Annotated in this window: 56 protein-coding genes and 1 pseudogene (2 of these 57 only partly in view); 42 read left to right on the top strand and 15 right to left on the bottom strand. The window is 65.3% G+C overall.

What is annotated here, in order from left to right:
* Both ASD14_RS09815 and ASD14_RS09810 read left to right on the top strand, forming a co-directional pair.
* Positions 1–462: the 3' portion of a PhzF family phenazine biosynthesis protein gene (locus tag ASD14_RS09815; RefSeq protein ID WP_056132723.1), read on the top strand. It extends 417 nt beyond the left edge of the window; 462 of the gene's 879 nt are visible here — the last part of the coding sequence; the start codon falls outside the window, past its left edge; the stop codon is at positions 460–462.
* A 90-nt stretch (positions 463–552) separates the two neighbouring features.
* Complete coding sequence (locus tag ASD14_RS09810) at positions 553–1,350, top strand: SDR family oxidoreductase (protein WP_056132720.1); 798 nt, start codon at positions 553–555, stop codon at positions 1,348–1,350.
* A gap of 115 nt (positions 1,351–1,465) precedes the next feature.
* Here the strand turns inward: ASD14_RS09810 and ASD14_RS09805 are convergent, their stop codons facing one another.
* The 3 genes from ASD14_RS09805 to ASD14_RS09795 all read right to left on the bottom strand — a co-directional run bounded on the left by ASD14_RS09805 (position 1,466) and on the right by ASD14_RS09795 (position 3,424).
* On the bottom strand, positions 1,466–2,194 hold the full coding sequence (locus ASD14_RS09805) for a glycine zipper 2TM domain-containing protein (RefSeq protein ID WP_056132718.1): 729 nt from the start codon (positions 2,192–2,194) through the stop codon (positions 1,466–1,468).
* 92 nt (positions 2,195–2,286) lie between these two features.
* Positions 2,287–2,973 carry an alpha/beta fold hydrolase gene (locus tag ASD14_RS09800; RefSeq protein WP_056132716.1) on the bottom strand — a complete coding sequence of 229 codons (687 nt, stop codon included), beginning with the start codon at positions 2,971–2,973 and terminating at the stop codon, positions 2,287–2,289.
* A 13-nt stretch (positions 2,974–2,986) separates the two neighbouring features.
* On the bottom strand, positions 2,987–3,424 hold the full coding sequence (locus tag ASD14_RS09795) for an OsmC family protein (RefSeq protein ID WP_056132714.1): 438 nt from the start codon (positions 3,422–3,424) through the stop codon (positions 2,987–2,989).
* Between the two features lie 843 nt (positions 3,425–4,267).
* On the opposite strand from ASD14_RS09795, the gene fusA reads away from it, so the two are divergent.
* The 7 genes from fusA (at position 4,268) to ASD14_RS09760 (ending at position 10,676) form a co-directional block, all read left to right on the top strand.
* Complete coding sequence (fusA, locus tag ASD14_RS09790) at positions 4,268–6,316, top strand: elongation factor G (RefSeq protein ID WP_056132710.1); 2,049 nt, start codon at positions 4,268–4,270, stop codon at positions 6,314–6,316.
* Between the two features lie 600 nt (positions 6,317–6,916).
* On the top strand, positions 6,917–7,558 hold the full coding sequence (locus ASD14_RS09785; RefSeq protein ID WP_056132706.1) for a LysE family translocator: 642 nt from the start codon (positions 6,917–6,919) through the stop codon (positions 7,556–7,558).
* A gap of 130 nt (positions 7,559–7,688) precedes the next feature.
* Positions 7,689–8,105: a hypothetical protein gene (locus ASD14_RS09780; RefSeq protein ID WP_056132704.1), complete on the top strand. Its 417-nt coding sequence runs from the start codon at positions 7,689–7,691 to the stop codon at positions 8,103–8,105.
* A gap of 79 nt (positions 8,106–8,184) precedes the next feature.
* Positions 8,185–8,769 (top strand): DUF1439 domain-containing protein, encoded by a 585-nt coding sequence (locus ASD14_RS09775; RefSeq protein WP_056132702.1) that lies wholly within the window; start codon positions 8,185–8,187, stop codon positions 8,767–8,769.
* A 32-nt stretch (positions 8,770–8,801) separates the two neighbouring features.
* Complete coding sequence (locus ASD14_RS09770) at positions 8,802–9,446, top strand: hypothetical protein (RefSeq protein WP_056132699.1); 645 nt, start codon at positions 8,802–8,804, stop codon at positions 9,444–9,446.
* The gene (locus ASD14_RS09765; RefSeq protein ID WP_056132696.1) at positions 9,443–10,186 is read left to right on the top strand and encodes a hypothetical protein; all 744 of its coding nucleotides are present in this window, start codon (positions 9,443–9,445) and stop codon (positions 10,184–10,186) included. The genes ASD14_RS09770 and ASD14_RS09765 overlap by 4 nt, the downstream gene beginning before the upstream one ends.
* 22 nt (positions 10,187–10,208) lie before the next feature.
* A complete protein-coding gene (locus tag ASD14_RS09760) occupies positions 10,209–10,676 on the top strand; it encodes a putative toxin-antitoxin system toxin component, PIN family (RefSeq protein WP_056132693.1) in 468 nt (155 codons plus the stop codon).
* Positions 10,677–10,736: 60 nt separating this feature from the next.
* On the opposite strand, the gene ASD14_RS09755 is transcribed toward ASD14_RS09760, so the two are convergent.
* Positions 10,737–13,013: a DUF5916 domain-containing protein gene (locus ASD14_RS09755; protein WP_056132689.1), complete on the bottom strand. Its 2,277-nt coding sequence runs from the start codon at positions 13,011–13,013 to the stop codon at positions 10,737–10,739.
* Positions 13,014–13,455: 442 nt separating this feature from the next.
* Positions 13,456–13,971, bottom strand: coding sequence for an SET domain-containing protein-lysine N-methyltransferase (locus ASD14_RS09750; protein ID WP_056132685.1), 516 nt, complete (start codon positions 13,969–13,971; stop codon positions 13,456–13,458).
* Between the two features lie 522 nt (positions 13,972–14,493).
* Between ASD14_RS09750 and ASD14_RS09745 the strand changes: the two genes are divergently transcribed.
* From ASD14_RS09745 to ASD14_RS09690, 12 genes are all read left to right on the top strand, one after another.
* Positions 14,494–14,973: an SUF system Fe-S cluster assembly regulator gene (locus tag ASD14_RS09745; protein ID WP_056132682.1), complete on the top strand. Its 480-nt coding sequence runs from the start codon at positions 14,494–14,496 to the stop codon at positions 14,971–14,973.
* A gap of 69 nt (positions 14,974–15,042) precedes the next feature.
* A complete protein-coding gene (gene sufB / locus ASD14_RS09740) occupies positions 15,043–16,539 on the top strand; it encodes a Fe-S cluster assembly protein SufB (RefSeq protein WP_056132678.1) in 1,497 nt (498 codons plus the stop codon).
* Complete coding sequence (locus ASD14_RS09735; RefSeq protein ID WP_056132674.1) at positions 16,536–16,934, top strand: lysozyme inhibitor LprI family protein; 399 nt, start codon at positions 16,536–16,538, stop codon at positions 16,932–16,934. Before sufB ends, ASD14_RS09735 begins: the two co-directional genes overlap by 4 nt.
* Before the next feature lie 39 nt (positions 16,935–16,973).
* Positions 16,974–17,738: a Fe-S cluster assembly ATPase SufC gene (gene sufC, locus ASD14_RS09730; protein ID WP_056132671.1), complete on the top strand. Its 765-nt coding sequence runs from the start codon at positions 16,974–16,976 to the stop codon at positions 17,736–17,738.
* Positions 17,739–19,049, top strand: a complete 1,311-nt coding sequence (gene sufD / locus ASD14_RS09725) for a Fe-S cluster assembly protein SufD (RefSeq protein WP_056132670.1) — start codon at positions 17,739–17,741, stop codon at positions 19,047–19,049.
* Entirely contained in the window at positions 19,046–20,281 is a 1,236-nt protein-coding gene (locus tag ASD14_RS09720; RefSeq protein ID WP_056132667.1) for a cysteine desulfurase, read from the top strand. Before sufD ends, ASD14_RS09720 begins: the two co-directional genes overlap by 4 nt.
* A gap of 115 nt (positions 20,282–20,396) precedes the next feature.
* Positions 20,397–20,654: a hypothetical protein gene (locus ASD14_RS09715; RefSeq protein WP_056132664.1), complete on the top strand. Its 258-nt coding sequence runs from the start codon at positions 20,397–20,399 to the stop codon at positions 20,652–20,654.
* Positions 20,651–21,199 (top strand): GNAT family N-acetyltransferase, encoded by a 549-nt coding sequence (locus tag ASD14_RS09710; RefSeq protein ID WP_056132661.1) that lies wholly within the window; start codon positions 20,651–20,653, stop codon positions 21,197–21,199. Before ASD14_RS09715 ends, ASD14_RS09710 begins: the two co-directional genes overlap by 4 nt.
* 27 nt (positions 21,200–21,226) lie before the next feature.
* Positions 21,227–21,550 (top strand): non-heme iron oxygenase ferredoxin subunit, encoded by a 324-nt coding sequence (locus tag ASD14_RS09705; protein WP_056132658.1) that lies wholly within the window; start codon positions 21,227–21,229, stop codon positions 21,548–21,550.
* A gap of 134 nt (positions 21,551–21,684) precedes the next feature.
* Complete coding sequence (locus ASD14_RS09700; protein ID WP_056132656.1) at positions 21,685–24,036, top strand: TonB-dependent receptor; 2,352 nt, start codon at positions 21,685–21,687, stop codon at positions 24,034–24,036.
* A 61-nt stretch (positions 24,037–24,097) separates the two neighbouring features.
* Positions 24,098–24,784, top strand: a complete 687-nt coding sequence (locus ASD14_RS09695) for a Fe2+-dependent dioxygenase (RefSeq protein ID WP_056132653.1) — start codon at positions 24,098–24,100, stop codon at positions 24,782–24,784.
* A 31-nt stretch (positions 24,785–24,815) separates the two neighbouring features.
* Positions 24,816–25,484 (top strand): PepSY-associated TM helix domain-containing protein, encoded by a 669-nt coding sequence (locus ASD14_RS09690; protein WP_056132650.1) that lies wholly within the window; start codon positions 24,816–24,818, stop codon positions 25,482–25,484.
* A 38-nt stretch (positions 25,485–25,522) separates the two neighbouring features.
* Here the strand turns inward: ASD14_RS09690 and ASD14_RS09685 are convergent, their stop codons facing one another.
* Together ASD14_RS09685 and ASD14_RS09680 are read right to left on the bottom strand one after the other, a co-directional pair.
* On the bottom strand, positions 25,523–26,140 hold the full coding sequence (locus ASD14_RS09685) for a HutD family protein (protein ID WP_056132647.1): 618 nt from the start codon (positions 26,138–26,140) through the stop codon (positions 25,523–25,525).
* Between the two features lie 178 nt (positions 26,141–26,318).
* Entirely contained in the window at positions 26,319–26,648 is a 330-nt protein-coding gene (locus ASD14_RS09680) for a ComEA family DNA-binding protein (protein WP_056132644.1), read from the bottom strand.
* Between the two features lie 228 nt (positions 26,649–26,876).
* On the opposite strand from ASD14_RS09680, the gene ASD14_RS09675 reads away from it, so the two are divergent.
* Together ASD14_RS09675 and ASD14_RS09670 are read left to right on the top strand one after the other, a co-directional pair.
* Positions 26,877–28,367 carry a M20 family metallopeptidase gene (locus ASD14_RS09675; protein ID WP_056132642.1) on the top strand — a complete coding sequence of 497 codons (1,491 nt, stop codon included), beginning with the start codon at positions 26,877–26,879 and terminating at the stop codon, positions 28,365–28,367.
* A 244-nt stretch (positions 28,368–28,611) separates the two neighbouring features.
* Entirely contained in the window at positions 28,612–28,875 is a 264-nt protein-coding gene (locus ASD14_RS09670) for a GlsB/YeaQ/YmgE family stress response membrane protein (protein WP_056132639.1), read from the top strand.
* A gap of 68 nt (positions 28,876–28,943) precedes the next feature.
* Here ASD14_RS09670 and cysN read toward each other — a convergent pair whose 3' ends face one another.
* Positions 28,944–30,845, bottom strand: coding sequence for a sulfate adenylyltransferase subunit CysN (gene cysN, locus ASD14_RS09665; RefSeq protein ID WP_056132636.1), 1,902 nt, complete (start codon positions 30,843–30,845; stop codon positions 28,944–28,946).
* Entirely contained in the window at positions 30,845–31,753 is a 909-nt protein-coding gene (gene cysD / locus ASD14_RS09660) for a sulfate adenylyltransferase subunit CysD (RefSeq protein ID WP_056133479.1), read from the bottom strand. Before cysD ends, cysN begins: the two co-directional genes overlap by 1 nt.
* 273 nt (positions 31,754–32,026) lie before the next feature.
* Here cysD and ASD14_RS09655 point away from each other — a divergent pair, with 273 nt between their 5' ends.
* The 4 genes and pseudogenes from ASD14_RS09655 (at position 32,027) to ASD14_RS09640 (ending at position 37,656) form a co-directional block, all read left to right on the top strand.
* Entirely contained in the window at positions 32,027–33,844 is a 1,818-nt protein-coding gene (locus ASD14_RS09655) for an assimilatory sulfite reductase (NADPH) flavoprotein subunit (RefSeq protein WP_056132633.1), read from the top strand.
* Between the two features lie 175 nt (positions 33,845–34,019).
* A pseudogene (cysI, locus tag ASD14_RS09650) lies at positions 34,020–35,735 on the top strand (assimilatory sulfite reductase (NADPH) hemoprotein subunit); the annotation flags it as partial.
* Positions 35,732–36,472, top strand: coding sequence for a phosphoadenylyl-sulfate reductase (locus ASD14_RS09645; RefSeq protein ID WP_056132628.1), 741 nt, complete (start codon positions 35,732–35,734; stop codon positions 36,470–36,472). The pseudogene cysI and the gene ASD14_RS09645, both read left to right, overlap by 4 nt.
* A 143-nt stretch (positions 36,473–36,615) precedes the next feature.
* Positions 36,616–37,656: a proline iminopeptidase-family hydrolase gene (locus ASD14_RS09640; RefSeq protein ID WP_056132625.1), complete on the top strand. Its 1,041-nt coding sequence runs from the start codon at positions 36,616–36,618 to the stop codon at positions 37,654–37,656.
* Positions 37,657–38,060: 404 nt separating this feature from the next.
* Here the strand turns inward: ASD14_RS09640 and ASD14_RS09635 are convergent, their stop codons facing one another.
* On the bottom strand, positions 38,061–39,053 hold the full coding sequence (locus tag ASD14_RS09635) for a LysR family transcriptional regulator (protein WP_056132622.1): 993 nt from the start codon (positions 39,051–39,053) through the stop codon (positions 38,061–38,063).
* A gap of 270 nt (positions 39,054–39,323) precedes the next feature.
* Between ASD14_RS09635 and cysG the strand changes: the two genes are divergently transcribed.
* The 5 genes from cysG to ASD14_RS09610 all read left to right on the top strand — a co-directional run bounded on the left by cysG (position 39,324) and on the right by ASD14_RS09610 (position 44,193).
* Positions 39,324–40,808 carry a siroheme synthase CysG gene (gene cysG, locus ASD14_RS09630; protein ID WP_082538887.1) on the top strand — a complete coding sequence of 495 codons (1,485 nt, stop codon included), beginning with the start codon at positions 39,324–39,326 and terminating at the stop codon, positions 40,806–40,808.
* Positions 40,809–40,837: 29 nt separating this feature from the next.
* Positions 40,838–41,815 carry a cysteine synthase A gene (cysK, locus tag ASD14_RS09625; RefSeq protein ID WP_056132618.1) on the top strand — a complete coding sequence of 326 codons (978 nt, stop codon included), beginning with the start codon at positions 40,838–40,840 and terminating at the stop codon, positions 41,813–41,815.
* A 130-nt stretch (positions 41,816–41,945) separates the two neighbouring features.
* Complete coding sequence (locus tag ASD14_RS09620; RefSeq protein WP_056132614.1) at positions 41,946–42,950, top strand: phosphotransferase; 1,005 nt, start codon at positions 41,946–41,948, stop codon at positions 42,948–42,950.
* Complete coding sequence (gene murU, locus ASD14_RS09615; protein ID WP_056132612.1) at positions 42,947–43,654, top strand: N-acetylmuramate alpha-1-phosphate uridylyltransferase MurU; 708 nt, start codon at positions 42,947–42,949, stop codon at positions 43,652–43,654. The genes ASD14_RS09620 and murU overlap by 4 nt, the downstream gene beginning before the upstream one ends.
* 14 nt (positions 43,655–43,668) lie before the next feature.
* Positions 43,669–44,193 (top strand): hypothetical protein, encoded by a 525-nt coding sequence (locus ASD14_RS09610; RefSeq protein WP_056132609.1) that lies wholly within the window; start codon positions 43,669–43,671, stop codon positions 44,191–44,193.
* Between the two features lie 43 nt (positions 44,194–44,236).
* Here the strand turns inward: ASD14_RS09610 and hda are convergent, their stop codons facing one another.
* From hda to ASD14_RS09595, 3 genes are read right to left on the bottom strand one after another with little or no spacing between them, the layout of a single operon-like run.
* Positions 44,237–44,959, bottom strand: coding sequence for a DnaA regulatory inactivator Hda (gene hda / locus ASD14_RS09605; RefSeq protein ID WP_235565372.1), 723 nt, complete (start codon positions 44,957–44,959; stop codon positions 44,237–44,239).
* Complete coding sequence (locus ASD14_RS09600; RefSeq protein WP_056132606.1) at positions 44,956–46,116, bottom strand: AI-2E family transporter; 1,161 nt, start codon at positions 46,114–46,116, stop codon at positions 44,956–44,958. Before ASD14_RS09600 ends, hda begins: the two co-directional genes overlap by 4 nt.
* Positions 46,116–47,177: a DUF2066 domain-containing protein gene (locus tag ASD14_RS09595; RefSeq protein WP_056132602.1), complete on the bottom strand. Its 1,062-nt coding sequence runs from the start codon at positions 47,175–47,177 to the stop codon at positions 46,116–46,118. The genes ASD14_RS09600 and ASD14_RS09595 overlap by 1 nt, the downstream gene beginning before the upstream one ends.
* Before the next feature lie 157 nt (positions 47,178–47,334).
* On the opposite strand from ASD14_RS09595, the gene purM reads away from it, so the two are divergent.
* The 4 genes from purM to ASD14_RS09575 are packed head-to-tail and all read left to right on the top strand — an operon-like array spanning position 47,335 to position 50,483.
* Positions 47,335–48,351 carry a phosphoribosylformylglycinamidine cyclo-ligase gene (gene purM / locus ASD14_RS09590; protein WP_056132599.1) on the top strand — a complete coding sequence of 339 codons (1,017 nt, stop codon included), beginning with the start codon at positions 47,335–47,337 and terminating at the stop codon, positions 48,349–48,351.
* Positions 48,352–48,370: 19 nt separating this feature from the next.
* Positions 48,371–49,036 (top strand): phosphoribosylglycinamide formyltransferase, encoded by a 666-nt coding sequence (gene purN, locus ASD14_RS09585; RefSeq protein WP_056132596.1) that lies wholly within the window; start codon positions 48,371–48,373, stop codon positions 49,034–49,036.
* Complete coding sequence (locus ASD14_RS09580) at positions 49,033–49,782, top strand: DUF3108 domain-containing protein (protein ID WP_082538886.1); 750 nt, start codon at positions 49,033–49,035, stop codon at positions 49,780–49,782. The genes purN and ASD14_RS09580 overlap by 4 nt, the downstream gene beginning before the upstream one ends.
* Before the next feature lie 8 nt (positions 49,783–49,790).
* A complete protein-coding gene (locus ASD14_RS09575; RefSeq protein ID WP_235565389.1) occupies positions 49,791–50,483 on the top strand; it encodes a DUF3108 domain-containing protein in 693 nt (230 codons plus the stop codon).
* A gap of 107 nt (positions 50,484–50,590) precedes the next feature.
* Here the strand turns inward: ASD14_RS09575 and murA are convergent, their stop codons facing one another.
* Both murA and ASD14_RS09565 read right to left on the bottom strand, forming a co-directional pair.
* On the bottom strand, positions 50,591–51,865 hold the full coding sequence (gene murA, locus ASD14_RS09570) for a UDP-N-acetylglucosamine 1-carboxyvinyltransferase (RefSeq protein WP_056132593.1): 1,275 nt from the start codon (positions 51,863–51,865) through the stop codon (positions 50,591–50,593).
* Between the two features lies 1 nt (position 51,866).
* The gene (locus ASD14_RS09565; RefSeq protein ID WP_056133469.1) at positions 51,867–52,097 is read right to left on the bottom strand and encodes a BolA family protein; all 231 of its coding nucleotides are present in this window, start codon (positions 52,095–52,097) and stop codon (positions 51,867–51,869) included.
* 101 nt (positions 52,098–52,198) lie between these two features.
* Between ASD14_RS09565 and ASD14_RS09560 the strand changes: the two genes are divergently transcribed.
* The 6 genes from ASD14_RS09560 to ASD14_RS09535 form a co-directional block, all read left to right on the top strand.
* Positions 52,199–53,215 (top strand): KpsF/GutQ family sugar-phosphate isomerase, encoded by a 1,017-nt coding sequence (locus tag ASD14_RS09560; protein ID WP_056132590.1) that lies wholly within the window; start codon positions 52,199–52,201, stop codon positions 53,213–53,215.
* Between the two features lie 51 nt (positions 53,216–53,266).
* Entirely contained in the window at positions 53,267–53,845 is a 579-nt protein-coding gene (locus tag ASD14_RS09555; RefSeq protein ID WP_056132587.1) for an HAD hydrolase family protein, read from the top strand.
* A complete protein-coding gene (lptC, locus tag ASD14_RS09550) occupies positions 53,842–54,411 on the top strand; it encodes an LPS export ABC transporter periplasmic protein LptC (RefSeq protein ID WP_056132585.1) in 570 nt (189 codons plus the stop codon). The genes ASD14_RS09555 and lptC overlap by 4 nt, the downstream gene beginning before the upstream one ends.
* Before the next feature lie 43 nt (positions 54,412–54,454).
* Complete coding sequence (gene lptA / locus ASD14_RS09545; RefSeq protein WP_235565370.1) at positions 54,455–54,949, top strand: lipopolysaccharide transport periplasmic protein LptA; 495 nt, start codon at positions 54,455–54,457, stop codon at positions 54,947–54,949.
* On the top strand, positions 54,949–55,668 hold the full coding sequence (lptB, locus tag ASD14_RS09540; protein ID WP_056132579.1) for an LPS export ABC transporter ATP-binding protein: 720 nt from the start codon (positions 54,949–54,951) through the stop codon (positions 55,666–55,668). The genes lptA and lptB overlap by 1 nt, the downstream gene beginning before the upstream one ends.
* A 126-nt stretch (positions 55,669–55,794) precedes the next feature.
* Positions 55,795–55,819: the beginning of an RNA polymerase factor sigma-54 gene (locus tag ASD14_RS09535; protein WP_056133467.1), read on the top strand. It continues 1,412 nt past the right edge of the window; 25 of the gene's 1,437 nt are visible here — the first part of the coding sequence; it begins with the start codon at positions 55,795–55,797; its stop codon lies beyond the right edge, outside the window.

The following is a 55,819-nucleotide window of genomic DNA, read 5'->3' as shown; positions in this document are numbered from 1 at the left end:
CTCGCCCCAGCCCTGCGCGGCTTGCCGCTCGGCGAGCTGCCGCCCGCGCTGATGGACGGAGGCCGCCGCTGGTGGCTGGCCGAACTCACCGATGAAGCCGCCCTGCGCGCGGCCACGCCGGATTGGGACGCCATCGCCGAACTGGCGCAGGCCACCGACACCATGGGCCTGTTCGTCTATGCGCGCAGCAACGACCCGGTCTATTACTACGCGGTGCGCGCGTTCGTCGGCGCGCCGGCGCGTTTCGAGGACGCCGCATCCGGTGCCGCCAACGCGACGCTCGCAGCGTGGCTGGCTTCACGGAATGCGCTGCCGAATGCCGACGGACGTTACCGCGTCAGCCAGGGCCGCGAAGTCGGGCACGATGCCATCATCGACCTGCATGTGGATGGCGACGGCGAAGTGTGGTCCGGCGGCCGCGTCTGCGACGTGGTGACCGGCCACATCGAATGGAACGACTGACGTAGGCTGGGTTGGCTCGTTCAACCCAGCTTCTTCCGGCTTCGTCAGCGGGGATGAAGCCGGCCCAGCCTGCGACACCTCGGGGATCCAATGACTCAACTCGCGAACAAGGTCGTCTGGATCACCGGCGCCTCCAGTGGCATCGGCGAAGCGCTGGCGAAGCTGGCCGCGCAACGTGGCGCGAAGCTGGTGCTGTCGTCGCGTCGCGAAACCGAACTGGAGCGCGTGCGCCAGGCCTGCCCGCGGCCTCAGGACGTGGCGGTGCTTCCGGTCGACCTTGCGGAATTCGGCGACGCGGACGTGCTGGCCGCGAAGGCCACGAGCTTCTTCGGACCCGTCGACATGCTGGTCAACAATGCCGGCATCTCGCAACGCACGGCCATGCTCGACACCGGCATGGCGGCGTACCGGCAACTGATGGAAATCGACCTGTTCGCGCCGATCGCGTTGACCAAGGCACTGGCGCCCGGCTGGGTCGAGCGCGGCAACGGCCACGTCGTCGTGGTGAGTTCGGTGTTCGGCACGATCGCCATGGCACGGCGCACCGGCTACGCCGCGGCCAAGCATGCGCTGCATGGCTTCTTCGACAGCGCGCGCATCGAACTGGGCCATCGCGGAGTGAAGGTCACCCTCGCCTGCCCGGGTTTCGTCCGGACGAATGTGTCGGTGAACGCGCTCGGGCCGGGCGGACAGCCGTACGGCAGATCGGACCATGACATCGACGGCGGCATGGACCCGATGGTGTGCGCGGAAAAGATCTGGCGAGCCGTCGAAGCTGATCGCTACGAAACCACGATTGCTGGAATCGAGCGCGTCGCGGTGCTGATCAAGCGCTTCCTGCCGCTGCGCTGGTACACCGCGTTCGCGCGGCGTCTAAAGGTCAATTGACCCGGTAGTGCCGAGCTTGCCCGGCACGCTCGGCCTCTCCTGGAAAAGCGTGCCGAGCAAGCTCGGCACCTACAAAACGAAAGGGGCCCGAAGGCCCCTTCGCACGTGACGTGCGTTACTCCGCCCGCACATCCACGCGAACCCGGATGCGGTCGCCGGGGTGGTAATTGGTGCGGGTGGTGTACTGCTGGCCGGCGTATTCGTACGTCACGTCGTAGGCGTTTACCGAACGATCATTGCCGTGCGCGCCGTTGCCGGTGTAGTAGCCGTTGCTTCCGCTGGGAACCGGATCGCAGACCGTCACGGTGCCCACGCGGTCGCGCTGGCGGCGGTTCTGGTCGTAGATCTGCCGTCCGGCCATGCCACCGACCATCGAGCCGATCGCCGAAGTCGCATAACGCGCACTGCCGCCACCAACCTGGCTGCCGATTGCCGCACCAACGATGCCGCCGACCACGGTCGCAACCGTGGCGCCGGCCTGCGAGCCGGTATTGCGGCGGTTGCCGTACTGGTCGTAGTACCCGTCATCGCGACCGTTCTGGTAGTAGCCGTCATTGCGGTAACCATCGCCGCCGTAACCACCGTTGTAATAGCCGTCGTCGCCGCGCACGTAGGTATCGCGGTTGTAGCAGCGCTGCGAATTCGACGTCGGATAGCCCGAGCCGTAGCGCGAATCGAACACCGGGTCGACGCGGATCACGCGCGCATAGTCGTAGCGGGTGTTGGCGTCCTGCCCATAGGCCGGCGACCGGTATGCCGGCGCGGTGCGATAGGTCTGCGCCGAGGCGATGCCGGTGGTAGCGGCCAGGCACAGGGCCAGGGTGGAGGCGAACAGACGCTTCATGTGGATGCTCCGGACGCCGGGGATGGCGTGCGCGGATCGTCGGTCCGCGGCGGGCAATGCAGGCTGAATCCAGCCCGTTCCACCGCAAGGATTTACCTCGCCGACAGCCAGCCCGCGACCTGCCCCGCGAGCGCCGGCGCACTACGACCAAGCAAGGGCCCGGCATGGCTGGGCGAAGCGGCCTGGAGCAGCTCCGCATCCCAATCCCGCGCGAGTGTGCGGATCAACGCGGGCGGCACGTCTTCGTCCTGCGTCGATACCACGCAGAGCACCGGGCATTGGGGCTTCGCGACATCGATGCCTGCCTGCGCCGCGCGCAACACCGCGCCGGACTCGTCGCGCCAGTGGCGGAACGCGAACAGTGCAGTCGCATCGTCCGCATCCGGCAATGCGCGCCGCGTCGAAGCCAGTCGCGCATCGCCGCGCCAGCGCACAAGATCCGGCCATTCCTTCGACGGCAGCGATGCCGACCACGGCCGCGGCGGCAACGGATTCACCAGCACCAGCGCATCGGCTTCATCCGCGCATGCCATCGCAAACAGGCCGCCCAGGCTCGCGCCGATCACGGCACGCGGACGCGGCAAGGCGCGCAACGCGGCACGCACCTGCGCGAGGTAGTCACCGAATGTCGTGACCTCCAACCCGCCATCGGCAGGCTGGAGATCAGGCGTGGCGACTTCAATACCTGAAGCCGCCAGCACGCCGCGCCACAGGTTCCATTCCCAACCGCCACCACCTGCTCCGTGCAGCAGGAGCGCGTGCCTCACCGGTGCCGGCATGGGACGACGCCGCTCAGTCCTGCAGTGTCGCGGACAGCGTCACCGGCACCGACAGCGAGCGCGAAATCACGCACCCGGCCTTGGCGGATTCGGCGATCTGCTGGAACTCCTCATTGGTGATGCTGGGGATCTTGGCCTTCACGATCAGGTTCACGCCGGTGATGGTCGGTCCCGGATCCATGCCCGGGTCCATGGTGGCTTCGGCGCGGGTTTCGATCCTGTCGGGCGTGAAGCCGGACTTGCCCAGGATCGCGGACAGCGCCATCGAGAAGCAGCCTGCGTGCGCCGCGGCGAGCAGCTCTTCCGGATTGGTGCCCTTCTCGTCGCCGAAGCGGGTCTTGAACGAGTAGTTCTGTTCGGCAAAGAGGCCGCTCTGCGGCGTGCTCATGCTGCCCTTGCCTGCCTGCAGGTCGCCCTGCCACACCGCGTCCGCGTAACGCTTGAAAGCCATGTCCGTGCTCCGTCTGAGGGGCGCACAGGGTATCGCTGGTGGCGTTAGGTTTGTGGAGCCGGTGCTTGTGCCGTGGATCTTTGCTTGCGGCGTGGCTCTTTGAGCTTTTGACCTTGCGGGCCCCGTGGCACAGCGGCAGGCGGGACGGATCAGACCCCGCAGGCGCGCGCGACAGGACGTCGCGCGCTTTTCGACACGACAGGGATGTCGTGTCGAAAAGTCCCGGCCCGCCTGCGGACCCGTAGCGAAGCGGAGGGCGCGGAGCTTCGGGGTGTCCTTTCTTTTGGTTACTTTTCTTTGGACAAGCAAAGAAAAGTGACTCGCCCCGCAGGGCGAAAGCTCCTGCCCTTGTCGTTGCTCCGCGGAAGAGCCAAGGTACGAAGCAAGGGCTTCCCCTGCGGTGCAGGTCACTTTCTCTTGCTTGCCGAAGAGAAAGTAACCAAAAAGAAGGGAAGGCACGCCGGGTGCTTCGCGCCCGACGCTGCGCGTCGGGTCCGTGGACGGGCCGGGGTTTTTCAACAGGACATCCCTGTCGTGTCGAAAAACGCGCGGCATCCATGCCGCGCGCCCTGCGGGCCTGATCCGTCCCGTCCACCGCTGCGCCACGGGGACCCGAAGAACCACAGCCACAGCCACCGCTCTCGCAGCGACCAAAGCGTCCCTCACATCCCAACCCTTGACCCGCCTCCCAAACGGCGGGATGTTTGCGTCCCGGCTTCCGCCGGTACCCGCCATGACCGCCCTCGCCGAGCGCACCTGCTCGGATGGCAGCGCTTCCGACGCGGACAGCCATGACGGCCTTTCTGGGCATTGCCCGCACCCAACCACGGGAGAAACGGCCTCATGTCGTACAGCACACAGGACATCCGCAACGTGGCCTTGGCAGGCCACCCCGCCGCCGGCAAGACGACGCTTTTCGAAGCCCTGCTGCACGCCGGCGGCGCGATCCAGACAGCAGGCACGGTCGAACGCGGAGGTACCGTCTCCGACTTCGACGCGATAGAAAAACAACGCGGTCATTCGATTGACGTCGGCATCGCCTCCACGGACCACGGCGGCATCCACGTCAACCTCATCGACACTCCCGGCTATCCCGATTTCCGCGGGCCCGCGCTCTCTGCGTTGGCTGCGGTCGAAACCGCAGCGATCATCGTGGACGCGGACAGCGGCGTCGAATACGGCACGCGGCGCATGATGGATTACGCCAGGGCGCGCAATCTCTGCCGCGTACTGGTGATCAACAAGATCGATCACGCCGACGCGGACACCGCGCGCGTGTTGCAGGACCTGCGCGATACCTTCGGTCCCGAATGCCTGCCACTGAATCTACCCGCCGATGGCGGCAAGGCCGTCGTCGACTGCTTCTGGAGCACTACCGGCGACAGCGATCTGGGGTCCGTCGCCGACTGGCACCAGAAGATCATCGACCAGGTCGTCGAGATCAACGAAACGGTGATGGAGCACTACCTCGATCTCGGCGAAGGCGGACTGTCCGGCGAAGAACTGCACGATGCTTTCGAACAATGCCTGCGCGAAGGGCATCTCGTGCCCGTGTTGTTCGTTTCGGCGCGCACCGGCGTCGGCGTGAAGGAACTGCTCGACGTCGCCGAGAAACTCTTCCCGAATCCGGCCGAAGCCAACCCGCCGCCGTTCCATAAAGTCGGATCAAATGGCGCAGAACCCATCGAAGCGCTGCCCGATCCGAAGCGGCACGTCATCGCCGACGTCTTCAAGATCGTCAACGATCCTTTCGTGGGCAAGCTCGGCGTATTCCGCGTCTACCAGGGCACGGTGAAGAAGGACACGCAGCTGTTCGTCGACGACGGCAAGAAACCGTTCAAGGTCGGGCACCTCTTCAAGCTCAAGGGCAAGGACCACATCGAGATCGAGGTGGCCATGCCCGGCGACATCGCCGCCGTGGCCAAGGTCGACGACCTGCACTTCGACGCGGTGCTGCACGACAGCCATGACGAAGACCAGATCCATCTCGCGCCGCTGGAATTCCCGAAGCCGATGTTTGGCCTAGCAGTGGAGGCCGCGCACAAGGGCCAGGAACAGAAGCTCTCGACCGCGCTGCACAAGCTCGCGGAGGAAGACCCCTGCTTCACGGTCGAGCACGAGGCCGAAACCAACGAGACCGTGATCCGTGGCCTCTCCGACCTCCACCTGCGCGTGAACCTTGACCGGCTCAAGGAAAAGCACGGCGTGGAGGTGAAGTCGCGTCCGCCTCGCATCGCCTATCGCGAAACCGTGAGCGGCAAGGCCGAAGGCCACCATCGCCACAAGAAACAGACTGGCGGCGCAGGCCAGTTCGGCGAGGTGTTCCTGCGCATCGAACCGCTGCCACGCGGTGGCGGTTTCGAGTTCGTGGACGAGGTGAAGGGCGGCACGATCCCCGGCCAGTTCATGCCGGCGGTGGAGAAAGGCGTACGCCAGGTACTCCATGGCGGTGCGGTCGCGGGCTATCCGATGCAGGACGTGCGCGTGATCGTCTATGACGGCAAGCACCATCCGGTCGACAGCAAGGAGGTCGCGTTCGTCGCCGCGGGCAAGAAGGCCTTCCTCGACGCGATCAGCAAGGCGCGGCCGCAGGTGCTGGAACCCATCGTCGATCTCGAAGTGAACGCACCCGAGCAACACATGGGCGACATCAGCGGCGGCCTGGCGAGCAAACGTGCGCGCATCAACGGCACCGATTCGACCCGCGGCAACGAGATCATCGTTCGCGCGCAGGTGCCGCTGTCGGAGCTGGAGGGATATGCCGCCGAACTGAAGTCGGTGACGGCAGGTCGCGGGCGCTATTCGCTCGATTTCAGCCATTACGAACCGGTGCCGCCCCAGGTGCAGCAGAAGCTGATCGACGCCTACAAGCCCAGGACCGAGGAAGACTGAAGCGGCAGCAGGGTGCACCAGCGGCGGTGCGCCTTCGCCTCCACATACCTGACTGCGCAAAAGCGCGGATCGGCGCGGCACGTGGCACACCAATCTTAAATCCGTCGTAACGCCATCTTCACGCTGTGATACGCATCGCAGACCGCCTTCCCGAGGAGGCGTTTCATTCGCCCTGCAATACAGGGGGAATGATCATGACTGCAGGTAAGCCGACCCGGTCCCACGACCGACTCGAACGAGTAGCCCGGAGCATGCTGGCCATCGCATTGCTCGTTGCCGTCGCCTACAGCACGGGGTTGCTGCCGGCCGGCGCGTAAGGCGGGCAAGCATAAACATCGTCCAGTTCGTCACCCCGCGAAGACAGGAAGCGCTCTTCCACAACGCGAAGCGCTGGTCATCCATGGACCTGGCCTTTACATCCGCACTACACGCTTTCGGCAGCAGCTGACGTCCTTGGATGAACGGACATTCGTCCGTGGAAAAGATGCCCGCCTTCGCGGGAATAACGGTTGGTTAGAGACTGCACTGCGAGCCATCGACAGTCCGCAGCATTGCGACTGACGCCATGCCCTGAGCCGCCATCGCCGCGATAATGGCGGCATGCAACTCTTCGACACGCCTACCCTGCTCGCCTATCTCGCTGCCGCCGTGGTGCTGGTGATCATTCCCGGCCCCGGCACCGCATGGATCATCGCGCAGACAGTCGCGGGTGGAACTGCACGCGGCCTGCGCGCCGGACTCGGGCTCGAAACCGCGACGCTGATCCACGCGCTCGCAGCGGGTTTCGGGCTGTCCGCCGTTCTCGCTACTTCCGCACTCGCCTTCGAAATCCTGAAGTACGCCGGTGCGTTTTACCTGGTGTGGCTCGGCATCAAGGCCTGGCGCAGTGGCGGCAATGCAACCGCCGATGATCCGCATCCCGCGCCGGTGCGCGACAGCGGCGGCGTGTACTGGCGCTCGGTCGTGACTGGCGTGCTCAATCCGAAGGTGGCGCTGTTTTTCCTTGCCTTCCTGCCGCAGTTCGTGCATCCCGAGCGCGGGCTGGTCTGGCTGCAGTTCCTGGTGCTCGGCGTACTGCTGTCGATCATCGGTTTCAGCAATAGCGCAATGTTGAGCACGATGATCGGTCGCTTCGGTCACCGCCTGCGTGGCAACAGCCGATTCGCACATTGGCGCCAACGCCTGCTCGGCACCTTCTTCATCGGCCTTGGGCTGCGCCTCGCATTGCAACAGCGCAGCTGACAGAGCTGTCGCAACAGGCGTCGCCGCGCTACGATCGCCCAGTCGCCAGTCCCCCGGCATGCGACGACATCGGTTCTACACGGATCGCGACCCGTTCTTCGAACGTACCGCAAGCCCAAAGGGGGAACTCATGGACAAGCGCTTCTGGATTTCCGGCGTGGTCATGACCATCGCCACGATGCTGCTCGGCTTCCTGGTACATGGCCTGATGCTGGCCGACGACTACAACACGCTCGTCGGCAAGGTGATGCGTTCGCAGGACGAAGCCAACGCCATGATGCAGTGGATGCTGCTTGCCGATATCTGCATCGGCTTCGCGATGACATGGATCTATCGCCAGGGCATCGCGGCGCGACCGACGATGTCGCAGGGCATCCGTTTCGGCATCGCCGTGGCCTTCCTTACGGTGATTCCGCAGTTCCTGATCTACTGGGTGGTGACCGCGATGCCGGCCGTGATCGTGGGCAAGCAGCTGGCCTTCGACAGCATGCGCATGGTGTTGCTGGGCGTGCTGGTCGCGTACCTCAATCCGCATGCGGGCCGCTGAGGCACGATCCGCGCGCCGGTTCACTTGCGATGCAAAGCGGCGCGGGTATCGTCCTGCCATCCATTCACGGGAGCATGCGATGAACCTGTACGCAAAAAGCCGGCGCCATTTCCTGATCATCGCCGCCATGGTTGCCGGTCTCGCGCTGGCGGGCTGCTCCACCCTCAACGCCGTGACCGCGTTACTGGGCAACCAGGTCAATTTCACGGCGCCGCAATTGCAGCAATCGCTCAACCGCAACTTCCCGAAACACTACGACAAGCTCGGCGGCCTCGTGTCGATGACGCTGTTGAACCCGCGCCTGTCGATTCCGCAGGGGAGCAATCGTTTGCGCCTCGACTTCGACGTCGGCCTGGGCGCACTCGGCAGCGACAGCAGCCGGCCCAGCGGACACTTCGCTTTGACCAGCGCATTGCGCTTCGATACGGGCACGCGCGGCTTGCATCTGCAGGATCCGACGATCGAACAGGTCGACGTGCCCGCGCTAGGCGGCATGATGAACAGCTCCGCGCGGGGCCTCATCAACACCTGGCTCGCCGACTACGCGCGCGACGAACCGGTGTACCGCTTCGACAACAGCCTGCTCGATCGCCTCGGCTCGCGCCGCATTGGCCGCACCGATATCGAGAATGGGCAGGTCGTCGTGCACCTGGGTGACAACTGACCTCCACCGGACACGCTTCGAACGAATACGACATGCGCAACCACTCCATCGTTGCCCTGCTGCTCTGCACGCTGCTCGTCACGGCGTGCGGGGACAGGAAGCACCAGAACGCCGCAACAGGCGATAAAGCCACCGAACAACTCCCCGCACCGGCAGGCACATCGGGGGGCGTGACCGGCATGCCGGATCGGCCGGGGCCGGGTCCCGTCGGCCCGCCTGTGGCCGAAGCGCCCGAAGTGCCGGTCGACGAAAGCGGCAACCCGTTGCTGCCCGACGCTCCGGCGCAGGATGCCACCGCTTCCGAGCCCACGCCGGAAGACGCTGTGACCGTCATCCGCAACTACTACGAGGCGATCAACAGCGGCGATTTCGATCGCGCGTACACGCTGTGGTCCGACAGCGGCCGCTCGAGCGGGAAATCGCCCCAGCAGTTCGCCGCCGGCTTCGCCGATACCACCGGCGTTTCCATCGAAATGCAGGCTCCGGGCAATGTGGATGCGGCCGCGGGCTCGCGCTACATCGAAGTACCCGTCGCGCTCACCGCCACGCATCGCGATGGCAGCCAGCATCGCTTTGCCGGCAAGTACGTCCTGCGTCGGGCTGTGGTCGATGGCGCCACGCCGGAACAACGGCAATGGCGGATCGCCTCAGCCGATCTCGGCGAAGTGGTCCCATGACAGCCGGCTCCACGGCGAAGCCAGGCATCGTGGCGTTCGCCTGCGCGTGCCTGCTCGCCGCGTGTTCGCAGCCGCCCGGTTCGCCTGAAGCAGCGACGCCTGCCAAGCCAGCATCCGTGGCGCGCGCGGCGCCGGACGCACCATCGCCAACGACCGGCACGCCTGCCGGACGAAGCACGGAGTACGTGCTCCCCGGCGACTTCGCGCCGGATGCCACCGTCGAAACGCTGCGCAAGCGTTTCGGCGACACGCAGGTGAAAGTCGGCGACGTCCCCGGCGCCGAGGGCGAGACTTTTAACGGCGTGATCCTCTTCCCCGGTGACAGCACGCGGCGCGCGTACCTGTATTTCCAGGATGAGCAGGCGTTGCGCGGGCTGAGCCTGGTGCGCGTCTTCGAGCCGGACACGCACTGGCGTCTCGACGACGGCATTGCGATGGGCATGACGCTCGCGGAACTGGTGCAGCGCAACGGTCACCCGATCGACTACACCGGGCTCGGCTGGGATTACGGCGGCACGGTGACCGACCTGCACGACGGCGCTCTCACACCACCCGGCAACGACGCGGTCATGCGCAGCTGGAAACTCGGTCCGAAGGACATCGAACACGAGGCCGCCGCGGATGCCTATCCCGTGGGCGAAGGCACCTTCTCCAGCGCCGATCCGCGTTACCCGGAACAGGGGCGGAATGTCGCCGTTCGCGAGCTGTCGATCTCGTTCCCGGGCGAAGACGATCTCTGACCTCGCATCAGCGGACCAGCGCATGCGCTCGGACGTCCACCGCATCGTGCTCGACACGAACGTGTGCCTGGACCTGTTCGTGTTCGACGATCCACGCTGCGCGCGATTGCGCGACGCACTGCACGCGGGCGAGGTGGTCGCGGCGACCGATGATGCGTGCCGCGGCGAATGGCTGCGGGTGCTGCGGTATCCGGAACTGGGGCTGGATGAGGCTATGCGGGAAGCCGCCACTGCACGCTTCGATGACACGATCCGGCATGGTTCTTCGCAGTTCGTGGATGGAGCCGGCCTCCCGGCGCTACCGCGTTGCCGCGATCCCGATGACCAGAAATTCCTCGAACTCGCCGCGAGCGTGCAGGCACGCTGGCTGCTCACGCGCGACGACCACCTGCTTGCGCTGGCGAAACGCACGAGGCGTAACGGATTGTTCGCGATCCTTACGCCGTCGGAATGGTGCTCGCAGCCGCAGGACGGGTTGAGCACGCGCTGAAACGCGATGTGGTCCCGCGTCGATGGCGTTCGCCTTTGGCTCAATCCATCCTGCGAAACGCTACAACTCGAACCGATACGACAGCTTCACCAGCAACTGTTCGCTGTCGCGCAGCGAGAACGCATCCTGGAACTGCTCGCGCGCGTGGTAACGGCCAAGGATGTCTTCCTCGTAGAACGAACCGCCGCGCACGTAGGCGACGTACAGATAGGAAAGCGGCGCCAGCTCGTAGCGATAGCGGATCTGGAAGCCAAGGTTGCGCAGGCCCACGTCCGGAATCTCTTCCGCCGACTCCACTGGCTCGCCACTGGCCGCCACGCGCCATGCCTTGCGGGCCTTCGCATCCAGGCCGATCGCTTCCAGCCGCACGCGCAGTTCCTGCTTGTCGCTGATCAGGAACACGCTGCCGGCGTTGAGCAGGATCATGTCCTCGTTGTAGCTGCCGAGCAGGTTGTCGCCGCGCCAGAGTATCCAGTCGCTGTTGCGCTCGAAGAACCACGCGGTGAAGAAACGCAGGCGATCGTTAACGTGATAGGTCGGCTCCAGGTCGATCTGCAACGAACTGCGCGCTGGCGTCTCCAGCCCTTCCGATGCCCAGCGCACGTTGCCGTAGAACTCCCACGGACTGTCGCCCTGGCGCGGACGGTTGCGTTCGTAGAAGAGGAAATACTTCGTGGGCACGTCGACGATGCCGTTGCCGCGCAGGATCAGGTCGTCCTTGCCCGCCGTCCAGGTCGCCACTTCGAAGAAATCGTTGCCGCCATCGCGCAGCTGCCCGGCACGGTTCATCGCCGCGGCATCGGCGATGTGCACTCCGTTGTCGTTGACGCGCCTGGACACTGCCCAATGCCAGTCGGCGGCGTTGTACTTCGACGCCTCCGCCTGGTTGGTGAAGCGGCGTCCGAGGTCGTAGCGCGCGTAGTTGTAGTTGTTGCGTTCCAGGTAACCGAAGTCGTTGAGCTGCAGGTTGCCGCCGAGGTGCAGCATGTAGAGCTGCTGGCGCCAGCCCTCGCCCATGTCCCAGTCGATGCGCACCTGGCCGCCGGTATCGCTGCCGCCATCGCCGTCCTGCGAAACGTCCGAACCCACCAGCGTGGTGCGGATCGACCACGACGGATTCGGCGTCCAGCGATGGTCGACTTCGTACACGTTCGCGTCGCGTTCGATGCAGCCGTCCGCGTCCTGGGTGAAGCACGGCCGCTGCACGCGCGTCACCATCGCACCCATGCCCTGCTTGTCGCCGTCGCGCGAGGTTCGCACCGCATAGAAGTCGCGGCCGGCTTCGTCGGCTTCGGTCGCGGCGAACACGCCGTAATTGAGCGGGCCCATGCTGCCGTTGAGCTTCATCGCGGCGGTCACGTCGCCCGCGCCGCTGCCGTCGTCGGCATTCGCGCCGACGCGGCGGGTGTAGATCAGTTTGTTGCGGTTGTTGAGCGAACCGAACGGCACGTCGAAGTAGCCCTGATTCTCGGTGAAGAACGGACGCTTGTCGTTGAAGAAGGTTTCCGTCGCGCTGAAGTTGACCACCAGCTGGTCGCTCTCGACCTGGCCGAAGTCGGGGTTGAGCGTCGCGCTGAGTTGGAAGCGTCCGTTCGGCTTCCAGAAGATGTCGGCACCCGCGTCGAAGTCGGCCTTGTTGGCGACGTTGTCGTACACGACCGACGTGTACGGCGTGATCGCCAGCAGCGACTGGCTGAACGCGGGCACCTCCACCTTGTTGAGCGCGGTGAGGAAACGCGATTCCTGGAAACTGATCGCCGGCCACGAGGCACGTTCGCCAGTGGCGCCGATCACCCGGTCGAGCTGGATGCCGAGCGTGCGCGTGCCGTCCTTGACATCGCGCATCGGTGCGACGTGCCACGGGATCAGCATTTCGGCAGACCAGCCTGCCTCGTCTTCGCTCGTGGCGTGGCGCCAGTCGCCGTCCCAGTCGGTATTGAACTGGTTCTCGTTGGTAATCGTCGTATCGATGATGCTGTTGGAGAGCAGCACGGTGAAGTTGTAGCCGGAGCGGCCGTCGCCATCGAAGTCGACGTAGAGATTCACACGATCCGCCTGGGCGCCCTGATCGCGCTGTGCCTGCTGGCGCGTGCGCGGGATGCCCGGTGCCTGCTGGTTGCGGAATGCGATCGCCAGGCCATCTTCGGTGGCAAGGATCCAGGCTTCGGTCGGCTGCGGCGCCGGCGCGCGCGATAGCGGTTGGGTGAGCCGGAAATCGGTAATGTGTTGCGCGCCCTGCCATTCGGCGGAATCGATGCGGCCATCGACTTCTACGGCGGCCGCAGCAGAAGGCACCGCGAGCGCGGCCAGGAGGGCGATGGTCAGCGTTGCACGCATGGAAGATCCGGAAGCGGGTGGCGCGGCCGCATCGGTTCGCGGCCGCAGGCAGCAGTCGTTCATCGACCGCGTTGGCGCGCAGCGTATTGCCGACTGTGGCGATTACCGCATGGCGGAAGTCATGCCAACCAATTGCCTATGGCGTGCATCGCGCGCGCCGGCCGCTTTTTGCTTGGGAGAAGATGGCGTGAAGTGGCGTTGTGCCTTGCCTTCCCTCGGGAGACGGCAGGGCGAAGCGCCCGGATGAGAGTGCGGCCAACTGGGCGATGCTGGCGCGGTAGAAGCAATTCCGCAGCTGCCGTTCGATGGTGCGCTGCCCTGCACGACTTCGCCGCCGCTCACGCCCAGCCCCTACCTCAACAGTTCCGCAAAAATGTGCCTTCAATCCGCAAAAAAAACGCCGGGGCACGCCCGGCGTTCGGCAAGAAGGGACTCGCATCCCTTACTTCTTCTTGCCCTTCTTTTTCTTCTTGTCCTTTTTCTTGGACTTGTCTTTCTTTGGCTGAAGCATGGTCCCGGTGCAGTTGGGCGAACCGCAACGGCATTCCCAGATCTTCTTCAGCTCCTTGGTGTGCTTTTCCTCCAGGCGGATGCCGTAGTTGTACGACAGTTCCTCGCCCGGCTTGATGCCGCGAATCGCCTCGATGAAGACCTTGTCCTTGCGACGGTCATCGTCGTCGTCCTCTTCCAGCACCGCCTCGCAGTTGGGCTCGCAGCTGTGGTTGATCCACCGCGCCGAGTTGCCCTCGAAGTTGGCGTCGATCACGTACTCGTCGTTGAGCGTGAACAGGAAAGTGTGACCCGAGTCCACGTCGCCGCTGTCGCCGGCGTCGACTTCGTCATGCGTACGGCGGCGGCCCTTGTATTCGATCAGGCGCTCGCCCTTCTTGATCGGTGCGACGGCGAACATGCCGTTGCCATGGATATTGGAGCGACGGGTGGCGATCTTGCGTGGCATGCAGGGTCCGGCTTGGAGGATGGCGAAAGGAGCGATTGTGCTTGATAAGCGAGGATGACGTCATCGCGTGGAGAGGGTGTGGACGACGAAGGGGGCGTCGTCCAAGCCATGACGTCGATGAGAACAGCGGCTGACTGCCGGTTGGATCGCATGCGCCTGATGGATCGCAATGCTCGTCGCCGACAGGGCTCGCGAGCCTTCTAAACCTCGGCGCGAGTCGTTCGACCCTCCGTTGAACTTACGGGAGGCTCGCCAGACCCCGTTCGACCCTCAGCCGGACCTACGCGAGCCGCGCCACGACCCAATCGTTCCGCCTGAACTCACACAAGGCTCGCCGCGCCCCATTCGAGGCTCGGCCGGACTCAATCGACCCTCCGCCCGACCCGCGCCCCTCGCGCGGCCCGTCCGTCCCTGCGTCGCACCCTCGCGACCCTCACAGGGACCTCTCCGACCCTGCTGCTCGACCCGGGCCACCCTAATCCGTACAATTCCAGTACGAATTGAACCGCCAGCCATGCAGCCATGCTCCGCGTCGCCAAGCTCACCGACTACGCCACCGTCGTCATGACTGTCCTCGCCGCCCACCAGGGCAGCGAGCAGGTCGATGTGCTGAGCGCTTCGGAACTCGCCGAGCGGGCGGGACTGGAAACACCCACCGTCGCCAAGGTCCTCAAGCCGCTGTCGCAGGCCGGATTGGTTGCGGCGACCCGTGGCGCCAGCGGCGGCTACCGGCTGGCGCGGCCGGCAGAAGCCATCGGGTTGATCGAAATAGTGGAGGCGTTGGAGGGACCGCTCGGCATGACCGAGTGCACCGTCCACACCGGCAACTGCGGCATCGAACAGTCCTGCGGCGTGCGCGCCAACTGGAACCGCATCAACGACGTGGTGATCGAGGCCCTGCGCAACGTCACCCTCGCCCAGATGCTCGCGCCGCCACCGGCAAAACCCGTTCCCGAACCAAGCCCGGCGAAGCGCATCGACCTGCACCTCGCCACCACGTAGGCGGGCTCGATCCCCCTCCAGATGCATGGAATCCACCATGCAGCTAACGAACACACAGTAGGCAGCCCCATGGCCACCGAACTCACCGAAAACCAGGCCACTTCGAACATCGCCGCGCAAAACGGCGATGTGGCCAACCGCGAGATCCACGAACAGCTCGGCCGCAAGTACAGCGCCGGCTTCGTCACCGCGATCGAATCCGAATCGCTGCCGCCCGGCCTCGACGAAGACGTGATCCGCGCGATCTCCGCGCGCAAGAACGAGCCGGAATGGATGACGCAGTGGCGTCTCGCTGCGTATCGCCACTGGCTGACGATGACCGCGCCGCACTGGGCGAAGCTGCAGATCGCGGAGATCGACTTCCAGGCAATCAGTTACTACTCCGCGCCGAAGGGCCCGAAGTACAACTCGCTCGACGAGGTCCCACAGGAACTGCTCGATACGTACGAGAAGCTCGGCGTTCCGCTGCATGAGCGCGCCAAGCTCGCCGGCGTCGCGGTGGACGCGGTGTTCGATTCCGTGTCGGTCGGCACCACCTTCCGCAAGGAACTCGCCGAGAAGGGCGTGATCTTCTGCTCGATGTCCGAAGCGATCCGCGAATATCCCGAGCTGGTGAAGCAGTACCTCGGCAGTGTCGTACCGACCGGCGACAACTACTTCGCCGCGCTCAACTCGGCGGTGTTTTCCGACGGCTCGTTCGTGTTCATTCCGAAGGGCGTGCGCTGCCCGATGGAACTGAGTACCTACTTCCGCATCAACGCGAGCGAAACCGGCCAGTTCGAGCGCACCCTGATCGTGTGCGAAGAGAAGGCCTACGTTTCCTACCTCGAAGGCTGCACGGCGCCGATGCGCGACGAGAACCAGCTGCATGCGGCGGTGGTCGAGCTGGTCGCGCTGGAAGATGCGGAAATCAAGTATTCGACGGTGCAGAACTGGTATCCCGGCGACGAGGAAGGCCGCGGCGGCATCTACAACTTTGTCACCAAGCGCGGCGAGTGCCGTGGCGCGCGCTCGAAGATTTCGTGGACGCAGGTTGAAACCGGTTCGGCGATCACCTGGAAGTACCCGTCGTGCGTGCTGCTGGGCGACGACTCGGTCGGCGAATTCCATTCGGTCGCGCTGACGCACCACCGCCAGCAGGCCGACACCGGCACCAAGATGATCCACATCGGCAAGCGCACGAAGTCGAAGATCGTCAGCAAGGGCATCAGCGCCGGCCGCGGCCAGAACACCTATCGCGGCCTGGTGCGCGTCGAGAAGAACGCCGAAGGCGCGCGCAACCACACCCAGTGCGACTCGCTGCTGATCGGCAAGAAGTGCGGCGCGCACACCTTCCCGTACATCGAGGTCAAGCATCCGAGCGCGACGGTGGAGCACGAAGCAACGACATCGAAGATCAGCGACGACCAGCTGTTCTACTGCCGTTCGCGCGGCATCAGCGAGGAGGACGCGGTGTCGATGATCGTCGACGGCTTCTGCAAGAGCGTGTTCCGCGAGCTGCCGATGGAGTTCGCGGTGGAGGCGAAGAAGTTGCTGGAAGTGAGCCTGGAAGGCGCTGTCGGATGAAGCTCACCTATCTTCTGCCCCTGCTCCTGCTGACCTGCAACTCCGTCGTCGCGGCACCGGACTGTGGTTCCAAAAACACCCAGAGCGAAATGAATGCCTGCGCGGCGCAGGAATTCCGTGCCGCGGATGCGGAGCTCAACGAGATCTACCACGCGATACTGAAACAACATGCAAGCGATGCACTTTTCCTGAAGAAGCTGAAGGCCTCGCAACGACTCTGGATCCAGTTGCGTGATGCCGATCTGGAAGCCCGGTTCCCGCTGGCACCAGGCCAGAGCGCGCAGGTCGAGTACGGCTCGATATACCCGTTGGAATACGCAATCGCCAAGACAGAACTCACCCGAGAGCGCACCCGTTATCTGCGAGCCCATTGGCTGCCAGACAACAGCCGCTGAGCCTCGCTACGATCGAATCAACCGACAAGAACCCCTTCCATGCTGAAAATCGAAAACCTCCACGTCCGCGTCGCCGGCAAGGAAATCCTCAAGGGTCTCTCGCTCGAAGTCCGCGCGGGCGAAGTGCACGCGATCATGGGTCCCAACGGCGCGGGCAAGTCCACGCTCGGCAACGTGCTCGCCGGCCGCGAAGGCTACGAGGTAACCGAAGGCTCGGTGACGTTCCAGGGCCAGGACCTGCTCGCACTGGAACCGGAAGAACGCGCCGCCACCGGCGTCTTCCTCGCCTTCCAGTACCCGGTCGAGATCCCGGGCGTGAACAACACTTACTTCCTGCGCGCCGCGCTCAACGCACAGCGCAAGGCGCGTGGCGAAAGCGAACTGGACTCGATGCAGTTCCTCAAGCGCGTGCGCGAGAAGCTCGCCGTGCTGCACCTGAAAGACGACCTGCTGCAGCGCGCGGTCAACGAAGGCTTCAGCGGCGGCGAGAAGAAGCGCAACGAGATCTTCCAGCTCGCCCTGCTCGAACCCAAGCTCGCGATCCTTGACGAGACCGACAGCGGCCTCGACATCGACGCGCTGAAGAACGTCGCCGAGGGTGTCAATTCGCTGCGTTCGCCCGATCGCGCGTTCCTGGTTGTGACGCACTACCAGCGGCTGCTCGATTACATCCGACCGGACGTCGTGCACGTGCTGGCCGATGGCCGCATCGTCGAGACCGGCGGCCCTGAGCTGGCGATGCGGCTTGAAGAACACGGCTATGCCTGGATCAAGGATCGCGTGGCACCGGGGGCGTCGGTCTGAATGAGCGCGCTGCTTGACTCCTTTGCTTCGGCCTTCGAAGCCCTGCCCAGCCGCGATGCGGCGGGCTTGAGCGATTCGCGTCGCGCGGCGCTTGCCGCCGCATTGCTGGACGGCCTGCCCGGCCCGCGTAGCGAGCGCTGGAAGTACACGCCACTGCGCGCGTTCGAGCGCCGCGCTTTTGCTCCTGCTTCTGAACAACCCGCCGCGTTCGACGGCGCCTGCATCGCCGGCATCCCCGGGCCACGCCTGGTCTTCGTCAACGGCCGCTTCGACGCTTCGCACAGCACCTTGCATGGGCTACCGACCGGCGTGTCGCTGCAGCCGCTCTCGCAGGCACTGTCGCAGGCAAGCGAACAAGGCGACGAGCGCGAGGTGAACTTCCTCGCGCGCCGTTTCGACCGCGCCGATGAAGTCTTCGCCCGCCTCAACGCCGCCCTCGCCGAAGAAGGCGTGGTGTTGCGCGCGGAAGCCGGCGCGAGTTCGACGCAACCGATCCACCTCGTGTTCGTCGGCGCGCCGGCCGAACGCGACCTCGCCTCGCATCCGCGCCATTTCATCGAGCTGCGCGGCGACGCCGAACTGGCCGTGGTCGAGCACAATCTCGCCAGCGGCGCCAACAGCCACTTCGCCAACAGCCTCACCCACGTGCACCTGGCCGCGCGCGCGCGCCTCACCCATGTGCGAGTGCAGGACGAAGCCGCGGGCGCCTCGCTCGTCACCCGCACCGATGCCGTGCTTGCGCGCAGCGCGACCTACCTGCGGCTCGACCTCGAACTCGGCGGCGCACTGTCACGCCACGAACTCAATGTCTCGCTGCAGGGCGAAGGCGCGCAGGTGATCGCCAACGGCGTGCTGCTCGCCGATGGCAAGCGCCATCTCGACACCCGCCTGGGCATCGACCATGTCGCGCGCGACACGCGTTGCGAGCTGCTGTGGCGCGGGCTTGGCGCGGGCCGGTCGAAGGCTGCGTTCCACGGCGGCATCACGATTCGTGAAGGCGCCGACGGCAGCTTCGCTTCCCTATCGAACAAGAACCTGCTGCTCTCCGCCGGTGCTGAAATCGACACACAGCCCGTACTCGAGATCCACGCGGACGAAGTGCAGGCCGCGCACGGCGCCGCCGTCGGACAACTTGACCCGACCGCGATGTTCTACCTGCGCAGCCGCGGCATTCCGGAGGAACAGGCGCGCGCCCTTCTCACAGCCGCGTTCTGCCGCGAAACCGTCAACGTGATCGAAGACGCCCCATTGCGCGAGCTGTTGCTGGCGAAGCTCGATGCCGCGCTGTCCCGCCTGGAGCCTGCCGCATGAATGCCGCGCGCGAGAACACGATCGACTGGACCCGCGTGCGCGCAGACTTCCCGCTGCTCACGCGCGAAGTCCACGGCAAGCCTCTGATCTACCTCGACTCCGCCAACACCGGGCAGAAGCCGGCGAGCGTGATCGATGCCGTCGACGACTTCTATCGTCGCCACAACGCGAACGTCAGCCGCGCCGTGCACACGCTCGGCACCGAGGCGACCGATGCGTACGAAGGCGCGCGCCGCAAGCTGGCGACGTTCTTCAACGTCCGCGCCGACGAACTCGTGCTGGGCAGCGGCACCACCTTCGCGCTGAATCTGGTCGCGTATTCGTGGGCGCTGCCACGCCTGCAACCGGGCGATTCGATCGTGCTCACGCGCATGGAGCACCACGCCAACATCGTGCCATGGCAGCTGGTCGCCGAGCGCACCGGCGCGAAGATCAAGGTTGCCGAGATCAACGACAACGGCGAACTCGACACCGAGGCCTTGTTCGCGCTGCTCACGCCGGAAGTGAAGCTGCTCTCGCTCACGCACGTTTCCAACGTGCTGGGCACGGTGAACCCCGTGCGCGAGATCTGCCGCGAAGCACGCCGCCGCGGGATCGTGACCGTGATCGACGGATCGCAGGCCGCACCGCATCGCTCCGTCGACATCACCTCGATCGGCTGTGATTTCTATGCGTTCACCGGCCACAAGATGTGCGGCCCCACCGGCACCGGCGCATTGTGGGCACGTCGCGAGCACCTCGCCGCGATGCCGCCTTTCATCGGCGGTGGCGAGATGATCAAGGAAGTGCGCTTCGAGGGGACCGTGTACAACGAGGCGCCGCACAAGTTCGAAGCAGGAACGCCGAATATCGCCGGCTTCGTCGGCCTGGGTGCATCGGTGGATTACCTGTCCGCGTTGGGCATGATGAATGCCGGGGCGCGGGAACAGGAACTGCTTCGCCATGCGACCGAGGAGCTGGACAAGGTTGAAGGGCTGCGCATTTTCGGCCGTGCCGCGGAGAAGGCCGCGGTAGTCAGTTTCCTGGTCGAAGGCGCGCACGCGCACGATCTCGCCACCCTGCTCGACCTGGAGGGCGTCGCGATCCGTTCCGGCCACCACTGCGCGCACCCCCTGATGCACCACTTCGGCGTTCCGGCAACGTGCCGCGCCTCGTTCGCGTTCTACAACACGCATGAGGAAGTCGATGCGTTCGTGGTGGCGCTGCGCAAGGTCCGGAAGCTGCTCGCGTAGGGCAACCCCGGGCCGGAGCCGCGTTCGCCATATCCTGGCGCTGCCGACCTGCACCTGCCCTTCGTGGTTCCGGGGCGCTGCGTTACGCTTGCCGAGACACACCACGGGCACCGACATGGCTGACAATCCCGATCTCGTCGCACTCCTGCGTGACATCCGCGACAATCAGCGTGAAGCCATCGTGCTGCAACGCGAGCACATGCAGCTGTACCAGCGCCAGCTGGAGCGCATCGAACGCATCAACGATCGCGCCGAAGCGATCCAGGGCCGCGCCGGCAAGGCGATTCGCTTCATCCTGCTGATCGCGATCCCGCTGGTCTGCCTGCTGCTCGTACTGATGCTGTTCCCCTACTTTTCCCGTCTCTTCGCATGACCACCGAATCCACGATGACATTCCGCGTTGCCACCCACGCCGACACGCCTGCGCTCGTTGCGCTGGTCGAATCCGCCTATCGCGGCGACGCGAGCAAACAGGGCTGGACCACCGAGGCCGACATGCTGGACGGCCGCCGCACCGGCGTCGACGACATCGAGGCCTGCATCGCGCGGCCGCAGAGCCGCATCGTGATCGCAGAGCGCACTGCGGCCGATGGCACGCCGGAGCTGCTGGCCTGCGCCCACGTCGCGATGGAAGACGGCGCGGGTTACTTCGGCATGTTTTCCGTGCGCCCTAACCTGCAGGGCGCCGGCATCGGCAAGGCCGTTCTCAACGAAGCCGAACGCATCGTGCGCGAAGAATGGAAGGCCCCGACCATGCGCATGACCGTGATCGACATACGCGACGAACTCATCGCGTTCTACGAACGCCGTGGTTACCGCCGCACTGGCAGCAAGAAGCCGTTTCCGTATGGCGACGAGCGCTTCGGCGTGCCCAAGCGCGACGACCTGCGCTTCGAAGTGTTGGAAAAGGCCCTCTGAACTCCTGCATCAAGGACCGGATCGACCATGGGTGATTGGGTATTCGTCTGCGCCACATCGCAACTGCTGCCGGGCGAATCCACGGTGGCCTGGGACGGCGACACGCCGATCCTCATCGTGAACTACGACGGCGACTTCTATGCGATGGAAGACAAGTGCTCGCACGAGGACTTCGAACTCTCCGCGGGACACTTCGATGCCGACGAAGCCACGATCGAGTGCGCGCTGCATGGCGCGAAGTTCGATGTGCGCGACGGCCGTCCGCTGTGCGCACCCGCCTACGAGCCGGTGGTGAAGTTCCCGGTCAAGGTCGACGAAACCGGCGTGTGGACGCGCGACGACCGCGGGTGATCCCGACGGTATTTCTTGAAAGCAGTCGATGAAGTCTGTGCGGCACCCCCGGCCCGCCTTCTTGCAAATGCGAATCGGTCTCATTAACATGAGCTGCGAAGCGGCAAGACGCCGCGCAAAGTGCCCAGGAAGTCATGTCCATCCGTCAGTCCCCCGCCGTGAGGCCGCTCGCGGCCGCCCTTTCGTTCGCCCTCAGCTTCAATGCGCTCGCTGAAGTTCCGGCCGATGACGCAGGCGCCCGCTCCGCACGCGATCTGGACGAAGTCGAAGTACAGGGTCAGCGGGTCACCATGCCCAACTCGGTCAAGTACACCGAGGCCCTGGTCGACACGCCACAGACGATCACGGTGGTGACCCAGAAGGTCATGTCGGAACAGAACCTGCTGTCGCTGCGCGATGTGCTCACCACGCTGCCCGGCATCACCTTCGGTGCAGGCGAAGGCGGCGGCGGTTATGGCGACAGCATCACCCTGCGCGGCTTCAACGCCAGTACCGACATCACGACCGACGGCGTGCGCGACAGCGCGCAATACAGCCGCACTGATACCTTCAACGTCGACGCGGTCGAACTCATCAACGGAGCGAACTCGGTCTATTCCGGCGCCGGTTCGGTCGGCGGCAACATCAACCTCGTGAGCAAGCGTGCGCGCAGCGGCGACTTCACGCTGCTACAGGGCAGTGCTGGCACCGACAGCTACGGCCGCATTGCGATCGACACCAACCAGGACCTCGATAACGGGACCGCCGTGCGCTTCAATGCGATGGCGCATCGCAACGACGTCCCGGGCCGCGACGTGGAGGAATTCGAGCGCTGGGGCATTGCGCCATCGATCGCGTTCGGCATCGGCACCGATACCCGCTTCACGCTCAGCTATCTCCACCAGAGCGACGACAACACCCCGCAATACGGCGTGCCGTACTACAGCGCGTTCGGTGGCCTGCTTCCGGGTGCCGATCGGGAAAACTATTACGGCTACAGCAACATCGACAAGCAGGAAATCGATGTCGACATGCTGACCGGCGTATTCGAAAAGGACATCGGCGATGCCTCGACGCTGCGCAGCCTCGCTCGCTTCCAGAAGGTCGACCAGCTCAGCGTCGTCGATGCCCCGCAGGGAACCTGGTGCCTCGCGAGCGGCGTCAACCCGGCGAACGGCCAGCCGTGCACGGTACCGGACACCTTCACTCCGAGCGGCGGTCCGCGTGGTCATCAGCGCGATACCAGCAACGCCATCGCGATCAGCCAGACCGACTTCACCACCGTGTTCCACACGGGTGCTGTCGAGCATGCCCTCGTGGCCGGCGTGTCGTTCTCGCATGAAAGCTTCGACCTGACGTCTTCCGCCCTGTTCCGGAATCCGGACGGCACAGTCTTCGTCCTGCCGACCACGTCCATCAGCAATCCGGACCATGTTTACACCGGCCAGATCAATCCGACGCTGACCGGTCGCACCGAAGGCACACTCGACAACCAGGCCGCCTACGTCTTCGACACGCTGAAGTTCGGCGACCGCTGGATGCTGAACCTCGGTGCTCGCTTCGAGCACAACGAAGGCGACAGCGTCGTGTGGAACATCAAGACCTACACCGCTCCCACGGCGACGAATCCGAATCCGGATAACACCAACATCGGCGCCGTGCTGGCGATTCCGCCGGCGGCGAAGAACAGCGATGACCTGTTCTCGTACCGTGCGGGCCTGGTGTTCAAGCCGGCATCGAATGGATCCGTCTATCTGTCGTATTCGAACAGCAAGACGCCGTCGAAGGCATCGGTCAACGGCAGCTGCACGCTTTCGAGCACCACCGGTACGGCAAACTGCAATGTCGATCCCGAGACGGCGATCAACATCGAGCTCGGAACGAAGTGGGACGTCCTGGACAACCGCCTGTCGCTGACGGCGGCGGCATTCCGCAACGATCGCCAGAACTACCGAGTTTCGGATCCGGGCAATCCCGACAATCCGCTCGGCGAGCAGCAGCTGGATGGCGAAGCGCGCGTCGACGGCATCAGCGTGGGCGCTGCAGGGCACATCACCGACACCTGGTCGGTATTTGCGAACGTGACCTGGCTCGATAGCGAAGTGCTGCAGGGTGTCTCCGACTTCTGCATCGACAATCCGAGCACGGCTTGCGGCAACACTGCGGCCAATCCGGACCCATTCGCGGGCCGGGCGATCAGCGGCACGCCGGAACGTTCTGGCAGCCTGTGGACCACCTACGACCTGGATCGCTGGACCTTCGGTTACGGCGTGACGTACCAGGGCGGCTATGAGTGGTACAGCACGTCGGGTGCGAATGCAGGAGCGATCAAGGGTTACACCACGCACCGCGCGATGGTCGGCTACAAGGTCAACGACAGCCTCAGCCTGCAGCTCAACGCCAGCAACCTGTTCGACAAGGACTACTACGTCCGCGTCCGCAACAACGGCTGGGCCACGCCGGGCGATGCACGTTCGGTGGTACTGACCGCGGCTTACAGGTTCTAATCGGAAACTCACTGGAGCCGCCCCGTTCTTACGCGGCAGGCATAAAAGGGGAAGCAACTCGATGCTGCTGCACGTCCCGCAAGTCCTCACCGCCGAGCAGGTCGCGCACTGCCGTGCGCGTCTTGCCCAGGCGGATTGGGCCGACGGCCGCATCACAGCTGGATACCAGTCGGCCCAGGCGAAGGATAATTCGCAGTTGCCGGAAGACGGCCCGATCGCGCACGAACTCAGTGCCCTCGTCCTGCAGGCGCTGTCGCGCAACTCGACGTTCTTTTCCGCGGCGTTGCCGCAACGGATCTATCCGCCGCTGTTCAATCGCTACGGCGGCGGGCAGTCGTTCGGCTTCCATGTCGACAACGCGGTTCGCTACGACCGCTCGCGCGGCGGCGCCGAGCCGATTCGCACGGATGTCTCCGCAACGCTGTTCCTCAGCGCGCCCGAAGAGTACGACGGCGGCGAACTGGTGATCGAAGACACCTACGGCACCCAGCAGGTGAAGCTTGCGGCCGGCGACATGGTGCTCTATCCGGGAACCAGCCTGCACAGGGTCACGCCCGTTACGCGTGGCGAGCGCCTGGCGAGCTTCTTCTGGATCCAGAGCATGTTGCGCGAGGACGCGCAGCGACGGCTGATGTTCGAACTGGATGTGTCGATTCGCCGACTCACCCAGGATGTACCCGAGCATCCCGCGCTGGTGCAGCTCACCGGCGTCTACCACAACCTCCTGCGTCGCTGGGCCGAGCCCTGAGTCCGCACTACTTTCCGAACCCAATCGAAGCATGAACGCCACGACCCTCAGCGCCTCCGCAACTGCCCGCCGTCGCAGCAACACCACTTATCGCTGGATCCGTCAGTTGCACTTGTGGATCGGTGCATGGGGTGCGCTTGCGACGATCATTTACGGGTTCACGGGCCTGGTGATGAACCACCGCTTCGGCGAAGGCGCATGGCCGCAGGGCGACACACAGGAAGCTGGACGCGCGACGCTGCAGATTCCCATGGAGGCTCGCGTCACCCCCGAGGAGCTCTCGCTGTGGCTGCGCAAGACGCAGGGCCTGGATGCGCAAGTGATCCGCAAGGGTCCGCCCGGTGGCGGACGCGAGGCGCCGCGCGAAGGCAAGGAAGGCAAGGCGGCGCCGAAATGGAGCCTGAGCGGTGGCACGGCCAGCGATTCGTGGGCGCTCGAATACACGCCGGGGCAGGACAAGGCGGAACTCAAGCGTAATTCGCACACGACGATGGCGGCCTTCAACCGCCTGCACAAGGGCGTGGGCGGCGGCTGGAGCTGGTTGTTGCTGGCCGACAGCTTCGCCATCGGCATGTTGCTGCTGGGCATCTCGGGCATCTGGATGTGGGTGCGCGGGCGCACTGCGAAGCAGATGGTCGTCAGCGTGATGGGCGTGTCGATCGTCGTGCTGGTGATCGTGCTCGGACCGGCGTTGTTCTGACGACCGGGTCTAGTAGTTATGTTCGATCCAGAACCGAACTAATCGTCGACGTTCTGCGCGCCGGCGGGAGTCACGCGTACCAGCAGCAGCTCGCCACCACCTTCGATGACATGGCGTAGGCGTGTCGCACCGGCCTGCAGGATTGCGGTGTCCGCAGTTTCCAGTCCAGGAAGCCCCGAGTCGTCCGCAAAACGCGCGTGCCCCGCAAGCAGGTGCACCGCCCAGGTCGAACCTGGCTCGACGAAGATCACCATCGGACCCACCAGCGGCCGATGCCACAGGTCGGCCTGTACCTCATCGCGCCGCCACATCAGGTTGAAGTCGTGCGTCGGGCCATCCACGAGTTCGCCGGTCACCGCGCGCTCACCGGCAAACCGCAACTTGCCGTGCGGCGGTTCCAGTTCGTGCACTTCGCCCTCATCGAAACGCAGGCGAAGCCCGTTGCCCGACAGCAGCACGAGCTCGCGATCGATACCGGGGAAGGAAGAGAACGCGGAATCGCGTTCGATCTCGGCGATCGACAGGCGCCAGCTCCACTCGCCCTCCTCCGGTGACCGGTAGATCTCCCGCGTCCAGCCGAGCTGGTTGCGCCAGCGTTCGCGGCGGTATTCGTTGGCGGGAATCACCCAGGAGCAGCTGGTCTGTACGTCGGCCATGCCCAAGTTTAACGGGGGTACCTGCAAGCGGCGGACACGCCGCCTTGATGTCGACGCGGACGTGAAGCACGCAAGAAAAGATCCGCCCGGCCACGAATCCTTCGTGGGCCGGGCGGCACATCCATGTCCAGACTGCGTCTGTTGTCCTCGGGCATCCAGCCCTGATCCATGCAATGGCTCAGCGTTTGGCAGCCGGACGAACGGTGGCGGCCGGCTTGCGTGGCGCGGCCGGTGCGCCGCCGGCGACGACGATGCGATCGCGGTTCTTCTCGACCGTCTTGAGGCCAACGCCCTTGACCAGGGTCAGCTGTTCGGCGCTCTTGAACGCGCCATTGGCCTTGCGGTACGCGACGATCGCTTCCGCCTTGCTCGGGCCGATGTTGAGCAGCACGCGATCGATGGTGGCGGCATCGGCGGTGTTGATGTTGACCTTGTCGGCGGCGAAGGCGCTGCCGGCGAACAGCAGCGAGAGAACGAGGGTCTGCAGCAGGGTGACGAACTTGTTCATGGCATTGCTCTCCTTGCGTGATGGGATGTTCCGGTTCGATCCGGCGTCAGCGGCCGGTGAGGACAGTCTCCACGGCCCACCCAGAGCAACCCATCGGCGCAATCCTTGTCCCTGGCCGGGAAAAGCCCGCTTCCGAGGTAGGAAAAAACCCACCTGCGCTAGACTGATCGGCCTAACCCCTTCCAAATCCGCGCTTTTCCCCCGAAAAGCCTGCAGCCGGGAATTCCAATGGATAGCCGCAAGATCGAGCAGTTCGTCTCCGCCAAATGGGACGAGGAAATCGTTCCGCAACTCGTCGAATACATCCGCATCCCGAACAAGTCGCCGATGTTCGACGCGGACTGGGTCAAGAACGGCTACATGGACGCCGCGGTTGCGCTGATGGAGAAGTGGGCGCGCGCGCAGGACATTCCCGGCATGCAGCTCGAAGTGGTGCGCCTCGAGGGCCGCACGCCGCTCATCTTCATCGACATCCCCGCCGCGAACGGCGGCAGCGACGAGGATTGCGTGATCCTCTACGGCCACCTCGACAAGCAACCCGAGATGACGGGCTGGGACGACGACCTCGGCCCCTGGAAGCCGGTGATCAAGGGCGATCGCCTGTACGGCCGCGGCGGCGCGGACGATGGCTACGCGATCTTCGGCTCGCTCACCGCGGTCAAGGCGCTGCAGCTGCAGAACTTGCCGCATTCGCGTTGCGTGGTGCTGATCGAGGCCTGCGAGGAATCCGGCAGCTACGACCTGCCCGCCTACGTCGACCACCTCGCCGACCGGATCGGCAAGCCGTCGCTCGTCGTGTGCCTGGATTCGGGCTGCGGCAACTATGAGCAGCTGTGGTGCACCACTTCCCTGCGTGGCCTCGCCGGCGGCAACTTCACCGTGAAGGTGCTGGAAGAAGGCGTGCACTCCGGTGATGCGTCGGGCATCGTGCCGTCGAGCTTCCGCCTGTTGCGACAGTTGCTGTCGCGCATCGAGGACGAGAACACCGGCCGCATCATTCTCGAGGGCCTCCACGTCGAAGTGCCCGCCGAACGCCTGGAGCAGGCGAAGGAAGCCGCGCGTGTGCTGAACACCGCGATCTTCGACAAGTTCCCACTGCTCGCCGGCATGAAGCCCATGTCGGACGATCTCACCGAGCTCGTGCTCAATCGCACCTGGCGGCCTGCGTTGTCGGTGACCGGCGTCGATGGCATGCCGCCCCTATCGTCGGCCGGCAACGTGCTGCGGCCGCACACGTCGGTGAAGCTGTCGCTGCGCTTGCCGCCGACACTGGAAGGCAAGAAGGCCGGCGACCTGCTGAAGCAGACCCTCGAAGCCAATCCGCCGAACGGCGCGAAGGTCACCCTGGAACTGGAGAAGGCCAGCACCGGCTGGAATGCGCCCGCGATGTCTTCGTGGCTGTCCAACGCGATCGATACGGCGAGCCAGGAATTCTTCGGCGCGCCGGCAATGTACATGGGCGAAGGCGGAACGATTCCGTTCATGGGCATGCTCGGCGAGAAGTTCCCGGGCGCGCAGTTCATGATCACCGGTGTGCTCGGTCCGCATTCGAATGCGCACGGGCCGAACGAGTTCCTGCACATCCCGATGGGCAAGCGCGTCACCTCGGCCGTGTCTCGCGTGATCGCCGAACATCACCTGGCCAGCCTGCGCGGCGAAACGCGCGGCGTCGCGGCGGTGGCGGGTGGCGAGCAGCGTGGGGATCATGGTTGCTGCTGATTGGCGGCTCATCGTCTGAATGCAAAAGCCCGGCTTCGGCCGGGCTTTTGTTTTGACGTCATTCCTGCGGCTTGCGGATGAGCAACCGCGGGACTGACGAGCAACAGCATGTCCGCGGACAAGCCTCCAGCAATGCTCTCAATAGCCGCGAACACCCCACGCTGCACCGCAGCGTGCCCGCACCGAAGCGGCTGTTAGGATGGCCGCGCCCCACACCGACCAACGATTCAACAGGAGCATCTCCATGTTCGAAGGCGTCATTGGTTACATCATCGGCGGCGCAGTCGTCGGCATCCTCGCCCGCTTCTTCAAGCCCGGCGCGGACCCGATCGGCTGGATCCTCACCATCCTGCTCGGCATCGCGGGTGCCCTCGTCGGCAGCCGGCTGGCGGCCATGCTCAATCTCACCAGCACCGTCATGGTCTGGGTCTGCGCGATCGTCGCCGCCATCATCCTGCTGTTCCTCTATGAAGCCATTCGCAGGAAGACCTCGAAAGCCACTGCCTGACATCGATCCTGCAGAAACCAAAACCCCGGCCGGCGCCGGGGTTTTGGTTTTTCGGACCGGGAGCAGCGTTACGGCAGCAGGCGAGCAATCACCTTCTCCGCCGCCACTTCCGGCGCTTCGTGCACCGTATCGAGCACAAGTTCCGCTTGCTCCGGTGCTTCGTATGGCGAATCGATACCCGTGAAATTCGGAATCCGGCCTGCGCGCGCTTTCGCATAGAGGCCCTTGACGTCACGGCCTTCCGCGACGGCCAGCGGCGTGTCGACGAAGACTTCGACGAACTCGCCCGGCTCGAACAGGGCTCGGGCCATGCGCCGTTCCGCGCGGAACGGCGAGATGAAACTCACCAGCACGATCAAACCCGCGTCGACCATCAGCCGCGCAACTTCGGCCACGCGGCGGATATTCTCGACGCGGTCCTCGTCGGTGAAACCCAGGTCCTTGTTGAGGCCATGGCGCACATTGTCGCCATCGAGGATGTAGCAATGGTGTCCCATCGCGTGCAGGCGCTTTTCCACCAGGTTCGCGATGGTCGACTTGCCCGAGCCCGACAGGCCGGTGAACCACACGCAGCGCGGCTCCTGCGCCTTGCTCCGCGCGCGCGCGGCCTTGTCGACGTCGACGTGCTGCCAGTGGATGTTGCCGGCGCGGCGCAAGGCGAAGTCGATCGTGCCGGCGGCGACGGTGGCGTTGCTCTGGCGGTCAATCAGGATGAAGCCGCCGAGTTCGCGATTGTCGGCGTAGGCCTCGAACGGAATCGCCTGGTCGAGATGCAGGTTGCAGTAGCCGACTTCGTTGAGTTCGAGATGCTTGGCGGCGAGCTGGTCCTGCGTGTTGACGTCGACCTTGTGCTTGATCTCGGTGACGCTTGTGCTGACCGTGCGCGTGCCGACCTTCAGCCAGTACGGGCGTCCTGGCAGCAGCGGTTGTTCGCCCATCCAGAGCACGTGCGCGGCGAACTGGTCGGAAACCTGTGGCGGCTTGTGCGCGTCGGCGAGGACGTCGCCGCGGCTGACGTCGAGTTCGTCGGTAAGCGTCAGCGTGATCGACTGGCCGGCGACGGCGCGATCGAGATCCCCATTCGCGCCAATGACCCGCGCAACCTTCGAACGGCGGCCCGACGGCAACACCACGACGTCATCACCGGGTGATACCGCATCCACCGCAATCGTGCCGGCAAAGCCGCGGAAGTCCTGGTTCGGCCGATTGACCCACTGCACCGGCAAGCGGAATCCGATATCGCTGCCACGCGTGCCCACGTCCACGGTTTCGAGGAAGCCGAGCAGGCTGGTGCCGTCGTACCACGGCGTGTTCGGCGAACGCTGCAGCAGGTTGTCGCCCTTCAGCGCCGACAGCGGAATCGCGGTGACGTGCGCGATGCCCAGTTGCACGGCGAGTTCGCGATAGCCGGCCACGATGTCGTCAAAGATGGCCTCGTCGTAACCGACCAGGTCCATCTTGTTGACCGCGAGCACCACGTGGCGGATGCCCAGTAGCGAAACGATGTAGCTGTGCCGGCGCGTCTGTGTCAGCAGGCCCTTGCGTGCGTCGACCAGCACCACCGCGACGTCGGCGGTCGACGCACCGGTCGCCATGTTGCGGGTGTACTGCTCGTGGCCCGGGCAGTCGGCGACGATGAACTTGCGTTTGTCCGTGCTGAAGAAACGGTAGGCCACATCGATGGTGATGCCCTGCTCGCGCTCGGCGGACAGGCCGTCGAGCAACAGCGCGTAGTCGATGTTCTCGCCCTGCGTGCCGTGGCGGCGGCTGTCCTTGTCGAGTGCGGCGAGCTGGTCCTCGAACAGGCCCTTGCTCTCGTACAGCAGTCTCCCGATCAGCGTGCTCTTGCCGTCGTCGACGCTGCCGCAGGTGATGAAGCGCAACAGGCCCTTGGTTTCGTGCCGGTGCAGGTAAGCGGCTACGGCGGCCTCGGCGTTGCCGTTATCAATCAACTGATTCGCGGCATTCATCAGAAGTAGCCCTCCTGCTTCTTCTTTTCCATCGACGCGGACGGATCGTGGTCGATCACGCGTCCCTGGCGTTCCGAAGTGGTGGCGACGAGCATCTCGGCGATGATCTTCTCCAGCGTATCGGCATCGGATTCGATCGCGCCGGTGAGCGGATAGCAACCGAGCGTGCGGAACCTGACCTGCTTGATCGTGGGCACTTCGCCTTCGTGCAAGGGCAGGCGTTCGTCGTCGACCATGATCAGCGCACCGTCGCGTCCGACCACCGGGCGCTCCGCAGCGAAATACAGCGATGGCACCGGTATCTTCTCGCGGAAGATGTAGAGCCACACGTCCAGCTCGGTCCAGTTGGAGATCGGGAAGACGCGGACCGACTCGCCCTTGTGGATGCGGGTGTTGTAGAGATTCCACAGCTCCGGGCGCTGGGTTTTCGGATCCCAGCGGTGCTGCGCGCTGCGGAACGAGAAGATGCGCTCCTTGGCGCGCGACTTCTCCTCGTCGCGCCGTGCGCCGCCGATCGCGGCATCGAAGCCGAACTTGTCCAGCGCCTGCTTCAGCGCCTGCGTCTTCATCACATCCGTGTGCACGGTGGCGCCATGCGTGATCGGGCCGATGCCCTGCGCGACGCCTTCGGGATTGGTGTGTACATGCAGGGTCACGCCGGTCTCGGCGGCGCGGCGATCGCGAAAGGCGATCATCTCGCGGAACTTCCATCCGGTGTCCACGTGCAGCAGCGGAATGGGCGGCTTGCCAGGCGCAAACGCCTTGCCCAGCAGATGCAACAGCACCGAGCTGTCCTTGCCGACCGAATACATCATCACCGGATTGCGGAAGCCGGCGGCGACTTCGCGCAGGATGTGAATGCTCTCCGCCTCGAGGCGGTCGAGGTGGCTCAACGTTGCCTGGTTCAGGCCCGGGGAAGTCGTGTTCAGGATGGTAGTGGTCGAGGCTGGTAGGGACATCGGCAGGGCGGCGCTGGATCGCGCCAATCTTGGCTCAGGCAATCGTGACGCAAATCGGGCCGGCGTGCCGGGCCGGAGCCCGACCCCGGAAGGGCGGCCAGTATCGGCGCGGCGCCCGCTGGCCGAAATGCGCTTCTCGGCATAAGCGCATAGCCGCAAGTCCTTTCTCCCGGGTTCGACACATAACTAGCCTCGCAGCATCGACTTCCGCCGAGCTGCTCAATGTCCGCCGTTCCTGCCCTGACCGTGCCGCCCTCCCTGCTCTCGCAGGAACAGGTCGTGCTGCTCGAGCAGCTGACCGGCGGCCTCGACGGCGCCGGCCTGTGGTGGCTGTCGGGCTACGCCGCAGGTCTGGCGCGCTCGCATGCGTTGCCTTCGGCGCGCCCGTCCGCGCTCGCCGTGGCCGAAACGCAGGCCGCTTCGCAGCTGACCATCGTCTACGGCAGCCAGACCGGCAACGCCAGGCGCCTCGCCGAGAAGCTCGCACAACAGGTCGAAGCCGCGGGCCTCGGCGTGCGCCTGCTCCGCGCCGACGCCTACCAGACGCGCGAACTCAAGAACGAGCGCCACCTCGCCATCGTCATCAGCACGCAGGGCGACGGCGATCCGCCGGACGATGCGCGCGGTTTCTTCGACTTCATCACCGGCAAGCGCGCGCCGCAGCTGCCGGAACTGCAGTATTCCGTGCTGGCGCTGGGCGATTCCAGTTACCCGCAGTTCTGCGCCATCGGGCGCCGCCTCGACGAGCGCCTGGCCGAACTCGGCGCGAAGCGCTGGTTTGCGCGCGGCGATGCCGATCTCGACATCGACAGCGTCGCGAACCCTTGGGTCGCGAGTGCACTGACGGCCGCGAAGGAAGCGCTGAAGCCGCAGGCACCACTCGCGACGGTCACGCCGCTGCGTCCGCTGGCTGCTGCGGTGAGCACGTACACACGCGACAACCCCTTCCTTGCCGAGCTGCTGGTCAACCAGCGCATCACCGGCCGCGGCAGCGAAAAGGACATCCGGCACATCGAGCTGTCGCTGGAAGGGTCCGGCCTGCATTACGAAGCGGGCGACGCACTCGGCATCTGGCCGGTGAATCCGCCGGCGCTGGTCGATGCGGTGCTCGCGACGCTCGAGCTCGATGGCACGCAGGCGATCACGCACAGCGAGCAGACGCTACCGCTGCGCGCGTGGCTGTCGTCGAAACGTGAACTGACGCGGCTTTCGCGTCCGTTCGTGGCTACGCACGCCGCGCATGCGAAGAGCGAGGAGCTCAATGCGCTGCTCGCGCCTGATCGCTCGGTGGACTTCACTCGCCTGATGGCCGAGCAGCAGGTGATCGATCTGTTGCGCGCGTATCCCGGCGCATGGACGGCGGAAGAACTCATCGCTGCGTTGCGTCCGCTGGCGCCGCGGCTGTATTCGATCGCGTCCTGCCCGAAGGCGGTGGGCGAGGAAGCGCACCTGACCGTCGCGCATATCGAATACGCCATCGATGGCGACACCCGCTGGGGCACCGCCTCCAACTTCCTTGCCCGTGCGGCCGAAGGCGAAAAGCTGCCGGTCTTCATCGAGCATAACGAGCGCTTCCGTTTGCCGAAGGACGGAGAGCGCGACGTCATCCTGGTCGGTCCGGGCACTGGCGTCGCGCCGTTCCGCGGCTTCGTGCAGGACCGCGCGGCTACGGGCGCGGGTGGCCGCAACTGGCTGTTCTTCGGCAATCCGCACGCGCGCAGCGATTTCCTCTACCAGCTCGAATGGCAGGACGCGCTCAAGCGCGGCGAACTGCATCGCCTGGACCTCGCCTTCTCGCGCGACCAGGCGCACAAGGTCTACGTGCAGGATCGGCTGCGTGAACGCGGCGCCGAAGTATTCGGTTGGCTGGAAGGCGGCGCGCATCTCTATGTCTGCGGCGACGCCACGCGCATGGCCAGGGAGGTGCACAAGGCACTGCTCGACATCATCGCCACGCACGGCGGGAAGTCGGAGGAAGACGCCAACGACTACCTCAACGACCTGCAGGCGCAGGGCCGTTACGCACGGGACGTGTACTGATGGGACCGCGTCCGCCTTTGCTGTTGCTCGTCATTCCCGCGAAGGCGGGAGGCGCTTTTCCACAGCGCGAAGCGCTGGTCATCCAGTGTCTTTGCTGTTGCCCGGGCACTGGAAGAGCAAAGTCGCTGGATTCCCGCTTTCGCGGGAATGACGAGCGTGGAAGCAACAGCAACGTAGGACTGACCGCATGAGCACGCACTCCGTCGAGGACATAAAGAAATCCAGCGCCCGCCTGCGCGGCACGTTGCTGGAATCGCTTGCGAACCCGGTCACCGGAGCGCTGGACGAAGACGACCAGACGCTGATCAAGTACCACGGCAGCTACCAGCAGGACGACCGCGATATCCGCGAGGAACGCCGGCAGCAGAAGCTCGAACCCGCGCATGCCTTCATGATCCGCACCCGCACGCCGGGCGGCGTGGTTTCGCCGGAGCAGTGGCTGGAGCTCGACCGCATCGCCACGACGTACGCAGAGCGCGGCCTGCGCATCACTACCCGCCAGGCATTCCAGTTCCATGGCGTGATCAAGCGCGAGCTGAAGGCGACGATGCAGGCGATCAATGCCGCGCTGATCGACACGCTCGCGGCCTGCGGCGACGTCAACCGCAACGTCGCGGTGGCCGCGAATCCACACGAATCGGCCGCGCACGGCTTCGTCCACGCGCAGGCGGCGACACTGTCGAAGCACCTGCTGCCCAACACCCGCGCCTATTACGAAATCTGGCTCGACGAAGAACGCGTGGCCGGTAGCGGCGAGGAAGAAGAACGCATCTACGGCGACGCGTACCTGCCGCGCAAGTTCAAGATCGGCTTTGCGATTCCGCCGTACAACGACGTCGACGTGTTCGCGCAGGACCTCGGCTTCATCGCGATCCTCGAAGAAGGCGTGGTCGCCGGTTACAACGTGAGTGTCGGTGGCGGCATGGGCGCGACCCATGGCGATCCGGAAACCTACCCGCGCCTTGCCGACGTTATCGGTTTCATCGCGCCCGACCAGATCACTGCGGTTGCCGAAGCCGTGATCACCACGCAGCGCGACTGGGGCAACCGCATCCTGCGCAAGCGCGCACGGCTGAAGTACACGATCGATGACCGCGGACTCGAGACGTTCAAGCAGGAGGTCGAACGCCGCGCCGGATTCCGCCTCTCGCCGGCGCACAGCTTCGACTTCGTCCACAACGGCGACCGCTTCGGCTGGGTGCAGGGCCACAACGGCCTGTGGCACCTGACGCTGCGCATCGTCGCGGGCCGCATCTGGGATCGCGAGAAGCCGCATCTGAGCGGCCTGCGCGAGATCGCGCGCACGCTGTTGCAGGTGGGCGATCCGCAGCAGCCGCCGGAATTCCGGATGACGGCGAACCAGAACCTGGTCATCGCAAACGTCCCCGCCGATCAATGCTGGCACATCGATTCGCTGGTCGCTTCGCACGGATTGGGCGAACACGTGCAGGCTTCTCCGGTGCGCCTCAATGCGATCGCATGCGTGGCCTTGCCGACCTGCGGCCTCGCGATGGCCGAAGCCGAGCGTTACCTGCCCGACTTCCTCACCCGCGTCGAAACGCTGCTCGACAAACACGCACTGCGCGACCAGCCGATCAACATCCGTATCAGCGGCTGCCCGAACGGTTGCTCGCGGCCGTACCTCGGCGAGATCGCGCTCGTCGGCAAGGCGCCGGGGCGCTACAACCTGATGCTCGGTGCCAGCCACCAGGGCACGCGCCTCAACACGCTGTATCGCGAAAACATCGACGAAGCCGCGATCCTCGCGGAGCTCGATGCTTTGTTCGCGCAGTACGCCAACGGCCGCACAAGCGGCGAACACTTCGGCGACTTCCTGGTGCGCACGGGTGTCGTCATCAGCAAATCACTGTCACTGGAGCTGGTCGCATGAGCCCGCCCGATCCCATCACCGCCGCCGAGTCGCCGCGCTCGCTGGACGAACTCAACCAATGGCTGGCCACGCAGACGGCCGAGCAACGCGTTGCCTGGGGCCTGGCGAACCTCGCCGGCGGACATGCGCTGTCTTCGAGCTTTGGCGCGCAGGCCGCGGTGTCGCTGCACATGGTCACGCGGCAGAAGCCGGATATTCCGGTGATCCTGATCGACACCGGCTACCTGTTCCCGGAAACCTACCGCTTCGTCGACGAAATGAGCGAACGCCTGTCGCTGAACCTCAAGGTCTATCGACCGCAGATCGGGGTGGCGTGGATGGAAGCGCGCTTCGGCAAGCTGTGGGAACAGGGCGTGGACGGCCTCGAACGCTACAACCGCCTGCGCAAGGTCGAACCGATGCAGCGCGCGTTGCGCGAACTCGGTGCGCGTACCTGGATCTCCGGCATCCGCCGTTCGCAGTCGCGCAGCCGTGCCAGTACGCCGTTCCTGCAGCTGCACGATGGCCGCTGGAAGCTGCATCCGCTCGCGGACTGGAGCGATCGCGATGTGTGGGCCTACCTGCAGAAGAACGATCTGCCCTATCACCCGCTGTGGCACGAAGGCTACGTGTCGATCGGCGACGTGCACACCACGCATCGGCTCGAAGCAGGCATGAACGACGAGGACACGCGCTTCTTCGGACTCAAGCGCGAGTGCGGGCTGCACGAGGAATGGGGTAGCGACCAGGCGGCGTAGGTCGTCCTGCGCGATCGAAGAAGGCCCGGTGCAAACCGGGCTTTTTTTTGCTCCTGACAGGAACGACTGTTAACCCTCTCAGGAATGGCCGGTTGCACTTTCCAGATTCGTTTCCCGAATGACACAGGCTGGATGACAATCGAATGAAGCGTTTCCGTCTCGTCCTGCTCCTGATGCTCCTGTGCGGCGGCCAACTTTGGGCCGCGAATCGTCCCGATGGCTACTTTGACAACGCCGGCCGCAACGATGCCTGGGCCGGCGGGATCAGGCTCATCCCGATCCACACTCCCCGCGGCGACTTCAAGGTCTGGACCAAGCGCGTCGGCAACAACCCGCGGATCAAGGTCCTGCTGCTGCATGGCGGCCCCGGCGGAACCCACGAGAATTTCGAGTGGCTCGACAGTTACTTCCCCGGAGAAGGCATCGAGTATTACTACTACGACCAGCTCGGCTCGTACTACAGCGACCAGGCCGATGATCCGGCATTGAACGATCTCGCGCGGTCCGTCGAGGAAGTGGAGCAGGTGCGCCAGGCGCTGCACCTGGACAAGGACAATTTCTACCTGATGGGCCATTCGTTCGGCGGCATGCTGGCGATGGAATACGCACTGAAATACCAGCAGCACCTCAAGGGCTTGATCGTCTCCAGCATGATGTCGAGCGTCCCGGCCTATAACCGCTACGCAAGCGACGTGCTGATGCCCGAGCTCGGCACCACGGCGCTGGCCGAACTAAAACAGCTGGACGCGGCCAGGGACTACAACAACCCGCGTTTCGAAGCGTTGCTCAAGCCGCATTACGAACGCCACGTGCTGCGCCTGCCGATGGAACAGTGGCCGGACCCGGTCAAGCGGGTGGTCAAGCACATGAACCCCAAGGTCTACATCCCGATGCAGGGCCCGGGCGAACTCGGCGCGAGCGGGCTGCTGGCGAACTGGGACCGCACCGCCGACCTGCCGCGCATCATCGTGCCCACGCTGGTCATCAGCGGGCGCTACGACACCATGGATCCTGCGTGGATGGAGATGATGAGCAGGAAGCTTCCGCATGGCCGCTTCGTGCTGTGCCCCAACGGCAGCCATCTGGCGATGTATGACGACCAGCAGCACTACATCGCCGGCGTGCTCCGATTCATTCGCGACGTCGACGCCGCTGCGCAGGGCTTCGGCCAAACCCCGCATTGATGACTGCCCGCAATCGGCCACAAGTGAACACTCAGGGAAGCCTTCGCCTACTTGATGCAGGAATAGTGAAGCCTGGAATTGCCCTGCGGTCGACGGCTTCCCACCTAGGGAGGGGTTGGACCAATGGGATACACATGCGGCGTTCCCGGGGCGTCGGGATTTAAGTGCTGATAGTCGTCGAGGATCCTGCCTCCCTCATCCTTGGCTTCGTCTCGCGCTGAACGTGGTTTTTGGTCGTTCGCTGGACTGACCGCTCCATTGCTTCGTTGCCCCTCACTCCCCAAGGGTGCTTCCTTCGGGCGTCCGGCGCTGCGCGCAACCTTCTCAGTCCTGCACTCCCTTCGGTCGCCGAAGGGAGAAGGGAATAAAAAGGCCCGCCGAAGCGGGCCTTTTACTTTCGGCGCTCAAGCCGCGTGGCTAAGCACCTGGCTCAACTCCGACCAGTTCGGCGGTTCCGGCCAATCCGCTTCCTGGTTGCCAGCGAGCACGCGCTGCAGGTCGCGCTGGTCGATCTGCGGTGCCAGTGTGTGCAGCAGTTCGATGGTGTAGTCGCGCAGCACGCGTTCGCGCGGCAGCACGGCCCAGGCGATGCATTCGGGAATCGCCGCCGGCGCGGGCAGCGCAACGAGATCAGTGTCCTCGCGCGCGTTCACCGCCATCTCGGCGAGCAGTCCAACGCCCATGCCGGCGCGCACGTAGGTCTTGATGAGATCCGCATCGCGCGCAGTCATTGCGAGCTGCGGTTCGAGGCCGGTTTCGGCGAAGGCGCGGCGTAGCGACGATTCCGGTCGCACCGAGGACTCGTAGCTCACCAGCGGCTGTGTCGCGAGCTGCGCGATCGTGGGTTCGACGCCGTTGCGGGCGAACTGATGCGAGCGCTGCACCAGCACCACGCGCTTCCAGCGGAACAGTGGCACGGCGATGCCACCCGACGGGACGTCGCCTGCGGTACTGATCAGTGCGAAGTCGGATTCACCGCGAGCGAGCAGGTCGAGCACTTCGCTTTCCGAACTCGGCAGCAGGTGCACGCTGACGCGCGGATAGGACTTCTTCAACTGCGAGATCGCGGACGGCAGGACGAAGCGGGCCTGCGTGTGCGTCGTGGCGAGGACGAGGCGGCCATGGCCGTCGCGGCGCTCGTTGGCGGCGTAGGAACGGATGTTGGCGGCTTCGGCGAGCAGGCGGCGCGTGTGCGCGAGCACCTGGGAACCGGCGGGAGTAATGCTTTCGAGACTGCGGCCCTTGCGCGCGAACAGGAGGAAACCGAGTTCGTCCTCGAGTTGCTTGAGCTGCTTGGACAGGCCGGGTTGCGTGGCGTGCACGCGCTCCGCGGCGAGCGTGATGTTCAGGCCGGAATCGGCGATGGCGGCGAAATAGCGCAATTGCGTGAGGGTCATGGCGGCGTCGGCTGTCGGGGTTGCGGGGGTTGGCTGGCGGCTTGGCTGGAACCGGCCGGACGTACGAAAGCAAAGGCGTGACACCAGGTAATCGGGGCAGATTTCATATTCTTATCTCTTTATGCGGATGAACGGATAGACATTAGCTTCAGCGGGATGGGCATGTCCAGCGTTCGTCATGCCGTCCGGGCATGAAGCCACAGCCGGCGGTCATTTCCGCCGCCCGGATCACAACGCTAGGTTTCAGGAACACTCCCGTCCGTGCCTGCCATGTCTGCGCCTCCCCTCTTCCCGTTGTTCACCAACCTCGCCGGCCGCGCCGTGGTGGTGGTCGGCGGTGGCGCCGTGGCACGCCGCAAGGTGGCTTCGTTGATTCCCACCGGTGCTCGGGTGCGCGTCGGCGCTCCCCTACTGGAGCCGCAACTGGCGGAGTGGGCGGCCGAAGGGCGGATCGAGGCATTGCCGGGTGAGTTCGACCCGGGATGGCTTGATGGCGCCTGGCTGGTTATCGCGGCCACCGACGATGTCGCCGTGAATCGCGCAGTCGCGTCCGCTGCGGAATCACGGCGCGTCTGGGCGAACGTGGCGGACGACGCGGAGCTATCGGGTGTCCACCTGCCCGCGCGGGTGGAACGCGGGCCGGTGCAGATCGCGATTTCCAGTGGCGGCGGCGTGCCGATGCTTGCGCGGCATCTGCGCGAGCAGTTGGAAGGCCAGTTCGACGAATCGCTCGGCTCACTGGCGGAACTCCTTGCGCAGGCCCGCGAACGCATCCGCTCGCGGCTACCCGATCTCGCATCGCGTCGCCGCTTCTTCGATCGCGTGCTGAAAGGCGCGATTCCCGCGCTTTTGCGCCGTGGTGATCACGTGGCTGCCGAACGCGAACTGGCCGCGGCACTGGAGCATCCGCGCTCGAGTCCGAACGGCACCGTCGCGCTCGTGGGCGCCGGCCCCGGCGACCCCGGCCTGCTGACGCTGCGCGCCCTGCGCGTACTGAACGAAGCGGACGTGGTCCTCCACGACCGCCTCGTCAGCGCCGAAGTGCTCGCCCTCGCCCGCCGTGACGCCGAGTTCATCGAAGTCGGCAAGCAGGTCGGCGGCGACCATCACGCCACCCAGGACCGCATTCATCACCTGCTGGTTGGGCACGCGCGGCAGGGCAAGCGCGTGGTGCGGCTGAAGGGCGGCGATCCCTTCATCTTCGGTCGCGGCGGCGAGGAACTCGAAGTCCTGCGCGCGCACGGCATCGATTTCGAAGTCGTCCCAGGCATCACTGCGGCGATTGCGTGCGGTGCGTACGCGGGCATTCCGCTCACCCATCGTGAATACGCGCAGTCGGCCCGCTTCATCACCGCGCACACGAAGGAAGGTGACGACGGCATCGACTGGGCCGCGTTGGCACAGGAGAAGCAGACGCTGGCGTTCTACATGGGCGTATCGGGGCTGGAACGGATCCGTGAACGCCTCACTGCCCACGGCCGCTCGCCGTCCACGCCGTTCGCGATCATCGAGAACGGCACCCGGCCGGAGCAACGCGTCGTACTCGGCACGCTGGCCGATCTTCCCGAATTAGCGCGTTTCCACCAGGTGGGCGCGCCCGCTTTGCTGGTCATCGGTGAAGTAGCCGCACTGGCCGGAAACCTGCACTGGTTCGGTAGCAAACCCTTAACAGCGGCAAGCGCAGGATTCGACGCGAACCTTCGCGATCACACCTGTAGCGACCCCGTCGGGGCCGACTTCGCGCGCGCCGCCTGACTCTCCCCCATTAGCAGCAGAAGACCCCAATGACCATCTACAACAGCATCCTCGACACCATCGGCTCCACGCCCATCGTGAAGCTGCAGCGCATCGCGCCGAAGCACGTGACGCTGTATGCGAAGAACGAAGCCTTCAACCCCGGCGGTTCGGTGAAGGACCGGCTCGCGCTCGCCATCGTGCTGGATGCCGAACAGAAGGGCCTGCTGAAGCCGGGCGACACCATCATTGAAGCGACCTCCGGCAACACCGGCGTAGCCCTGGCGATGGTCGCCGCAGCACGCGGATACAAATTCGTGGCCGTGATGACTGAAACGTTCTCGATCGAGCGCCGCAAGCTGATGCGTGCGTTCGGAGCGAAAGTGATCCTGACGCCCGCCGCAGAACGCGGCAGCGGCATGGTGCGCAGGGCGAAGGAACTCGCGGACAGGCACGGCTGGTTCCTCGCGCGCCAGTTCGAGAACGAGGCGAACCCGGCCTATCACCGCAGTACCACCGGGCCGGAAATCCTTCGCGATTTCGCCGGCAAGCGTCTCGACTACTTCGTCAGCGGCTGGGGCACCGGCGGCACCATCACCGGTGCCGGCGAAGTGCTGAAGCTCGCGCGTCCCGGCCTCAAGGTGATTGCCAGCGAGCCCGCCGGCGCCGCGCTGCTCTCGGGCAAGGAATGGGCGCCGCACAAGATCCAGGGCTGGACGCCGGACTTCCTGCCGGGCGTGCTGAGCCGCACGATAGCGGATGAGATCCTGCCGATCGACGATGTCGTCGCACGCGACACGTCGCGTCGCCTGGCCGCGGAAGAAGGCGTCTTCGTCGGCATCTCCGCCGGCGCCACCGTCGCCGCAGCGTTGCAGATCGCCGAGCGCGCGCCGGAAGGTTCGGTACTGCTGGCGATGCTGCCGGACACCGGCGAGCGTTACCTGTCGACGTTCCTGTTCGAAGGCGTCGCCGAAGGCTCGGATGACGAATGGCTGGCATCGCTGGAAGCCGGCGCCGTCGCCGCCTGAAGCCGCTTCATAACGTGACTGGCAACACAAGGGCCCGCGCAAGCGGGCCCTTCTACTGTGGAATGCGGCCGCGCAGATGGGCAGGCAGCGCGTTTATGCTGGCGGCTGTCGATTTTCCAGCCATGAACGCATGACCCAGGCCGTTTCCGATGCCCGCGCCGCCACCCGACTCGCCTGGGCCCGCGCCGCCACCGGCAATCCCTCGCTCGAGTTGCAGCGCGCATCCGTCGATGCGGGCTTCCGCAGTTACTGGCGCGGCGATGCACTGGACGGAACGGTCATCGTGATGGACTCGCCGCCCGAACTCGAGGATCCCAAACCCTGGTTGCGCATGCGCGACGTGCTCGAAGCCGGTGGCGTGCGCGTGCCGCATGTACTGGCACGCGATGTCGACGCGGGTTTCCTGCTGCTCGAGGATCTGGGCGGACCCACGCTTGCGCAGATGCTGACTGCCGACAACGCCGACGCGCACTTCGACGCTGCGATCGCGCAACTATTGAAGCTGCAGCAGATCGCGCTACCGGAAGGCGGCGGCGAATTCGGCGAAGCGCTGCTGCAACGCGATGCGGGGCTGTTCGAGGAATGGTTCCTGCGCAGGCACCTCGGCATCGAACTGGACTGTGGCGAAGCCGAGAAGCTCCAGCTCGTACAGCGCCGCCTGATGGACAACGCGCTTGCGCAAGCGCGCGTGCTCACCCATCGCGACTTCATGCCGCGCAATCTCATGCCGGTAGTGGACGGGCCGGCAGTGCTCGATTTCCAGGATTGCGTGAGCGGCCCGATCGCGTACGACCCGATCAGCCTGTTCAAGGATGCGTTCCTCAGCTGGCCACTGGAACGCGTCGATGGATGGCTCGCGCTCTACCACGCACGCGCGCTCGAAGCCGGATTGCCGGTACCGCCGCTCCCGCGCTTCCAGCGCGACGCCGACTGGCTCGGCGTGCAGCGCCACCTGAAGATCCTGGGCATCTTCTGCCGCCTGCATTACCGCGACGCGAAGTCGAAATACATCGCCGACCTGCCGCGTTTCATCGTCTATCTCGACGAAGTGCTGCCGCGGTATCCGGAACTCGCCGCCTTGCGTGAACTCCTCGATACCCGCATCCGTCCGGCCATGCAGCGAGTCGCCGCATGAAAGCACTGATCTTTGCCGCCGGCCTCGGCGAGCGCATGCGCCCGCTGACCAACCACACCCCGAAGCCGCTGCTCGTTGCCGGCGGCAAACCGCTGATCGTGTGGCACCTGGAAAAGCTCGCAGCGATCGGCGTACGCGATGTCGTCATCAATACCAGCTGGCTGGCCGGGCAGTTCCCCGCGACGCTGGGCGACGGCGGACGTTGGGGCTTGCGCCTGCATTATTCGTACGAAGGTCCGACGCCGCTCGAAACCGGCGGCGGCATGTGGAATGCGCTGCCTTCCCTTGGCGATGGCCCCTTCCTGCTGGTGAACGGCGATATCTGGACCGACTACGACTTCGCCAGGCTTCCCCGCGAACCGGAAGGGCTTGCGCATCTCGTCATGGTGGATCGTCCCTCACACGCGACACATGGTGATTTCGCTCTCGACGCCGATGGCTACGTCCGCGCCCACGGAGCCAACCCGCTGACCTATTCCGGCCTGGGCGTTTACCGGCCGCAACTCCTGGCCGATTGGCAATCCATCGTCGGCGAATTCGAAACAAGCGATGGAAAACCCCGCTTCCGCCTTGCGCCGATCCTCAAGGCACACATGCCTCACGAGCGCGTTACCGGGGAGCACCACGCAGGCCGCTGGACCGACGTCGGCACGCCAGAACGCCTGTCGCACCTCGACGCCGAGCTCACAACTCCAACCCCCTGAAGAAAGGAATAAGGATGTTCACGAAGACCCTGGCGGCAGCCCTGCTCTGCGGCGCATTTCCGTTCGGTGCGTGCGCGCAGGCCGCGACCCTGTCCGTCGAGACCGCGGCGCAGCCGCAGATCGAAGCGGTGATCGAATCATTTCGCACCGCGATCATCGACAAGGACAAGGCCCGTTTTACCGCCCTCTTCCTGCACGAAAACATCACCTGGCAGAGCGTCGTGGGCGAAGACAACTTCATGCGTCTGCGCGACGGGAAGCCGGAGGCCGTGAAGGCGAAGGTCGACCTCAAGCGCACTCCGGTCACCTTCATCGACGGCATCGTCAACAGCCCGGACCGCAGCGAGGAGCAGTTCCGCAACGCCAGGATCGAGACCGATGGCGACGTCGCCTCGGTGTTCTTCGACTACAGCTTCCTCAATAACGGTCGCGAGACCAACCATGGCAAGGAAGCGTGGCACCTGCTGCGGACCGAACAGGGCTGGAAGATCGCATCAGTCGTCTGGTCGGTGAACTGGACGCCCAAACCCAAACCGTAATCGAACAACGCTGCCATCGAAGTGGCTGGAACCCACGGGAGAGTCAGAAGCCCAGGGTCTGCTTCAGGAACGGCACGGTCACGCGCCGCTGCGCCGCGAGCGATGCGCGATCGAGCTGGTCGAGCATCGAAGTGAGGCCGCCGAGTTCGCGGCCGACGCGTTTCAGCAGCCACTCCAGTGCCGCGTCCTCGAGCACCAATCCGCGCCGGTGCGCGCGTTGCTGCAGGACTTCGCGGCGGCCTTCGTCATCGAGCGGGACCAGCGTGATCCGCGTTGCCTGCCCCAGGCGCGAACGCAGGTCGGGCAACCCCAGGCCGATCGCATCGGGAATGTCGCGCGCGGCATAAAGGAGCGCGACGCCCGCGGCGCGGGCGCGGTTGTGGGCGTCGAACAGGGCGATCTCGTCTTCGCGATTTCCGGCGACGACCTCCAGGCCGTCAAGGGCGACAAGGTCATTGCCTTCCAGCGACAACAGGGCCTCGCTTACGCGCCCGGCGGCCGCAACCAGCGGCAGGTACGCGGCACGGCGTCCTGCTGCTTCCGCCGCCGCGCATGTCGCGAGCAGCAGATGCGTCTTGCCCACGCCCGTGGGACCGGCGAGATAAAGCGCCTCGCGCGGCATCGATGCCGTCGCTTCGCCGCTGGCCAAGGCCCGCAGGTGCGCGACGGCACCCCCAGGCGCCCGCACGAATGTTTCCAGTCGCTGGTCCGGCGGATACCGCAATGCCAGGGGCAGCTGCGGTACGCCTCGCACCGTGCGGCTCACTCGGGCTGGCGCTCCGCCGCGGTAGTCTCTGGTGCTTCAGTGACAGGTGCGACCACGACGACCGCCGTCTGCTCGCCTGCGTACAGGCGGCTGTGCGTGTAACGCTGCTCGGCATAGCGCAGCAGGACGTTCGCTACCGCCGCAATCGGCAGCGCAAGGAGCATGCCGAGGAAGCCGAACAACTGCCCGCCCGCCAGTACGGCGAAGATCACCGCCGCGGGATGCAGGCCGATACGGTCGCCCACCAGCTTCGGTGTCAGCCAGTAGCTTTCGATCACCTGGCCGATGCCGAACACGATCAGCACGCCCGCAATGTGTTGCCAGTCGCCGTACTGCACGAGTGCGGCGATGCAGCCGAGGATGATGCCGCTCGCCGGACCGAGATACGGCACGAAGGTCAGCAGGCCCGCGATGATGCCGATCAGGATGCCGAGGTCGAGACCCACGCCCCACAGCCCCAGCCCGTACATTACGCCGAGGATGATCATTACCAGGAATTGCCCGCGCAGGAAGGCGCCGAGCACGTCACTGGATTCGCGCGCGAGCCGCGAAACGACTTCGAGGTGCGCGCGCGGGATCAGCGAACCCACGCGTTCGATCAGCAGGTCCCAGTCGCGCAGGAAGAAAAACGTCAGCACCGGCAACAGCGCGATGTTTGCAACCATGCCGAGGATTGCGAAACCCGATCGCGACAGGTAACCGAGCAGCGTCGTGGCCACGCCACCGGCGCGTTCCCAGTTGGTGCGCACGAGTTCCACGAGATGGTTGAAATCCAGCCAGGTGGAAATCTCCATCCGCGTACGCGTTTCCAGCCACGGGATCGCGGTCCGCAGCAACCAGTCGCGATAGCTCGGCAACGACGAGATCAGGGTCGCTATCTGACGCTCGATCAGCGGCACCAGGATGACCAGCACGATTGCCACCACCAGCGCCATCCCGGAGAACACCAGGACCACCGACGTATTGCGTGAACGGCCGGTGCGTTCGAGGCGATCGACCAGCGGGTCGCCGAGCCAGCCGAGCATCGCGGCGATCACGAACGGCGTCAGCACCGGCGCAAGCAGCCACAACAGCCACAACGCGCCCAGTGCGAGCGCGGTCCATTGCAGTCGCCGCAGGAACCGGGCGATCTCGAAGAGGGAAGCGTGCGAGTCCATCAGCGCAAGTGGTACACAGGCATGTCGTCTTCGGCGGGCACCACCACGCCATCGCGCATGGCCATCCGCTTGAACCCGGGAAGTCCCGTCGGCAGTTCGAGTGCGAGTGTCACGCCTTCCGGCGTGGCGCGCTGCGGCGTGATCTTGCGAACGATCTGCAGGTTGTCGAGATAACCGGCGAGACGCATGTAATCGTCGCTGCTGTCGACGCCGGTGAAGGTGATCGCATAGGTTCCCGGAGTACCCGTCGCGCTGCGCTTCGCGTATCGCTTGGTCAATGCGTCGGCGGCGCCGTCGGCGCCCGTGGCGATCACGCGGCGCGCGTCGGTGTCGGTGGTGCTCCAGGTGGACAACACCTTGCCGTTGTCGACGAAGGTCCAGTCGCCCTTCCATTCCGCGCCGCTGCGGTACACCTTGCCGATCAGCTGCATGGGCGGCGAATAGCGCAGCGAGGCACGCGCCACGGCGGCGCTGTCGCCACGCCAGATCGCGCCGACGGTGGCCTGTTCGGCGGCATTGCCGCTCGGGAGCCCGAGCGCGAAGCCGCGATCCTTCGCGCGATTGAGCGCGGTGCGCGCGGCGTTCGCCTGCGACAGGCCGACCAGGCGCGGGCCCTTGCCGTCATCGATGCCGAGCCAGAGCACCGGCTTCGGCCGCGGCATCGGCCACACCGGCAGGCCGAGGGTTTCGATTAGGTCGTCGACCTCGTCCTTGTCGAAACGGACGATGAGGGTGGTGCCGAAGGTCGGCGCGCCCGTGGGACCCACGCCCTCGTCCTGGCGATAGTCGTAGCCCTTCACGTATTCCTTGGCGCGGCGCAGTTCCTGGCCGACGCCCGGCTGGCTGGAGATGTTGCGGCTGCCGGACAGCTTCGCGAGCACCGCCGACAGCGCGCGGGCGTAGCCGGTGTTGCGCTCCGCTTCGCCCTGCCCGTTGACGCTCACTTCGGCCTCGTAGGGGCCCTGTGCGCTGGCGCGGTCGCCTTCGACGCGCTGCGCCGTGGCGGTGAAGCAAACCAGCAGCAATGCAGCCAGCCAGAACCCTCGAAATGCGCGAACCATTGCTGTCCCTGGTCGATGAAGCTGCCGAAATGGTGCCCCACGGGCGGTGAGACGTCCATTCGCAGCGGTCACGGCTGGTAAAATCGCCGTTCTTCCGCCCCGCGACGCCCTTGTGACCAACTCTACCCCGCCCGCTTCTGGACCGATGCCCACACCGATGACCTACCGTGACGCCGGCGTCGACATCGACGCAGGCAATGAAGTCGTCGAACGCATCAAGCCCGCGATCCGGCGGACGCTGCGCCCGGAAGTCCTCGGCGGCGGCATTGGCGGCTTCGGCGGCCTCTTCGACCTCTCCGGCAAGTACAAGGAACCGGTGCTGGTGTCGGGCACCGACGGCGTGGGCACCAAGCTGATCCTGGCCAAGCAGCTCAACCGCCACGACACGATCGGCATCGACCTGGTCGCGATGTGCGTGAACGACGTGCTGGTGCAGGGCGCCGAGCCGCTGTTCTTCCTCGACTACTTCGCCACCGGCAAGCTCGATGTCGCCACCACGGTCGATGTCGTCGGCGGCATCGCCAAGGGCTGCGAAATCGCCGGTTGTGCGCTGATCGGCGGCGAAACGGCCGAAATGCCCGACATGTATCCGCCGGGGGAATACGACCTCGCCGGATTCACTGTCGGCGCGGTCGAAAAGGCGAACCTGCTCGACGGCAGCCGTGTGCAGCAGGGTGACGTGCTGATCGGCATCGCGTCGAGCGGTCCGCATTCCAATGGCTATTCGCTGATCCGCAAGATCCTCGCGCGTGCGGGCAATCCTCTGGACCTCGACGTTGGCGGCGTGAAACTGGCCGATGCACTGATGGAACCCACGCGCATCTACGTGAAGCCCGTGCTCGAACTGCTGGCTAAGCACGACATCCACGCGATGGCGCACGTCACCGGTGGCGCGCTGGTGGAAAAGATCATCCGCGTCGTACCGAAATCGCTCGGACTCGAGATCGACACGTCGTCATGGCCACTGCCGCCGGTGTTCGACTGGCTGCAGCGCGAAGGCAACGTGCCGCGCGAGGAGATGTGGCGCACGTTCAACTGCGGCATCGGCTTCGTACTGATGGTCGCGCCGGCGGATGTCGCCGCGATCAACGCCGATCTCGATCGGCTCGGCCTGGCGCACTGGCAGATCGGCCAGGTCACCGCGGGCAGCGACAACCGTTTGCGCATCAGTTGATCGGTCGTTGTCGTCGCTGATGCGCCTCGCCGTCCTCGCTTCCGGCCGCGGCAGCAACCTGCTGGCCATTCTCGATGCCATCACACGCGGTGAACTCGATGCGCAAGTCGTGGGCGTGTTTTCGGACAAGGCCGATGCGCCGGCACTGGCGCATGCGCGCGATGCCGGCGTCGAAGCGCGGCCGCTGTCGCCACGCGGTTTCGCCTCACGTAGCGAATTCGATGAACACCTGTTCAGCCTGGTCGACGCAGTTCAGCCCGATCTCATCGTCTGTGCCGGATATATGCGCCTGATCAGCGACGCCGCCGTCGCTGCACGGATCGGCCGCATGATCAACATCCATCCCTCGCTGTTGCCCGAGTTCAAGGGCCTGCGCACGCATCAGCAGGCGCTCGACGCTGGTGTTCGCATGCATGGCGCCAGCGTGCATTACGTGACGCCGGAACTCGACGGCGGGCCGGTCATCGCGCAGGCGCGTGTTGCAATCGAAGCCGACGACGATGTGGCGCGCCTCGCCGAGCGGGTACTGCAACGCGAACACCCGCTGCTCGTCGCGACACTCCGCGAAATCTCCACGGGTCGCATCACATGGGAGAGCGGCGGCGTGCACTACGGCAGACGCCCGCTCCACGCACCCTTGCAACTCGATGACTGCAACCGCCTGATCCAGGACTTCCCCGCATGACGTTTCGCATTCTTCTTTTCGCCGTCGCGCTGCTGGCTGCCCCCGCGATGGCGGAACCGGCTGCACCCGTCGCGACTGAAGCCAGCCATGGATCCCGCGCGCTCGAGCCGTTCGTCGCGCAATACCAGGTGTTCAAGGACGGTCACGTACTGGGCGACGCGGTGATGCGCGTCGTGAAGAACGATGCACGACGCTGGCGCGTGGACCTCGACATGAAGGGCACCGGCTGGGTAGGCCTGGCCGGGATTGCCGCGGAGCAGAGCACCGTCTTCGATGTAGCGGGCAACCGTTATCGGCCGCTGGCACAGAGCACCGTGCGCAAGACCGTGTTCACGAAGAAGCAGACCGTGGGTGTCTACGATTGGCGCACGCACCAGGGACGCTGGACCGGCGATGTGAAGGAGTCCCGACGCGTGCCGGTTACCCTGCAGGATGGCGACCAGAGCGGCCTCCTGATCAACCTGGCGGTGATCCGCGACGCGCAGCCGGGCCAGTCCCTGCAATACCGCTTCGTCGACGACGGACGCGTTCGCGATCATCGCTATGACGTTTCCAGCCAGATCGAAGACGTGAAGATCGGCGAATTGAGCTACAGCGCGATGCGCGTGACACGCGCGCAGGCGGGCAACGAGGAAACGGTGATCTGGGTGGTGGATGGCGTGCCGACGCCGGTTCGCCTTCTGCAGCGTGAAAACGGCGAGGACAAGTACGACCTGCGCCTGGTGGAGTACAAGGGAGCGCAATGATGATGAAGATGACCCCCATGAAATCGCTGAAGACCTGGCTTACGGCCGCCGCCCTGGTGCTGGCGAGCGCCGCTGCATCCGCGGCCGGCGAGATCAAGCCGTTCACTGCCGAATACCAGGCGAACTACCTCGGCGTACAGGGCATCGGCCGCATGGTGCTGGCCCAGACCGGCGGCAACCGCTGGCGCTACAGCCTCGACATCGGCGGCTCAATGGCCAACCTCAACCAGACAACCGTCTTCGAAGACAGCAATGGACAGTGGCGCCCGATTTCGAACAGCGACACCTCGGCGCTGCTGGTGAAGCGCAAGCAGAAGAACGCGATCTACGACTGGTCGCGCGGCGAAGCGCGCTGGACGGGCGACGTGAAGGCCGATCGCGCCGGACCGGTGAAACTGCTGAACGGCGATCTCGATGCGATGCTGATCAATCTCGCGCTTGCCCGCGACGTCGCCGCGGGCAAGCCGCTGCGGTATCGCATGGTCGACGACGGACGCGTCAAGCAGCTGAACTACCAGGTGAGCGGCAAGGAATCGATCACCATCGCCGGCAAGGCGCGCCAGGCGACCAAGGTCATCCGGGTCGATGGCGACAAGCAGGAACTTGTTTGGGTCGTCGATGGGATGCCTGCGCCGGTGCGCATCCTGCGCCGCAAGGGCGGGCAGGACGAGATGGACCTGCGCCTGACCGCACTGCGCTGAGCGCGATTCGCAGGAACAGAAAGCCCGCACTGCGGGGCTTTTTCGTAGCGTGCGATACGCACGGTGACATGCGACAGCACGTGCGCAAAACGCACGCTGGCCACTACTCAGCTGATACGACGGATCCTCGCCCCGAGACCCGACAGCTTCTCCTCGATGTTCTCGTAGCCGCGATCGAGGTGGTAGATGCGATCGATGGTGGTTTCGCCATCCGCCACCAGTCCCGCGAGGATCAGCGAAGCCGAGGCGCGCAGGTCCGTCGCCATCACCGGTGCGCCGCTCAGCTTCTCCACGCCACGGACGACCGCGGTGTGTCCGTCGACGCGGATGTCGGCGCCGAGGCGCAGCAGTTCATTGACGTGCATGAAACGGTTTTCGAAGATCGTTTCGTTGATCACGCCCGCGCCTTCGGCAATGCAGTTGAGCGCCATGAACTGCGCCTGCATGTCGGTAGGGAATGCCGGGTACGGCGCCGTGACCAGATCGACCGCGCGCGGGCGGCGGCCGTGCATGTCGAGGGTGATGCGATCGTCTTCCACGGTGATCTCGGCGCCGGCCTGGCGCAGCTTTTCGAGTACCGCATCGAGCGTATCGGCGCGGCTCCGGCGCGTCGTGACGCGGCCGCCAGTCATTGCCGCGGCGACCAGGAACGTGCCTGTCTCGATGCGATCAGGCAGCACCTGGTGCGAACCACCGTGCAGCCGCTCCACGCCGTGCACGATGATGCGGCCACTGCCGGCGTTCTCGACCTGCGCGCCCATGGCGTTGAGGCAATCGGCCAAGTCGACGACCTCCGGCTCCATCGCCGCGTTTTCCAGCACCGAAGTACCTTCCGCAAGCGCAGCCGCCATCAGCACGTTTTCGGTACCGGTGACGCTGACCACGTCGAAGACGAAGCGCGCGCCCTTCAGGCGTCCGTTGCGATGCGCCTTGATGAAGCCGTGGTCGACGCTGATCTCCGCGCCTAGCGCCTGCAGGCCCTTGATGTGCTGGTCCACCGGGCGCGAACCGATCGCGCAGCCGCCGGGTAGCGAGACTTCCGCCTGCCCGTACTTCGCAAGCAGCGGTCCGAGCACCAGCACCGAAGCGCGCATCGTCTTCACCAGCTCGTAGGGCGCGACGTGGCTGTGCACCGTGGTGGGATCGACGGTGATGCTGCGTCCCTTGCCGAGCGTGCCCTCATCGATGGTGATGCCGGCACCGAGTTCGCCCAGCAGCTTGGCCGTCGTGATCACGTCGTGCAGGTGAGGGACATTGCCGATGTCGACGGGACCGTCGGCCAGCAATGTCGCGCACAGGATCGGAAGCACCGCGTTCTTGGCACCGGAAATCTGGACTTCGCCGTTCAACGGCAGGCCGCCTTCAACCACGATCTTCTGCATGTCAGGTGGCCTCGTCCGGCGTGACGGTTTTCAGGGCCAGCGCGTGGATTTCCCCGCCCATGCGATCGCCGAGCGTCGCGTAGACCATGCGGTGGCGGGCCAGCGGCAACTTGCCGCGGAAGGCTTCGGATACGACGGTGGCCTCGAAGTGGACCCCGTCGTCGCCGCGCACGTCAGCGCGGGCGCCGGGCAGGCCCTGTTCGATCAGTTGGCGGATGGTGTCTGCGTTCAATTCGGTCTGTTCCGTCGTTGCGGCGGCACCGTGCGGGCATCGCACGGCACTTTGCGCATAAAATGAATGGATTAGCCTAACGGAAAGCCCCCCGGCCTTAAATGGCAATGTCCGAAATGGCGACTTCGCCCACCTCCCCTCCCGACTCCAGCAACGCGCTTGCGGACAGCGGCCGCCGTGTCTTCGAGATCGAAGCGCAGGCACTGACCGCCGTGGCCGCGCGCCTTGACGGTGATTTCAGCGCGGCATGCCGGCTGGTGCTCGACACCCGCGGCCGCGTGGTCTGCACCGGCATGGGCAAGTCCGGCCACATCGCCCGCAAGATCGCCGCTACGCTGGCTTCGACCGGCACGCCCGCCTTCTACGTGCACCCCGGCGAGGCCGCGCACGGCGACCTGGGCATGATCACCGACGCCGACGTCGTGCTCGCCCTGTCGTATTCGGGCGAGAGCGACGAGATCCTGCTGCTGCTGCCGGTGCTGCGCCGCCAGGGCAACAAGCTGATCGCGATGACCGGCCGCGCGAATTCCTCGCTCGCGCGCGAAGCCGACGTGCACCTCGACGTAAGCGTGCCTGCCGAAGCCTGCCCGCTCGATCTCGCCCCGACCTCGAGCACTACCGCCTCGCTGGCGATGGGTGACGCGCTGGCCGTCGCCCTGCTGGAAGCCCGCGGCTTCACCGCCGACGACTTCGCCCGCTCGCACCCGGCCGGCGCGCTGGGCCGCCGCCTGCTGCTGCACATTTCCGACGTAATGCACGCGGGCGCCGACGTGCCGCGCGTGGGCGCCGATGCCACCCTGAGCGAAGCGCTCGTCGAGATGAGCCGCAAGCGCCTGGGCATGACCGCGATCGTCGATGGCGAAGACAGGTTGCTTGGACTGTTCACCGACGGCGACCTGCGTCGCGCGCTCGACGACAGCAATGTGGACGTGCGCAATACACGCATCGCCGATGTGATGACGCGCTCGCCCAAGACGATCGGTTCCGATGCGCTCGCGGTCGAAGCTGCGCAGTTGATGGAAGCGCACAAGATCGGTGGCCTGCTCGTGATCGACGCGGACCATCGCGTCGTGGGTGCGCTGAACATTCATGACCTGTTGCGGGCGCGGGTGGTCTAACGGCTACCGCCGTTCTTCACTCGCATCGAATCAACGACAACGATCCGGCCTATGCCCTACAACCATCTCAACGACTATCCGGCCGACATCCGCGAGCGCGCGTCCCGCGTGCGGCTCGCGTGCTTCGACGTCGACGGCACGTTGACCGATGGGCGCCTGTTCTTCGACAGCCAAGGCGTCGAGCTCAAGGCCTTCCACGTTCACGACGGGCAGGGACTGGTGCTGCTGCGCAAGTCGGGCATCGCCGTGGCCTTCGTTACTGCACGCGCCAGTGTGATCGCCGAACAGCGCGCGACCGAACTGGGCCTGGAAGCGCATACGGCGGTCAAGGACAAACTCGCCTGCGTGCAGGAAATTGCAGCACGGCTGGGCATCACCCTCGACGAAGTCGCCTTCATGGGCGACGACTTGCCCGACCTGCGAGTGATGTCGCAGGTCGGATTGTCCGTCGCTCCCGGTAGCGCACATCCATGGGTGCGCGAACGCGTGCACTGGCGCACGAGCATCCGCGCGGGGCACGGTGCCGCGCGCGAGTTCTGCGACCTGCTGCTCGCAGCGCAGGGACATGCCGATACATTGCTGGCCGAAGTCACCCGCCTGCAGGGAGAACGCATCGAGGGCAAGGCATGAACTGGCGCGCGATCGTGACGGTGCTGTTGCTGGCGGGAGCCATCGCGAGTGGCTGGTCGGTCTGGACCCAGCGCAGCAAGGAAACCGCGCCGACCGGCGTCGCCGCACGCGCGGACTATGTGCTGATCGACTTCGAACTCACGTCGTTGAATCCGCAGGGTCGCGAGTCCTTCACCTTGCGCGCGCCGCGACTGGCCCGCGATCCTGACAAGAAAACGATGGACGTGGCGACGCCGCTGTTCCTGATTCCGCCGGGAGCAGGCACCGGCAACGATGCCTGGGAAGTGCGCGCGAAAAACGGCTGGGTCAGCAGCGAAGGCGACGAACTGCGCCTGCGCGGCGATGTAAACGCCGTCAGCTCGGGCCTGACCGGACCGGCAACGACCATGGCCACGCAGCAACTGAATGTTTACCCGGACACACGCCATGCCGCATCTCCGGGCAAGGTCGTGATCACCCAACCGGGCTCTATACTGACCGGCCGCGGCCTCAAGCTGGACCTGGCCAGCAAGCGCTACTCGTTCAAGTCCGAGGTTCACCACCGCTATGTCCCCACTGCCCGCTAAGCCCCTTGCCGCCGCTCTCCTGGTTGGCGCAGGCACGTTGCTCATGCTGGCGGCGCCCGGTGCGTGGGCGCGTTCCTCGGATCGCAACCAGGCGATGGACATCGATGCGGGCAATTCCAGCGGCGCGCTCGACGACCGCACGCCGACCGTGCTCTCCCAGGGCGTCAACATCTCACAGGGCTCGCTGAAGATCGAAGCCAGCACTGCCACGATCACGACCCGGGGCGGCGATCCGGTCCGCGCGGTACTCGTCGGCGGCCCGGTGAAACTCAGCCAGCAACTCGACGATGGAACGCCCATGAATGCCACGGCTGGCCGCGTCGACTACGACCTCACTACCGAAGTCGTCGTCTTTACCGGCGACGTCAGGATCCAGCAGCCGCGCGGCAGCCTCTCCGGCCCGCGCGTGGTCTACAACATGAAGACCGGCATGGTGAACAGCAGCTCCGACAGCACCGGCCGGGTCAAGATGACCATCCAGCCGCGCCGCGCCGCGCCGGCGCCTGCCAAGCCCGCTCCCAAGAAGGGAACGAACTGATGCTGGCGGCCAAGGGCCTGCGCAAGGCCTATCGTTCGCGGGAAGTCGTACGCGATTTCGCCCTGACGCTCGAAGCCGGCGAAGTCGTCGGCCTGCTCGGCCCGAACGGCGCCGGCAAGACCACCTGCTTCTACATGATCGTGGGGCTCGTGCCCGCCGATGCCGGACAGATCGTCCTCGATGGCAAGGACATCACCGCCGAACCGATGTACGCGCGCGCCAAGCACGGCGTCGGCTACCTGCCGCAGGAACCATCGGTGTTCCGCAAGCTCAGCGTGGCCGACAACATCCGCCTGGTGCTCGAACTGCGCGAGGACCTGGACAAGGCCGGCATCGAAAAGGAACTCGCCAGCCTGCTGGACGAACTGCAGATCACGCACGTGGCCGACCAGATCGGCGCGAGCCTGTCGGGCGGCGAACGCCGCCGCGTGGAGATCGCTCGCGCGCTCGCCGCGAAGCCGCGCCTGATGCTGCTCGACGAGCCTTTCGCCGGCGTCGATCCCATTTCGGTTGGCGAGATCCAGCGCATCGTGCGGCATCTCAAGAACCGCGGCATCGGCGTGCTGATCACCGATCACAACGTGCGCGAGACGCTCGGCATCTGCGACCGCGCCTACATCCTCAACGAAGGCGCCGTGCTCGCGCAGGGTTCGCCCGACGCGCTGCTGTCGAATCCCGACGTGCGCCGCGTCTATCTGGGCGACACGTTCCGCCTGTGACTCCGGTTCCGGAAACACTTCCGGACTGAACAGGCAGGATCGACGCTTCGCGCCCCGGCGTGCATGATGGAATGGCGTTCCCGGCGCATCGGCCGCCGGTCCCGCCAGAATCCGTACGAACTCCTTATGAAACCCCGCCTCCAGGCCACGC

Source organism: Lysobacter sp. Root494 (genome assembly GCF_001427225.1).
Classification (GTDB): Bacteria; Pseudomonadota; Gammaproteobacteria; order Xanthomonadales; family Xanthomonadaceae; genus Agrilutibacter.
The sequence above is the reverse complement of the archived record's forward strand: the minus strand, read 5'-3'. Positions and strand labels throughout refer to the sequence as shown.

Bases quoted from the DNA above. Each gene is read 5' to 3' on its own strand.
- ASD14_RS09810 (WP_056132720.1), top strand. From the start codon at position 553: ATGACTCAACTCGCGAACAAGGTCGTCTGGATCACCGGCGCCTCCAGT.
- ASD14_RS09805 (WP_056132718.1), bottom strand. From the start codon at position 2,194: ATGAAGCGTCTGTTCGCCTCCACCCTGGCCCTGTGCCTGGCCGCTACC.
- ASD14_RS09800 (WP_056132716.1), bottom strand. From the start codon at position 2,973: ATGCCGGCACCGGTGAGGCACGCGCTCCTGCTGCACGGAGCAGGTGGT.
- ASD14_RS09795 (WP_056132714.1), bottom strand. From the start codon at position 3,424: ATGGCTTTCAAGCGTTACGCGGACGCGGTGTGGCAGGGCGACCTGCAG.
- fusA (WP_056132710.1), top strand. From the start codon at position 4,268: ATGTCGTACAGCACACAGGACATCCGCAACGTGGCCTTGGCAGGCCAC.
- ASD14_RS09785 (WP_056132706.1), top strand. From the start codon at position 6,917: ATGCAACTCTTCGACACGCCTACCCTGCTCGCCTATCTCGCTGCCGCC.
- ASD14_RS09780 (WP_056132704.1), top strand. From the start codon at position 7,689: ATGGACAAGCGCTTCTGGATTTCCGGCGTGGTCATGACCATCGCCACG.
- ASD14_RS09775 (WP_056132702.1), top strand. From the start codon at position 8,185: ATGAACCTGTACGCAAAAAGCCGGCGCCATTTCCTGATCATCGCCGCC.
- ASD14_RS09770 (WP_056132699.1), top strand. From the start codon at position 8,802: ATGCGCAACCACTCCATCGTTGCCCTGCTGCTCTGCACGCTGCTCGTC.
- ASD14_RS09765 (WP_056132696.1), top strand. From the start codon at position 9,443: ATGACAGCCGGCTCCACGGCGAAGCCAGGCATCGTGGCGTTCGCCTGC.
- ASD14_RS09760 (WP_056132693.1), top strand. From the start codon at position 10,209: ATGCGCTCGGACGTCCACCGCATCGTGCTCGACACGAACGTGTGCCTG.
- ASD14_RS09755 (WP_056132689.1), bottom strand. From the start codon at position 13,013: ATGCGTGCAACGCTGACCATCGCCCTCCTGGCCGCGCTCGCGGTGCCT.
- ASD14_RS09750 (WP_056132685.1), bottom strand. From the start codon at position 13,971: ATGCCACGCAAGATCGCCACCCGTCGCTCCAATATCCATGGCAACGGC.
- ASD14_RS09745 (WP_056132682.1), top strand. From the start codon at position 14,494: ATGCTCCGCGTCGCCAAGCTCACCGACTACGCCACCGTCGTCATGACT.
- sufB (WP_056132678.1), top strand. From the start codon at position 15,043: ATGGCCACCGAACTCACCGAAAACCAGGCCACTTCGAACATCGCCGCG.
- ASD14_RS09735 (WP_056132674.1), top strand. From the start codon at position 16,536: ATGAAGCTCACCTATCTTCTGCCCCTGCTCCTGCTGACCTGCAACTCC.
- sufC (WP_056132671.1), top strand. From the start codon at position 16,974: ATGCTGAAAATCGAAAACCTCCACGTCCGCGTCGCCGGCAAGGAAATC.
- sufD (WP_056132670.1), top strand. From the start codon at position 17,739: ATGAGCGCGCTGCTTGACTCCTTTGCTTCGGCCTTCGAAGCCCTGCCC.
- ASD14_RS09720 (WP_056132667.1), top strand. From the start codon at position 19,046: ATGAATGCCGCGCGCGAGAACACGATCGACTGGACCCGCGTGCGCGCA.
- ASD14_RS09715 (WP_056132664.1), top strand. From the start codon at position 20,397: ATGGCTGACAATCCCGATCTCGTCGCACTCCTGCGTGACATCCGCGAC.
- ASD14_RS09710 (WP_056132661.1), top strand. From the start codon at position 20,651: ATGACCACCGAATCCACGATGACATTCCGCGTTGCCACCCACGCCGAC.
- ASD14_RS09705 (WP_056132658.1), top strand. From the start codon at position 21,227: ATGGGTGATTGGGTATTCGTCTGCGCCACATCGCAACTGCTGCCGGGC.
- ASD14_RS09700 (WP_056132656.1), top strand. From the start codon at position 21,685: ATGTCCATCCGTCAGTCCCCCGCCGTGAGGCCGCTCGCGGCCGCCCTT.
- ASD14_RS09695 (WP_056132653.1), top strand. From the start codon at position 24,098: ATGCTGCTGCACGTCCCGCAAGTCCTCACCGCCGAGCAGGTCGCGCAC.
- ASD14_RS09690 (WP_056132650.1), top strand. From the start codon at position 24,816: ATGAACGCCACGACCCTCAGCGCCTCCGCAACTGCCCGCCGTCGCAGC.
- ASD14_RS09685 (WP_056132647.1), bottom strand. From the start codon at position 26,140: ATGGCCGACGTACAGACCAGCTGCTCCTGGGTGATTCCCGCCAACGAA.
- ASD14_RS09680 (WP_056132644.1), bottom strand. From the start codon at position 26,648: ATGAACAAGTTCGTCACCCTGCTGCAGACCCTCGTTCTCTCGCTGCTG.
- ASD14_RS09675 (WP_056132642.1), top strand. From the start codon at position 26,877: ATGGATAGCCGCAAGATCGAGCAGTTCGTCTCCGCCAAATGGGACGAG.
- ASD14_RS09670 (WP_056132639.1), top strand. From the start codon at position 28,612: ATGTTCGAAGGCGTCATTGGTTACATCATCGGCGGCGCAGTCGTCGGC.
- cysN (WP_056132636.1), bottom strand. From the start codon at position 30,845: ATGAATGCCGCGAATCAGTTGATTGATAACGGCAACGCCGAGGCCGCC.
- ASD14_RS09655 (WP_056132633.1), top strand. From the start codon at position 32,027: ATGTCCGCCGTTCCTGCCCTGACCGTGCCGCCCTCCCTGCTCTCGCAG.
- ASD14_RS09645 (WP_056132628.1), top strand. From the start codon at position 35,732: ATGAGCCCGCCCGATCCCATCACCGCCGCCGAGTCGCCGCGCTCGCTG.
- ASD14_RS09640 (WP_056132625.1), top strand. From the start codon at position 36,616: ATGAAGCGTTTCCGTCTCGTCCTGCTCCTGATGCTCCTGTGCGGCGGC.
- ASD14_RS09635 (WP_056132622.1), bottom strand. From the start codon at position 39,053: ATGACCCTCACGCAATTGCGCTATTTCGCCGCCATCGCCGATTCCGGC.
- cysG (WP_082538887.1), top strand. From the start codon at position 39,324: ATGTCTGCGCCTCCCCTCTTCCCGTTGTTCACCAACCTCGCCGGCCGC.
- cysK (WP_056132618.1), top strand. From the start codon at position 40,838: ATGACCATCTACAACAGCATCCTCGACACCATCGGCTCCACGCCCATC.
- ASD14_RS09620 (WP_056132614.1), top strand. From the start codon at position 41,946: ATGACCCAGGCCGTTTCCGATGCCCGCGCCGCCACCCGACTCGCCTGG.
- murU (WP_056132612.1), top strand. From the start codon at position 42,947: ATGAAAGCACTGATCTTTGCCGCCGGCCTCGGCGAGCGCATGCGCCCG.
- ASD14_RS09610 (WP_056132609.1), top strand. From the start codon at position 43,669: ATGTTCACGAAGACCCTGGCGGCAGCCCTGCTCTGCGGCGCATTTCCG.
- ASD14_RS09600 (WP_056132606.1), bottom strand. From the start codon at position 46,116: ATGGACTCGCACGCTTCCCTCTTCGAGATCGCCCGGTTCCTGCGGCGA.
- ASD14_RS09595 (WP_056132602.1), bottom strand. From the start codon at position 47,177: ATGGTTCGCGCATTTCGAGGGTTCTGGCTGGCTGCATTGCTGCTGGTT.
- purM (WP_056132599.1), top strand. From the start codon at position 47,335: ATGACCTACCGTGACGCCGGCGTCGACATCGACGCAGGCAATGAAGTC.
- purN (WP_056132596.1), top strand. From the start codon at position 48,371: ATGCGCCTCGCCGTCCTCGCTTCCGGCCGCGGCAGCAACCTGCTGGCC.
- ASD14_RS09580 (WP_082538886.1), top strand. From the start codon at position 49,033: ATGACGTTTCGCATTCTTCTTTTCGCCGTCGCGCTGCTGGCTGCCCCC.
- ASD14_RS09575 (WP_235565389.1), top strand. From the start codon at position 49,791: ATGACCCCCATGAAATCGCTGAAGACCTGGCTTACGGCCGCCGCCCTG.
- murA (WP_056132593.1), bottom strand. From the start codon at position 51,865: ATGCAGAAGATCGTGGTTGAAGGCGGCCTGCCGTTGAACGGCGAAGTC.
- ASD14_RS09560 (WP_056132590.1), top strand. From the start codon at position 52,199: ATGGCAATGTCCGAAATGGCGACTTCGCCCACCTCCCCTCCCGACTCC.
- ASD14_RS09555 (WP_056132587.1), top strand. From the start codon at position 53,267: ATGCCCTACAACCATCTCAACGACTATCCGGCCGACATCCGCGAGCGC.
- lptC (WP_056132585.1), top strand. From the start codon at position 53,842: ATGAACTGGCGCGCGATCGTGACGGTGCTGTTGCTGGCGGGAGCCATC.
- lptA (WP_235565370.1), top strand. From the start codon at position 54,455: ATGCTGGCGGCGCCCGGTGCGTGGGCGCGTTCCTCGGATCGCAACCAG.
- lptB (WP_056132579.1), top strand. From the start codon at position 54,949: ATGCTGGCGGCCAAGGGCCTGCGCAAGGCCTATCGTTCGCGGGAAGTC.